The sequence below is a fragment of the Lacrimispora sp. genome (genome assembly GCF_031982545.1).
Taxonomy (GTDB): domain Bacteria; phylum Bacillota; class Clostridia; order Lachnospirales; family Lachnospiraceae; genus Lacrimispora.
Genome location: NZ_DALYXB010000007.1, coordinates 1 through 56504, shown reverse-complemented (window position 1 = coordinate 56504; position 56504 = coordinate 1). Strand labels below are relative to the sequence as shown.

Annotated in this window: 64 protein-coding genes, 1 other RNA gene and 1 pseudogene (1 of these 66 running past the window's edge); 55 read left to right on the top strand and 11 right to left on the bottom strand. The window is 42.1% G+C overall.

Annotation, left to right across the window (positions count from 1 at the left end):
- From ABS301_RS12950 to ABS301_RS12930, 5 genes are all read left to right on the top strand, one after another.
- A protein-coding gene (locus tag ABS301_RS12950; protein ID WP_349672607.1) for an NAD(P)H-hydrate dehydratase crosses the window boundary here: on the top strand, positions 1 to 269 show its final stretch. It extends 1258 nt beyond the left edge of the window; the window shows 269 of its 1527 coding nt (coding positions 1259–1527); its start codon lies beyond the left edge, outside the window; it ends in the stop codon at positions 267 to 269.
- A gap of 3 nt (positions 270 to 272) precedes the next feature.
- On the top strand, positions 273 to 1460 hold the full coding sequence (alr, locus tag ABS301_RS12945; protein ID WP_349672606.1) for an alanine racemase: 1188 nt from the start codon (positions 273 to 275) through the stop codon (positions 1458 to 1460).
- A gap of 115 nt (positions 1461 to 1575) precedes the next feature.
- The gene (locus tag ABS301_RS12940; protein ID WP_104439045.1) at positions 1576 to 1923 is read left to right on the top strand and encodes a type II toxin-antitoxin system PemK/MazF family toxin; all 348 of its coding nucleotides are present in this window, start codon (positions 1576 to 1578) and stop codon (positions 1921 to 1923) included.
- Between the two features lie 95 nt (positions 1924 to 2018).
- Positions 2019 to 3425 carry a hemolysin family protein gene (locus ABS301_RS12935; protein WP_349672605.1) on the top strand — a complete coding sequence of 469 codons (1407 nt, stop codon included), beginning with the start codon at positions 2019 to 2021 and terminating at the stop codon, positions 3423 to 3425.
- A 160-nt stretch (positions 3426 to 3585) separates the two neighbouring features.
- Positions 3586 to 4314, top strand: coding sequence for a YebC/PmpR family DNA-binding transcriptional regulator (locus ABS301_RS12930; protein ID WP_349672604.1), 729 nt, complete (start codon positions 3586 to 3588; stop codon positions 4312 to 4314).
- Positions 4315 to 4358: 44 nt separating this feature from the next.
- Here the strand turns inward: ABS301_RS12930 and ABS301_RS12925 are convergent, their stop codons facing one another.
- On the bottom strand, positions 4359 to 5138 hold the full coding sequence (locus ABS301_RS12925; RefSeq protein WP_349672603.1) for a PocR ligand-binding domain-containing protein: 780 nt from the start codon (positions 5136 to 5138) through the stop codon (positions 4359 to 4361).
- Positions 5139 to 5315: 177 nt separating this feature from the next.
- Here ABS301_RS12925 and ABS301_RS12920 point away from each other — a divergent pair, with 177 nt between their 5' ends.
- Positions 5316 to 5951, top strand: a complete 636-nt coding sequence (locus ABS301_RS12920) for a GNAT family N-acetyltransferase (RefSeq protein WP_349672602.1) — start codon at positions 5316 to 5318, stop codon at positions 5949 to 5951.
- A gap of 3 nt (positions 5952 to 5954) precedes the next feature.
- On the opposite strand, the gene ABS301_RS12915 is transcribed toward ABS301_RS12920, so the two are convergent.
- Positions 5955 to 6719 (bottom strand): GNAT family N-acetyltransferase, encoded by a 765-nt coding sequence (locus ABS301_RS12915; RefSeq protein WP_349672601.1) that lies wholly within the window; start codon positions 6717 to 6719, stop codon positions 5955 to 5957.
- Positions 6720 to 6859: 140 nt separating this feature from the next.
- On the opposite strand from ABS301_RS12915, the gene pepF reads away from it, so the two are divergent.
- From pepF to ABS301_RS12830, 17 genes are all read left to right on the top strand, one after another.
- Complete coding sequence (pepF, locus tag ABS301_RS12910) at positions 6860 to 8644, top strand: oligoendopeptidase F (protein ID WP_349672600.1); 1785 nt, start codon at positions 6860 to 6862, stop codon at positions 8642 to 8644.
- Between the two features lie 35 nt (positions 8645 to 8679).
- Positions 8680 to 9453, top strand: coding sequence for a nitroreductase family protein (locus ABS301_RS12905; protein ID WP_349672599.1), 774 nt, complete (start codon positions 8680 to 8682; stop codon positions 9451 to 9453).
- A gap of 135 nt (positions 9454 to 9588) precedes the next feature.
- On the top strand, positions 9589 to 10245 hold the full coding sequence (locus ABS301_RS12900) for a YkgJ family cysteine cluster protein (RefSeq protein ID WP_349672598.1): 657 nt from the start codon (positions 9589 to 9591) through the stop codon (positions 10243 to 10245).
- Positions 10246 to 10298: 53 nt separating this feature from the next.
- Positions 10299 to 11216, top strand: coding sequence for an orotidine-5'-phosphate decarboxylase (gene pyrF, locus ABS301_RS12895; RefSeq protein ID WP_349672597.1), 918 nt, complete (start codon positions 10299 to 10301; stop codon positions 11214 to 11216).
- 9 nt (positions 11217 to 11225) lie between these two features.
- Positions 11226 to 12002 (top strand): dihydroorotate dehydrogenase electron transfer subunit, encoded by a 777-nt coding sequence (locus ABS301_RS12890; protein WP_349672596.1) that lies wholly within the window; start codon positions 11226 to 11228, stop codon positions 12000 to 12002.
- The gene (locus ABS301_RS12885; protein ID WP_349672595.1) at positions 12003 to 12905 is read left to right on the top strand and encodes a dihydroorotate dehydrogenase; all 903 of its coding nucleotides are present in this window, start codon (positions 12003 to 12005) and stop codon (positions 12903 to 12905) included.
- Between the two features lie 32 nt (positions 12906 to 12937).
- On the top strand, positions 12938 to 13615 hold the full coding sequence (gene pyrE, locus ABS301_RS12880) for an orotate phosphoribosyltransferase (RefSeq protein ID WP_349672594.1): 678 nt from the start codon (positions 12938 to 12940) through the stop codon (positions 13613 to 13615).
- A 12-nt stretch (positions 13616 to 13627) separates the two neighbouring features.
- Entirely contained in the window at positions 13628 to 13777 is a 150-nt protein-coding gene (locus ABS301_RS12875) for a hypothetical protein (protein ID WP_349672593.1), read from the top strand.
- Positions 13778 to 13856: 79 nt separating this feature from the next.
- Positions 13857 to 14348 carry a VanZ family protein gene (locus ABS301_RS12870; protein WP_349672592.1) on the top strand — a complete coding sequence of 164 codons (492 nt, stop codon included), beginning with the start codon at positions 13857 to 13859 and terminating at the stop codon, positions 14346 to 14348.
- The gene (locus ABS301_RS12865) at positions 14317 to 14637 is read left to right on the top strand and encodes a DUF6142 family protein (protein WP_277407219.1); all 321 of its coding nucleotides are present in this window, start codon (positions 14317 to 14319) and stop codon (positions 14635 to 14637) included. Before ABS301_RS12870 ends, ABS301_RS12865 begins: the two co-directional genes overlap by 32 nt.
- Before the next feature lie 4 nt (positions 14638 to 14641).
- Positions 14642 to 16717, top strand: a complete 2076-nt coding sequence (locus ABS301_RS12860) for an aminopeptidase (protein ID WP_349672591.1) — start codon at positions 14642 to 14644, stop codon at positions 16715 to 16717.
- 108 nt (positions 16718 to 16825) lie between these two features.
- Complete coding sequence (locus tag ABS301_RS12855; RefSeq protein ID WP_349672590.1) at positions 16826 to 18658, top strand: methyl-accepting chemotaxis protein; 1833 nt, start codon at positions 16826 to 16828, stop codon at positions 18656 to 18658.
- Between the two features lie 243 nt (positions 18659 to 18901).
- The gene (purE, locus tag ABS301_RS12850; protein ID WP_349666780.1) at positions 18902 to 19417 is read left to right on the top strand and encodes a 5-(carboxyamino)imidazole ribonucleotide mutase; all 516 of its coding nucleotides are present in this window, start codon (positions 18902 to 18904) and stop codon (positions 19415 to 19417) included.
- A gap of 25 nt (positions 19418 to 19442) precedes the next feature.
- Complete coding sequence (gene purM / locus ABS301_RS12845) at positions 19443 to 20468, top strand: phosphoribosylformylglycinamidine cyclo-ligase (RefSeq protein ID WP_349672589.1); 1026 nt, start codon at positions 19443 to 19445, stop codon at positions 20466 to 20468.
- Positions 20462 to 21064, top strand: coding sequence for a phosphoribosylglycinamide formyltransferase (purN, locus tag ABS301_RS12840; protein WP_349672588.1), 603 nt, complete (start codon positions 20462 to 20464; stop codon positions 21062 to 21064). Before purM ends, purN begins: the two co-directional genes overlap by 7 nt.
- Complete coding sequence (gene purD / locus ABS301_RS12835) at positions 21061 to 22335, top strand: phosphoribosylamine--glycine ligase (protein ID WP_349672587.1); 1275 nt, start codon at positions 21061 to 21063, stop codon at positions 22333 to 22335. The genes purN and purD overlap by 4 nt, the downstream gene beginning before the upstream one ends.
- A 475-nt stretch (positions 22336 to 22810) precedes the next feature.
- Complete coding sequence (locus ABS301_RS12830) at positions 22811 to 24688, top strand: DUF4914 family protein (RefSeq protein WP_349672586.1); 1878 nt, start codon at positions 22811 to 22813, stop codon at positions 24686 to 24688.
- A 57-nt stretch (positions 24689 to 24745) separates the two neighbouring features.
- Here ABS301_RS12830 and ABS301_RS12825 read toward each other — a convergent pair whose 3' ends face one another.
- On the bottom strand, positions 24746 to 25807 hold the full coding sequence (locus ABS301_RS12825; RefSeq protein ID WP_349672585.1) for an NADH:flavin oxidoreductase: 1062 nt from the start codon (positions 25805 to 25807) through the stop codon (positions 24746 to 24748).
- Complete coding sequence (locus tag ABS301_RS12820) at positions 25791 to 27020, bottom strand: MFS transporter (protein WP_349672584.1); 1230 nt, start codon at positions 27018 to 27020, stop codon at positions 25791 to 25793. The genes ABS301_RS12825 and ABS301_RS12820 overlap by 17 nt, the downstream gene beginning before the upstream one ends.
- A gap of 176 nt (positions 27021 to 27196) precedes the next feature.
- Between ABS301_RS12820 and ABS301_RS12815 the strand changes: the two genes are divergently transcribed.
- The 4 genes from ABS301_RS12815 to ABS301_RS12800 all read left to right on the top strand — a co-directional run bounded on the left by ABS301_RS12815 (position 27197) and on the right by ABS301_RS12800 (position 29250).
- The gene (locus tag ABS301_RS12815) at positions 27197 to 27772 is read left to right on the top strand and encodes a TetR/AcrR family transcriptional regulator (RefSeq protein ID WP_349672583.1); all 576 of its coding nucleotides are present in this window, start codon (positions 27197 to 27199) and stop codon (positions 27770 to 27772) included.
- 196 nt (positions 27773 to 27968) lie between these two features.
- A complete protein-coding gene (locus ABS301_RS12810; protein WP_170819954.1) occupies positions 27969 to 28352 on the top strand; it encodes a BMC domain-containing protein in 384 nt (127 codons plus the stop codon).
- A 4-nt stretch (positions 28353 to 28356) separates the two neighbouring features.
- Complete coding sequence (locus ABS301_RS12805; RefSeq protein WP_104435711.1) at positions 28357 to 28797, top strand: EutP/PduV family microcompartment system protein; 441 nt, start codon at positions 28357 to 28359, stop codon at positions 28795 to 28797.
- Between the two features lie 21 nt (positions 28798 to 28818).
- Positions 28819 to 29250 carry a BMC domain-containing protein gene (locus ABS301_RS12800; RefSeq protein WP_104435712.1) on the top strand — a complete coding sequence of 144 codons (432 nt, stop codon included), beginning with the start codon at positions 28819 to 28821 and terminating at the stop codon, positions 29248 to 29250.
- A 54-nt stretch (positions 29251 to 29304) separates the two neighbouring features.
- Here the strand turns inward: ABS301_RS12800 and ABS301_RS12795 are convergent, their stop codons facing one another.
- A complete protein-coding gene (locus ABS301_RS12795) occupies positions 29305 to 30231 on the bottom strand; it encodes a LysR family transcriptional regulator (RefSeq protein ID WP_349672582.1) in 927 nt (308 codons plus the stop codon).
- Between the two features lie 160 nt (positions 30232 to 30391).
- Here ABS301_RS12795 and ABS301_RS12790 point away from each other — a divergent pair, with 160 nt between their 5' ends.
- The 6 genes from ABS301_RS12790 (at position 30392) to rd (ending at position 33550) form a co-directional block, all read left to right on the top strand.
- Complete coding sequence (locus ABS301_RS12790; RefSeq protein WP_349672581.1) at positions 30392 to 31510, top strand: 5-methyltetrahydropteroyltriglutamate--homocysteine S-methyltransferase; 1119 nt, start codon at positions 30392 to 30394, stop codon at positions 31508 to 31510.
- Positions 31511 to 31589: 79 nt separating this feature from the next.
- Positions 31590 to 31931 carry an arsenate reductase family protein gene (locus ABS301_RS12785; protein WP_349672580.1) on the top strand — a complete coding sequence of 114 codons (342 nt, stop codon included), beginning with the start codon at positions 31590 to 31592 and terminating at the stop codon, positions 31929 to 31931.
- Between the two features lie 92 nt (positions 31932 to 32023).
- On the top strand, positions 32024 to 32368 hold the full coding sequence (locus ABS301_RS12780; protein WP_349666770.1) for a cupin domain-containing protein: 345 nt from the start codon (positions 32024 to 32026) through the stop codon (positions 32366 to 32368).
- Between the two features lie 151 nt (positions 32369 to 32519).
- Positions 32520 to 32750, top strand: a complete 231-nt coding sequence (locus tag ABS301_RS12775) for a 4Fe-4S binding protein (RefSeq protein WP_349672579.1) — start codon at positions 32520 to 32522, stop codon at positions 32748 to 32750.
- Entirely contained in the window at positions 32743 to 33324 is a 582-nt protein-coding gene (locus ABS301_RS12770; protein ID WP_349672826.1) for a 4Fe-4S binding protein, read from the top strand. Before ABS301_RS12775 ends, ABS301_RS12770 begins: the two co-directional genes overlap by 8 nt.
- 67 nt (positions 33325 to 33391) lie before the next feature.
- Positions 33392 to 33550: a rubredoxin gene (gene rd, locus ABS301_RS12765; RefSeq protein WP_104435728.1), complete on the top strand. Its 159-nt coding sequence runs from the start codon at positions 33392 to 33394 to the stop codon at positions 33548 to 33550.
- A 74-nt stretch (positions 33551 to 33624) separates the two neighbouring features.
- On the opposite strand, the gene ABS301_RS12760 is transcribed toward rd, so the two are convergent.
- Together ABS301_RS12760 and ABS301_RS12755 are read right to left on the bottom strand one after the other, a co-directional pair.
- Positions 33625 to 35298, bottom strand: coding sequence for a S8 family peptidase (locus ABS301_RS12760; protein ID WP_349672578.1), 1674 nt, complete (start codon positions 35296 to 35298; stop codon positions 33625 to 33627).
- A 73-nt stretch (positions 35299 to 35371) separates the two neighbouring features.
- Positions 35372 to 36253 (bottom strand): N-acetylmuramoyl-L-alanine amidase family protein, encoded by an 882-nt coding sequence (locus tag ABS301_RS12755; protein WP_349672577.1) that lies wholly within the window; start codon positions 36251 to 36253, stop codon positions 35372 to 35374.
- A 135-nt stretch (positions 36254 to 36388) separates the two neighbouring features.
- Here ABS301_RS12755 and ABS301_RS12750 point away from each other — a divergent pair, with 135 nt between their 5' ends.
- From ABS301_RS12750 to ssrA, 4 genes are all read left to right on the top strand, one after another.
- Entirely contained in the window at positions 36389 to 37345 is a 957-nt protein-coding gene (locus tag ABS301_RS12750) for a tRNA dihydrouridine synthase (protein WP_349672576.1), read from the top strand.
- A gap of 138 nt (positions 37346 to 37483) precedes the next feature.
- Positions 37484 to 39742, top strand: a complete 2259-nt coding sequence (locus ABS301_RS12745; protein ID WP_349672575.1) for a ribonucleoside-diphosphate reductase subunit alpha — start codon at positions 37484 to 37486, stop codon at positions 39740 to 39742.
- 47 nt (positions 39743 to 39789) lie between these two features.
- Positions 39790 to 40833, top strand: a complete 1044-nt coding sequence (locus ABS301_RS12740) for a ribonucleotide-diphosphate reductase subunit beta (RefSeq protein WP_170820057.1) — start codon at positions 39790 to 39792, stop codon at positions 40831 to 40833.
- Positions 40834 to 40908: 75 nt separating this feature from the next.
- Positions 40909 to 41251, top strand: a transfer-messenger RNA (tmRNA) gene (gene ssrA, locus ABS301_RS12735).
- A gap of 132 nt (positions 41252 to 41383) precedes the next feature.
- On the opposite strand, the gene ABS301_RS12730 is transcribed toward ssrA, so the two are convergent.
- Positions 41384 to 41725, bottom strand: a complete 342-nt coding sequence (locus ABS301_RS12730) for a winged helix-turn-helix transcriptional regulator (RefSeq protein ID WP_349672574.1) — start codon at positions 41723 to 41725, stop codon at positions 41384 to 41386.
- Between the two features lie 105 nt (positions 41726 to 41830).
- On the opposite strand from ABS301_RS12730, the gene ABS301_RS12725 reads away from it, so the two are divergent.
- From ABS301_RS12725 to ABS301_RS12710, 4 genes are all read left to right on the top strand, one after another.
- Positions 41831 to 42223 (top strand): RidA family protein, encoded by a 393-nt coding sequence (locus ABS301_RS12725; RefSeq protein WP_349672573.1) that lies wholly within the window; start codon positions 41831 to 41833, stop codon positions 42221 to 42223.
- A 450-nt stretch (positions 42224 to 42673) separates the two neighbouring features.
- Positions 42674 to 43726: a zinc-binding dehydrogenase gene (locus ABS301_RS12720; RefSeq protein ID WP_349672572.1), complete on the top strand. Its 1053-nt coding sequence runs from the start codon at positions 42674 to 42676 to the stop codon at positions 43724 to 43726.
- 93 nt (positions 43727 to 43819) lie between these two features.
- Entirely contained in the window at positions 43820 to 44263 is a 444-nt protein-coding gene (locus tag ABS301_RS12715) for a GNAT family N-acetyltransferase (protein ID WP_349672571.1), read from the top strand.
- A gap of 39 nt (positions 44264 to 44302) precedes the next feature.
- A complete protein-coding gene (locus ABS301_RS12710; RefSeq protein WP_349672570.1) occupies positions 44303 to 44764 on the top strand; it encodes a GNAT family N-acetyltransferase in 462 nt (153 codons plus the stop codon).
- A gap of 26 nt (positions 44765 to 44790) precedes the next feature.
- On the opposite strand, the gene ABS301_RS12705 is transcribed toward ABS301_RS12710, so the two are convergent.
- Entirely contained in the window at positions 44791 to 45108 is a 318-nt protein-coding gene (locus ABS301_RS12705) for a hypothetical protein (protein WP_349672569.1), read from the bottom strand.
- A gap of 171 nt (positions 45109 to 45279) precedes the next feature.
- Between ABS301_RS12705 and ABS301_RS12700 the strand changes: the two genes are divergently transcribed.
- The 9 genes and pseudogenes from ABS301_RS12700 (at position 45280) to ABS301_RS12660 (ending at position 52578) form a co-directional block, all read left to right on the top strand.
- Complete coding sequence (locus ABS301_RS12700; protein ID WP_349672568.1) at positions 45280 to 45663, top strand: VOC family protein; 384 nt, start codon at positions 45280 to 45282, stop codon at positions 45661 to 45663.
- A 100-nt stretch (positions 45664 to 45763) separates the two neighbouring features.
- Positions 45764 to 46147: pseudogene (locus ABS301_RS12695) on the top strand (VOC family protein).
- Positions 46148 to 46885: 738 nt separating this feature from the next.
- Entirely contained in the window at positions 46886 to 47458 is a 573-nt protein-coding gene (locus tag ABS301_RS12690) for a glycerol-3-phosphate responsive antiterminator (protein WP_349672567.1), read from the top strand.
- Between the two features lie 41 nt (positions 47459 to 47499).
- Positions 47500 to 48489 (top strand): dihydroxyacetone kinase subunit DhaK, encoded by a 990-nt coding sequence (gene dhaK, locus ABS301_RS12685; RefSeq protein ID WP_349672566.1) that lies wholly within the window; start codon positions 47500 to 47502, stop codon positions 48487 to 48489.
- An 18-nt stretch (positions 48490 to 48507) separates the two neighbouring features.
- On the top strand, positions 48508 to 49128 hold the full coding sequence (gene dhaL / locus ABS301_RS12680) for a dihydroxyacetone kinase subunit DhaL (RefSeq protein ID WP_349672565.1): 621 nt from the start codon (positions 48508 to 48510) through the stop codon (positions 49126 to 49128).
- A gap of 12 nt (positions 49129 to 49140) precedes the next feature.
- Positions 49141 to 49521, top strand: coding sequence for a dihydroxyacetone kinase phosphoryl donor subunit DhaM (gene dhaM / locus ABS301_RS12675; protein WP_349668426.1), 381 nt, complete (start codon positions 49141 to 49143; stop codon positions 49519 to 49521).
- 51 nt (positions 49522 to 49572) lie between these two features.
- The gene (gene glpK, locus ABS301_RS12670) at positions 49573 to 51066 is read left to right on the top strand and encodes a glycerol kinase GlpK (RefSeq protein WP_349672564.1); all 1494 of its coding nucleotides are present in this window, start codon (positions 49573 to 49575) and stop codon (positions 51064 to 51066) included.
- Positions 51067 to 51106: 40 nt separating this feature from the next.
- Positions 51107 to 51817 carry an MIP/aquaporin family protein gene (locus ABS301_RS12665; RefSeq protein WP_349672563.1) on the top strand — a complete coding sequence of 237 codons (711 nt, stop codon included), beginning with the start codon at positions 51107 to 51109 and terminating at the stop codon, positions 51815 to 51817.
- A gap of 263 nt (positions 51818 to 52080) precedes the next feature.
- Positions 52081 to 52578 carry a YcxB family protein gene (locus tag ABS301_RS12660; RefSeq protein ID WP_349672562.1) on the top strand — a complete coding sequence of 166 codons (498 nt, stop codon included), beginning with the start codon at positions 52081 to 52083 and terminating at the stop codon, positions 52576 to 52578.
- A 56-nt stretch (positions 52579 to 52634) separates the two neighbouring features.
- Here ABS301_RS12660 and ABS301_RS12655 read toward each other — a convergent pair whose 3' ends face one another.
- Positions 52635 to 52907: a GNAT family N-acetyltransferase gene (locus ABS301_RS12655; RefSeq protein ID WP_491711666.1), complete on the bottom strand. Its 273-nt coding sequence runs from the start codon at positions 52905 to 52907 to the stop codon at positions 52635 to 52637.
- Positions 52908 to 53306: 399 nt separating this feature from the next.
- On the opposite strand from ABS301_RS12655, the gene ABS301_RS12650 reads away from it, so the two are divergent.
- Together ABS301_RS12650 and ABS301_RS12645 are read left to right on the top strand one after the other, a co-directional pair.
- Entirely contained in the window at positions 53307 to 53681 is a 375-nt protein-coding gene (locus ABS301_RS12650; protein WP_349672561.1) for a nuclear transport factor 2-like protein, read from the top strand.
- 83 nt (positions 53682 to 53764) lie between these two features.
- Positions 53765 to 54097, top strand: coding sequence for a DUF1801 domain-containing protein (locus ABS301_RS12645; protein ID WP_349672560.1), 333 nt, complete (start codon positions 53765 to 53767; stop codon positions 54095 to 54097).
- Between the two features lie 15 nt (positions 54098 to 54112).
- Here the strand turns inward: ABS301_RS12645 and ABS301_RS12640 are convergent, their stop codons facing one another.
- Entirely contained in the window at positions 54113 to 54283 is a 171-nt protein-coding gene (locus ABS301_RS12640; RefSeq protein WP_170072239.1) for a hypothetical protein, read from the bottom strand.
- 114 nt (positions 54284 to 54397) lie between these two features.
- On the opposite strand from ABS301_RS12640, the gene ABS301_RS12635 reads away from it, so the two are divergent.
- From ABS301_RS12635 to ABS301_RS12625, 3 genes are all read left to right on the top strand, one after another.
- Positions 54398 to 55597 carry a winged helix-turn-helix domain-containing protein gene (locus ABS301_RS12635; protein ID WP_349672559.1) on the top strand — a complete coding sequence of 400 codons (1200 nt, stop codon included), beginning with the start codon at positions 54398 to 54400 and terminating at the stop codon, positions 55595 to 55597.
- 2 nt (positions 55598 to 55599) lie between these two features.
- Positions 55600 to 56052, top strand: coding sequence for a cupin domain-containing protein (locus ABS301_RS12630; protein ID WP_349672558.1), 453 nt, complete (start codon positions 55600 to 55602; stop codon positions 56050 to 56052).
- A gap of 125 nt (positions 56053 to 56177) precedes the next feature.
- Positions 56178 to 56408, top strand: a complete 231-nt coding sequence (locus tag ABS301_RS12625; protein WP_170821712.1) for a hypothetical protein — start codon at positions 56178 to 56180, stop codon at positions 56406 to 56408.
- The last annotated feature ends 96 nt before the right edge of the window (positions 56409 to 56504 follow it).

The window sequence follows — 56504 nt, the reverse complement described above, 5'->3', positions numbered from 1 at the left end:
CCATTGCTGCGCTTAATGATCAGAGAACCTATGTAAACAGCACCGGGAACAGTTCCATGGCAAAGGCAGGGGCAGGAGATGTACTGACCGGAATTCTGGCCGGGTTACTGGCAATGGGAATGGAAGGACCGGATGCAGCGGCACTGGGTGTATGGCTTCACGGACTGGCGGGGGATATGAGAAAGAAGAAATATGGAGATTACAGTCTTCTTGCCAGAGAACTGGCAGATGAGACTGGTATAATATTGCAGGAGCGAACGAGGGAATAAATCATGAAAACATATGGCAGGGTATATGAAGCGGTAGATTTAGATGCAATCCGGTACAACATGGAAGAGATGAAAGCAAATTTAAGGCCGGAGACAAAGATGATCGGGGTTGTAAAATCCGATGGATATGGTCATGGCGCTGTCCCTGTGGCTCTGGCAATTGATCCTTATGTGTGGGGGTATGCTGTGGCTACCGTGGAAGAAGGCGTAATACTTAGAAAACATGGAATCACAAAGCCCATTCTGGTTCTTGGAGTGGTTCCCTATGATGGCTATCAGCTTCTGGTGGATTATGATATCAGCTCTGCCGCATTTCAGCTGAAGAAAGCCATGCGTCTTTCTGAACTGGCGGAAAAAGCAGGAAAGAAAGCTGTGGTTCATCTGGCTCTTGATACTGGTATGAGCCGGATTGGATATCCGGTGACAGAAGAGGCAGCGGAGGAAGCGGCAAAGATCTGCAGACTGCCGGGAATTTATGCTGAGGGGCTCTTTACTCATTTCGCAAAAGCAGATGAAACGGATAAAAAAGCAACGGGATCACAGATTGAGAAGTTTCAGGCATTTGTAGATATGCTGGGCGAAAGAGGAATTACCATTCCTGTCCTTCACTGTTCTAACAGTGCAGGAATTATTGATTTGCAGGAAGCTAATTTTCACCTGGTCCGTGCAGGCATTTCTATCTATGGGTTGTATCCTTCCGCAGAGGTAAAAAAAGAACCTGTAAGGTTAAAGCCTGCCATGGAATTAAAGAGTACCATTACCTACATAAAAAAAATCGGGCCTGGAACTTCTGTCAGCTATGGTGGAACGTTTACTGCTCAGCAGGAAATGACAGTGGCGACAATCCCAGTGGGATATGGAGATGGCTATCCCAGAAATTTATCTGGAAAAGGTGAGGTCTTAATCAGAGGACAGCGGGCTAAAATTCTTGGAAGGGTGTGTATGGATCAGTTTATGGTTGATGTCACATCGATTGAGGGAGTAAAAGAAGAGGATGAGGTTGTTTTGATTGGAAGACAGGGAAAGGAACAGATTGCAGTGGAGGAACTGGCCGAGCAGTGCGGCGGCTTTCATTATGAAATACTCTGTGATATCAGCAAACGGGTACCCCGGGTTTATATGGAACACGGCGAAGTAGTGGGAACCAAAGATTATTTTAACGATTGTTACAGCACCTTTTTAAAGGTGTGATAACCAACTCCATGTCCGTATCATATGATAAGGTATGCGGCGGAAAAACTTAAGTGAATACACGAGTCAAAGTAGGTCAATAATAGACTTAAATAAATTGACGGAGTGTGAGAATGTGATAATCAGACGTGGAGACATTTATTATGCCGATCTAAGACCGGTAGTAGGCTCTGAACAGGGCGGGATTCGCCCGGTTCTTATTATACAAAATGACATCGGTAATAAGCACAGTCCCACTGTGATCTGTGCAGCGATTACCTCAAGAATGAATAAGGCAAAGCTGCCTACCCATGTGGAACTGGATACGAAAAAGTGCGATATGATCAAGGATTCAGTCATACTTTTGGAACAGCTGCGGACCATTGACAAGCAGAGACTGAAAGAGAAAATTTGTCATATTGATGAAAAACTGCAGCAGGAAGTGGACTGTGCATTAAGAATCAGCTTAGAACTGAATACATAGTTCACCATTGACGGAATGCTGATAAAATGGTATATTCTTAAATAGTTGTGAGAAAAAATACGAAAGAAAATCAACAAAAGGAGTAGAATTTTCAGATGGACGATGGCAATCCGCTTATACGCGTGATTATTTTTATTGCTTTTATCGTATTGGATGCAATTTTTTATGGGTTTGGTGCAGCAATTCAGAATGTAAATACGACAGAATTGGAACATCAGATGGAAGAAGGCAGTGAGAAAGCTGCAAAACTGCTGCATATCGTTAACAGACCAACCAGATTTGTGAACACCATTCAGATCACCACCAACTTAATTGGTATGGTGACGGGAGTGTTTGTATTAGGACAGTTTAAGATCTGGCTGGAGGCAATCTTAAGCCGGGGGAGTGATGGCCCCAATCGGTGGATCTCTCTTTTCAGTCTTTTCCTTGTAGGTGCCTGCTTAATTATTCTGCTGATCAGCTTCGGTATTATTATTCCAAAGCGCTGTGCAGCCGAGAATCCGGAAAAGTGGGGATACCGTATGCTGCCCGCAGTAACTTTTATTATGATTCCCCTGATTCCCTTTGCGTGGGTTGCAAACCTGATTGCTTTCATCGTTCTTAAGGTCATGGGCATTGATATGGCATCAGACAATGAGAACGTAACCGAAGAAGACATTATGTCTATGGTAAATGAGGGGCACGAACAGGGTGTGTTAGAAGCCAGGGAAGCGGAGATGATCACCAATATCTTTGAACTCAATGACAAGGAAGCTGCGGATATCATGACTCACAGAAAGAATCTGGTTTCCTTAGACGGAGAGATGATGTTAAAAGAAGCGGTGACATTTATCCTGACAGAAGGGTATAATTCCCGGTATCCGGTCTATAAAAAAGATGTGGATGACATTATTGGTATTCTTCATATGAAGGATGCGCTGATTGCCGCTGAAACAGAAGAGAATGGCAGCCGTCAGCTCTGGGAGATTGAAGGACTTTTAAGAGAGGCTCATTTCATTCCCGAAACCAGGAATCTTGATACGCTGTTTAAAGAGATGCAGTCCAGAAAGATCCACATGGTAATTGTGGTTGATGAATATGGTCAGACTTCCGGTATTGTTACCATGGAAGATATTCTGGAAGAGATTGTAGGCAATATTCTTGACGAGTATGATATGGATGAAGAATTTATCGTACCATCGGATGACGGTACTTACGTTATGAATGGTATGACTACCCTGGAAGACGTGGAACGGGCATTAGACATTGAATTTGATGAGGAGGATTATGACTCCTATGATACAATAAATGGCCTGCTTATTTCCAGACTGGACCGGATTCCCCAGGAAGGGGAAGAATCAGAAGTATCCATTATGGGTTATAAGTTTAAGATCCTTCAGGTGGAGAACAAGATGATTCAGACAGTCCGTGTCTGGAAGGAAGAGCCAGAGGGGCTTTCTGAGGAAGAAAAAACGGTCAGAAAAACGGAATCCGAGTTAAAAGATTCTGAAAAAGAATCATAAGCACACAGCTGCCAGTACTTTCCTGCATCAGACAGGAAGGTTCTGGCAGCTGTGTATTGTTTTTTCTTGCAAGATGAAAAAAATAGTGATAGAATAGAAAAGATGTTATTTTCTGATATGAAGAGGACGAAATAGAGAAAGAAAAGGAGTGTTGGAAGCGATGTCAGGACATTCAAAGTTCGCAAATATTAAGCACAAAAAAGAAAGAAACGATTCCGCTAAAGGTAAAGTATTTACTGTAATCGGAAGAGAAATTGCAGTAGCGGTAAAAGAAGGCGGATCAGACCCTGCGAACAACAGTAGGCTCCGTGATGTAATAGCGAAAGCAAAGGCCAACAACATGCCCAATGATACCATTGACAGGGGCATTAAAAAAGCTGCCGGAGATGCCAATTCTGTTAACTATGAGACAATTACATACGAAGGATACGGCCCCAATGGAGTGGCGATCATCGTAGATACTCTGACAGACAATAAAAACCGGACGGCGGCCAACGTGAAGAACGCATTTACAAAAGGCGGCGGAAATGTGGGAACTCCAGGCTGTGTATCTTTTATGTTTGACAAAAAGGGACAGATCATTATAGATAAAGAAGAATGTGATATGGATGCGGATGAGCTTATGATGATTGCTCTGGATGCAGGCGCAGAAGATTTCTCAGAAGAAGAGGACAGCTACGAAGTTCTGATTGCGCCAGAAGAGTTCAGTGCAGTACGCGAAGCATTGGAAGCAGCAAAAATCCCCATGATTCAGGCTGAAGTTACCATGATTCCACAGACGTGGGTGGAGCTGGCTGATGAGGATTCATTAAAGAAGATGAACCGGATTCTGGATCTGTTAGATGCAGAAGATGATGTACAGGCAACCTATCATAACTGGGACGAATAAAATAAAAACGGGCATGCACGGGAATCAGTGCATGCCTTTTTATTTTATACAATCTCAGTTAAGTTTCTAACCGACTTCTGAATATCTGCCACCAGTTCATGGATTCGTTCGTAGACCTCACCAGAGCTTTTAGAGATTTCCCCGAATTCTCTTGCTACTACTGCAAAGCCAACTCCTGCCTCACCAGCTCTGGCCGCTTCAATAGAGGCGTTAATGGAAAGAATATTTTCCATGGAAGCCACCTTCTGCAGGTCATGGGTTTTTGCTGTTACTTCATTCAATGAGATTTTGATGCTGTCAATTTCTTTATCCAGTACGCTGTCTCTTTTACCGGAGATTGCCTGTATGTATTCCATATTAACCAGTTGGTTCACTATGCTGCCAAGCATCTGTGCAGCTGCCTTGATGGTGGCTTCCGATCGTACCGGTACTTTTCTTAGTGCTCGTATATATTCCTCTTCGTTAATTCCCAGCTCTCTGGCAATGGTACGAAACTTTTCTTCCTCTGGCTGAGAGGGCAAAACCTGTCCTCCGATGATTGCTCCCACTTTTTCACCTTTCACAACTATGTCAGAGGAAAAATCCATAAGCCCCGCATGGCAGAAATAAGCTCCGCTTCCTTCTTTGTCACAGGCTTCACACCGCTTTAAACCTTCTTCACTGTTTCTTGTGTATTTCATGCAAAACTCAGTGAAATTGCTGCCTTTTGTGATATAATTACCCTCCGCATCCACCGCGATTGCTGCTAACCCTGTCGCTTCCGAAAACTGGTCCTGAATCGACTGCAATGCCTTCAAATCAATAAACTTTTTGATATCGATCATAGTATGCATGCCCCTCTCTTGTAATTTGCGGTACCTTTTTATCATTCTTATTATATAATAATGGTAGGATAAATACAAGCAAGGAAGTAATCAGTAATATCTGCGAAATCCATTGAAGCTTGATGATTATTGTGCTACAATCACCGTGAAAAAGATTAAAAAAAGAGGCTCAGGATTATGGAAAGTGACCGATTGTACCGGGTGCAAAAAAAGGATATCGAGAAATTAAAGCAACTGCTGACAGAGTGTTTTGAGGGGGACCCACTTTATTGCAATCTGATCCCGGACACAGATACAAGGAAACGTCTTCTCCCCGAACTGTTTGAATGTGATATGGAAGAATTTTTTGAGACTTGTGAGATTTATGCGGACAGTCCGGAGATTAACGGAATTATGGTTGTAGATGATGAATCGGAAGTTTACAATCCTGTTCATTATTATCTGGCAGAAGCAGCAGCGACTTTGAAAACGGATAGTTATTTAATCAAGGAAGACAGGTCGCTAAAGACATTCTGGAATTTTTTTCATGGAAGGGATTATTTAAATTCCAGATGGACTGACCAGCTTCATCAGGAAGAACGGCTTCACATCATATATCTTGCAGTGAGACCCAGTATGCAGCATCATGGGATTTCTGCCTGCCTTCTAAAAGAAGCCATAGAATTTGCAGACAGAAATCATCTCATGATATCACTGGAAACCCACAAACACAGCAATGTAAGCTTTTATGAACATTTTGGTTTCAGACTTTTCGGCGTGGTAGAAAAGCATTTTGAGTTAAAACAGTACTGTATGATAAGAGAGATGCACTAGAGCTTAGTATAAATAGTAGGACAGGCTTTCCCGGATCTTAAAACCGGCTTTCTTATACAGAGCCACGGCCGGAAGATTGTCGCCGGATACCTGTAAATAGATGGTTTCCGTTCTTTGATCTGAGGGAAGAGAAGTATAAGTCTTTAAAAATAAACCCAGGCAGGCAGTTCCAAGACCCTGCCCCCGCAGGGGTTTGGATATTTCAAATCCATATAAATAAGCGCTTTTTTCCTGAATATCAAGACTGCACATCCCGACTGCTTCTTTACCCTTAAAAAATTCATAGCAGATTTGACCATCGGAATTTTTATGGGATGAGATGGTTAAATCATTCCTTTCTTTATTTTCTTTCTCCAAACCGGATTTTGCTGAAACAGGAATGGAACGTTCCATAAAATGTTCCGTGTAACAGAAAGAAGCCTCCATAGCCTGTAACGTTTTTATCCCATCCCTGCAGTTTTCGTACACTGGAAATAAAAAATCCCAGTCAGGATAATCATTTACCAGCTCTTTTAAGAGAGATGTAAAATGTCCTTTCCGTCGTTCACCAGGAAGGGTACAGCCGTAGCATTCCATGGTGTCAGAATCAGTAAAAAAAGCGATAAGAGCGGATAAGAGGCGCTCATTTTCATATAATAAACAGCAGATGCACTCTTCCTCCAAAGGAAATGAGAAAGAGATATGATCGTATTCATTGCAGGTTTCCTGTAAAAGACGGAGGTCTTTTGACAAATGGGCATCTGGTGCATTGGTTCGGATAAGATTCATGGTTTTACTCCTGGTATGTTTTCGTATAGTATAATACAATAAAATAGTAAAATTCAATCAAATATTTTCCATATTGCTGATTGTCTCTTTGAAATATGGGTGATAGAATAAACACATGTAAAGCAGTTGGAGGGATCAAATTGAAAAAGAGAGAAGAAATACCGGTTTGCGACACCTGGAACCTGGCGGACATACTGCCGTCTGAGAAGGCCTGGGAGGATTTATTCCACGAAACAGAACGCTCGCTTTCAGGTTATAAAAATTTTGAAGGACATCTGGCTCAGTCTGGCGAGATGCTTTTTTCCTGTCTCAAATTTGATGAAGAGGTGTCATTAAAGATTGAGACTTTATTCGTATATGGAAAACAAAAATCTGACGAAGACACGGGGAATGCCAGATACCAGGGACTGTCATCAAAAGCCAGGGCATTGTCTTATCAGGCCGCTGGTTTATCATCCTATATCGTACCCGAGATCTTAACCATATCCGAAGAACTGTTAAAGGAATATCGTAAAGCAGTTCCTGAGCTGAACCGATATAACCGTACCTTTGAAGTTATATTAAAAAAGAAAGCACACACACTTCCGGCGGCCATGGAAGCGCTGCTTGCCGGTTCTATGGAAGCAACCTCCGGCTCATCGGAAATTTTCAATATGTTTAATAATGCAGATGTAAAATTCCCTGAAATTAAGGATGAAAACGGAAACACTGTAAAAATCAGTCATGGCAATTACGTTGCCCTTATGGAAAAACAGGACAGGGAAGTTCGGAAATCCGCATTTTATGGTCTTTATGGAGTATATAAGCAGTTTGGAAATACTCTGGCAGCTACCTTTTCTTCTAATGTAAAAAAGTCTGCATTTTACGCAACAGCAAGAAATTATCCTTCTGCCAGAGCCCATTCCCTGTCAGAAAATGAGGTTTCAGAAGAGGTTTATGATAATCTCATCAAGGCTGTCCGTGACGGGCTTCCATACCTTCATGAGTATGTGGCATTGAGAAAGAAGGCGCTGGGAGTGGAGACACTTCATATGTATGACCTCTATGTGCCCATGGTATCCAGAGAAGAACGGACCATATCCTTTGAAGAGGCAAAGAATATGGTGCTTGAAGGGTTAAAGCCTTTGGGAGATCATTATCTGTCTCTGCTAAAAGAAGGCTTCGATCACCGGTGGATCGATGTGTATGAGAACGAAGGAAAACGAAGCGGCGCTTATTCCTGGGGAGTATATGGAGTTCACCCTTACGTACTTTTGAATTTTAATGGAACCCTTGACAGTGTCTTTACCCTGGCTCACGAGATGGGGCATGCGCTCCACAGCTGGTTTTCTGATAAAAACCAGACTTATGTAGATGCAGGTTATAAGATTTTTGTTGCTGAAGTGGCCAGTACCTGCAATGAGGCCCTCTTAATCAGACATCTTCTTGAGATTACAGAGGATAAAAAGGAACGCGCCTATCTGTTAAATCATTTTATGGACAGTTTCCGCGGTACCTTATACCGGCAGGCGATGTTTGCGGAATTTGAAGACAAGGCCCACCGCCTTGCAGCACAGGGAGAGATTTTGACATCAGAGACGCTGTGCCAGATGTACCATCAGCTGAATGCGGATTATTTTGGCCCTGAGATGGTGATAGATCCTGAAATCGACTACGAGTGGTCCAGGATACCCCATTTTTATACGCCGTTTTACGTTTACCAGTATGCTACCGGATTTTCCGCTGCAGTGGCGATCAGCAGCCGGATTTTAGCAGGAGATGAAACCGTTATTAAGGGGTATTATGAATTTTTAAGCGGAGGAAGTTCCATGCCTCCAGTTGAGCTTTTAAAGCTGTGCGGCGTTGACATGTCCACAGCAGAGCCGGTGAAAGACGCTCTTTTGGTATTTTCAGGCCTTTTGGAAGAGATGAGAAGGCTTATATAAAACTGATTTCCAGATAGAGGAGAGGGGGAGCAGGTATGAATCTGTATCAGATGATATTTAAGAGAAGATCCATTAAAAAATATAAGAAAGAACTGGTTCCGGAGCAATTAAAAAGGGATATTCTTTATTTTGGGGATTGTGTTTCAAGGTTATATGGCGATATTCAGGTGAAGATGGAGATATGTGACAGTACGGAGGATGAACTTCCGTCAAAAGGTCTGTGGAAGGTAGATGCTCCTTATTATCTGATCCTTTATTCGGAGGAGAAAGAAGGATATCTTGTCAATGCCGGCTACGTGGCAGAACCTGTTTTATTATATATGACTGGAAAAGGTCTTGGTACCTGTTATCTTGCCAATGCAAAGAGCTCAAAACCGGCACCGGCTGGTTTCAAACAGGTCATAACCATTGCCTTCGGATATCCCAGGACACTGCTTTACCGTGATCCGGCAACTGCCAGGCGGATGCCCCTTAAGGAACTGTGTGTGTTTAAGGAAGAAGCAGGAGAGTCCGTAAAAAATATATTAAAAGCGGTACGGCTTTCTCCATCAATAATGAATACCCAGCCATGGAGGTTTATCGTTTATCACGATAAAATATATGTATTTTCCTGCAGAGAGTTTTTACCCTACCCTTATCTGGTCTCCCTTCGGGAGATCAGTGTGGGAATCATGCTTTCCCATCTGAACATTGCGGCTGAAGAGATGTGGATTAATGTCAGCCTGGAAACGGATAAGGCCATGGAAAAGAAATCATACAAAAGCGGAGCGTACGTAGCCACTGCATATTTGAAGGAATACAAACTATAAGTAAGCTTCATAACAGGGGGAAAGAGAAGATGTGTAACAAAAATCTTCTCTTTTTTCACATTTAGACTTTCTTCAGATGGCAGAAGATGATAGAATGACACTGTTTGGCTACAATGAAGAAGTGAGGATAAATTCATGAAGCGGGAAATTGATATAAAAGAAATTTCAGATGGAAAATTATATGACTTAAATGATATGGTAAAAGCGGACTGCAAAGACTGCGAAGGCTGCTCTGCCTGCTGCAAGGGGATGGGCAATTCCATTGTGCTGGACCCTCTCGATGTATACCGGCTGACAAAAGGACTTAACTGCACCTTTGAAGCGCTCCTTCAGAATCAGGCAGAGTTAAATGTTGTAGATGGAATTGTTCTTCCAAGTATCCGGATGGGACAAGAGGGAGGGGTATGCGGATTTCTCGATCCTCAGGGCCGATGCAGCATTCATTCGTTCCGCCCCGGGATCTGCCGCCTGTTTCCTCTTGGAAGAATTTATACAGAGGAAGGTATCCGGTATTTTCTACAGATTTATGAATGCGCAAAGAAGAACAGAACCAAGGTGAAGGTACGCAGCTTTATGGACAATCCGGATGGGAAGCGATACGACAAATTTATTGCGGATTGGCACGATTTTTTTAAGAAAGCAGAAAATGAGATGGAAAAACAGAATGATCCAAATTTTACCAGGCAGCTGAGCATGAATGTTCTGAAAGTGTTTTATTTAACCCCCTATGAGAAAGAACAGGATTTTTATGATCAGTTTGGTAAAAGGCTTGAAGCCATAACTTTCTTATGATAGAATTGGTAAGATAAAGAAAAAACAGGGCGAAGAGAACCGAGGAGGAAAACATGATCAGGCAATTAATTGACAGAATTCAAAAAACAAATGCACCGGTTTGTGTGGGACTTGATCCAATGCTAAGTTATATTCCCGATCACGTAACAAAGAAGGCATATCATGAATTGGGTGAGACATTAGAGGGTGCTGCAGAAGCGATCTGGCAGTTCAATAAAGAAATTGTGGATCATGTTTATGATCTGATTCCCTCCGTAAAACCCCAGCTTGCCATGTATGAGCAGTTTGGAGTGGAAGGCTTAAAGGTATACGACAGAACAGTGAAATACTGTCAGGAGAAGGGACTCATTGTCATAGCTGATGGAAAAAGAGGAGATATTGGTTCTACATCTGCAGCCTATGCTATGGCTCATATCGGTAAAGTACAGGTTGGTTCTAAACGTCTACCGGCGTTTCACACAGAATTTCTTACAGTCAACCCCTATCTTGGAACAGACGGTATCGCTCCCTTTCTTGATGTATGCAAAGAAGAGGACAAAGGTCTGTTTGTACTGGTTAAAACCTCCAACCCTTCCAGTGGAGAATTTCAGGACCGTCTGATAGACGGCGCACCTCTTTATGAACACGTAGCGAAGAAGGTGGTGGAATGGGGCGCAGACTGTATGGATGGAACCTACAGCAACGTGGGTGCAGTAGTAGGAGCCACATATCCGGAGATGAGCGCTGTATTAAGAAAACTGATGCCCAACACATATTTTCTTGTACCTGGCTACGGAGCACAGGGAGGAACTGCTGAGGATTTAAAACCTTGTTTTAATGAAGATGGCCTTGGGGCAATCGTAAATTCTTCCAGAGGCATTATCGCCGCCTATAAACAGGAAGCATATAAGAAATTCGGTCCCCAGCTTTTTGGAGAAGCTTCCAGACAGGCCGTGATTGATATGGTTTCTGATATTAACCGGGTGTTATAGGGGGAAATCATGGGAAAAATAAAAATCACTGCATCAGTTGCCAGTCAGGTCATGCTTTCAGACGGTGTGTACAGCATGTGGATCGACGCGAAGGAAATTACTAACCAGTCAATGCCTGGACAGTTCATCTCCGTTTATACAGGGGACAGCTCAAAGCTGCTGCCCCGTCCCATCAGTATTTGTGAGACAGACCGGGAAAAAGGACTTTTAAGAATCGTTTATCGCATAGCAGGAAAAGGAACCGATGAGTTCTCCCGTTATAAGACTGGTGACCCGGTTATTATTATGGGACCTTTAGGCAATGGATTTCCATTGGAAGCGGGGATCTCCGGGAAAAAGGCACTGTTAATCGGAGGCGGTATCGGAATACCTCCCATGTTAGAACTGGCGAAAAATCTTTCCTGCACAAAGCAGATGGTTTTAGGGTACCGGGACGAGTTGTTTTTAAATGAAGAGTTTCTCCCCTATGGAGATACGTTTCTTGCAACAGAAAGCGGCACTGCAGGAACCAAAGGCAATGTTATGGATGCAATCAGAGAGCATGGCTTACAAAGCGATGTGATTTTTGCATGTGGTCCCACCCCCATGTTAAAATCTTTACGGGCATATGCCTTGGAACATCATATTGAATGCTATCTTTCCATGGAAGAGAAGATGGCATGTGGAATCGGAGCCTGTCTTGCCTGTGTCTGCAAAAGCAGTGAGAAAGATGACCATTCCATGGTTCATAACAAAAGAGTCTGCAAAGACGGTCCGGTATTTAAGGCTGAGGAGGTTGAATTCTAGATGAATATGAAAGTAAATCTTGCCGGTATTGAATTAAACAACCCGGTCATGACAGCCTCAGGCACTTTTGGTTCCGGTGAAGAATACAGCGAGCTTGTGGATTTAAACCGCCTGGGAGCAGTGGTGACGAAAGGAGTTGCCAATATTCCCTGGGCAGGGAATCCAACTCCCAGAATTGCAGAAACTTATGGTGGAATGATTAATGCCATCGGACTTCAAAACCCCGGTATGGATGTATTTATTAAGCGGGATATTCCGTTTTTAAAGAAATATGATACTAAAATCATTGTCAATGTATGCGGAAAGACCACGGAAGATTATATTGAAGTGGTGGAGCGGCTATCGGATGAACCGGTGGATATGCTGGAGATTAACATTTCCTGCCCCAATGTAAAGGAGGGCGGAATTGCATTCGGCCAGGATCCAAAAGCGGTGGAAGCCATAACAAGAGAGGTAAAGAAATATGCAAAACAGCCTGTCATTATGAAACTCAGCCCCAATGTAACGGATATCACTGTTATGGCAAAAGCTGCGGAAGCAGGCGGGGCAGATGTCTTATCCATGATTAATACCCTGACAGGAATGAAGATTGATGTAAACCGCCGTACATTTGCAGTGGCCAATAAGACAGGCGGGTTATCCGGTCCTGCAATCAAGCCAATTGCAGTTCGAATGGTTTATCAGGCAGCGTGTGCGGTTAAAATACCCATTATCGGAATGGGTGGAATTATGACTGCAGAGGATGCTCTTGAATTTATACTTGCAGGGGCAACCGCTGTTTCTGTAGGAACAGCCAACTTTGTTAATCCTTATGCAACCACGGAAATCATTGCAGGTATTGAAGATTATATGATAAAGTATCAGATAGAAGACATCAGCGAACTGATCGGTGCAGTACGATAATGGAACGGTTTTTGAATAGAGAGGACAGAAAAATGGAACAGTATAAGCAGGAATTTATTGAATTTATGGTGGACAGTGATGTCCTTAAATTTGGAAGTTTTACACTGAAAAGCGGAAGAAAATCTCCATTTTACATGAATGCCGGATCTTATGTAACAGGAGCACAGTTAAAGAAGCTGGGTGAGTATTACGCCAAAGCGATTCATGATAAGTTTGGTACTGATTTCGATGTACTGTTCGGACCGGCTTATAAAGGGATTCCGTTAAGCGTTGCAACAGCAATCGCATTCCATGAACTGTATGGAAAGGAAATTAAATACTGCTCCAACAGAAAAGAAGAAAAAGATCATGGCGGCGATGCCGGAATTCTCCTTGGAAGTCCCATAAAGGATGGAGACAGAGTTGTTATTATTGAAGATGTGACCACATCCGGAAAGTCCATTGAAGAGACCTTTCCCATTATCAAAGCTCAGGGAGATGTAACGATTCTGGGTCTCATGGTTTCCTTAAACCGTATGGAGAAGGGAAAAACAGAGCAGAGTGCACTGGATGAAATCCAAGGGAAATATGGATTTAAAGCATCTGCCATCGTGACTATGGCAGAAGTCATCGAACATCTTTATAACCGGGAATACAATGGAAGAGTACTGATTGATGACGAATTAAAGGCAGCAATCGATGATTATTACGAAGTGTATGGCGTAAAATAAGGAGAGCAGGATATGGAAAGAGTATATAAAACCATGAGAAATGCAGGTGCATTAAATATTGTAGTTGGAATTATCGTGACAGCCATCGGACTTGCTGCCGGTATCATTTCAATCGTAAACGGGGCTATTTTATTAAAAAGAAAATCTGAAATTACATTTTGACCGTTATCACAAGAGCGAAGGCTGTCAGAATCCATATATTCTGGCAGCTCTCTCCTTTTGGAATAAAGATGGAGCTGTTATGATTAAAAATGCGACGAAACGGCAGAAATTTGGTTGGGTGATTTTTATAATTTACCTGATCTTTTTGGCGTATTTTCTGTTTTTCTCCGATTATTTTGGAAGAAGCGGCCATATACGGGAGGAATACGCTTATAACCTGATTCCGCTGAAGGAAATTAAGAGATTTATTGTTTACCGCCATGTGGTGGGATTTAAGTCTTTCCTTTTAAATGTAGTTGGGAATATAGTCTGTTTCATGCCTTTTGGTTTTTTTCTGCCGGTTATAAGCCGCAGGAGCCGCCGCTTTTTCAATACAACGCTGCTCAGCTTTTTATTCAGTCTCTGCATTGAAACCACCCAGCTTATTTTCAAGGTAGGAAGTTTTGATGTGGATGATATGATTTTAAACTCCCTGGGAGGAATGATTGGATATATTTTTTATAAAATAGTACAGCACATAAGAGTAAGGAGGATGAGGCGTGGCAAAGCAGAAAAGAGTATCCTACATTAGAAAACCGTATGCTAAAAATAGTTTTCTGGCGTTGGGACTGGCTTTAGGAGCACTGGTTTTAGGGATACTTGGAATATCCAGTGCTGCAATCACTGCAGGACAGGCGCAGTTAAACGTTGCGGCTGTCTGCTTTTGCAGCATGTTGATTTCTATCTTTTCCCTGTTTTATGGTGTTCTTTCTTTCTTTGAAAAGGAAAAAAAATACATACTGTCTAAGATCGGAATTGGCATCAGTGTTTTGCTGATTATTTTTTGGATAGTTCTTCTTATTATTGGAATGAAGGGGTAAAAAAATGGATAGTAGAAAAATGTTTGAACAGGAAAATGAAGGAATTATGGAACGGTTTCAATTGTCTATGGAGCGAATCAGTCAGATCTCTTCCGAGAAGACAGTGTCACAGCCGTTTCATGATTATTTTACAAGGACAGCCTCATTTATATGCCTTATGGGGGAATACCTTGACTTTATAGAAGATGGAAAGCTTAATACGGCTTCCTTACATGAATTGAAAGAATGGAACCTTAAATTTTATGAGGACATTCTTTCTGACGCTTACGAATCCAGTTATGCCAATCCAGCTTACGCTGTGGAAAAACTGGGAGACGGATTCGGACAGCTCCTTTGCTACCTTTATAAAGAAATCAGAGGGGATATTGTTTTTGTTCATGAAAACAGGCTGACTGATATCACGATTTTAAATGAGGCATTGATAGAAATCTATAACATGTTTGAAGAGGGAGTGCCGGAGGTGGTCTCTGTAAAGGAGGTTATTTACTGGTTTGTCAGTGATTATACGGACCATACAGTGACTTTCCGTGTAAGAGAGGGCTTAGATCCTTCCCTTTCCTTTGCAACAGATATTATTCGGAACAGTGATTTAACGGATCTTCGCTATCTCTACCGCTTTGGGGAATATATCTCGGATTCCGAGCTTAAAGTGGCAGATTATCTCAATTCTCTTCCAGAGGAGAAGGTTCGTCTGATGGCGGATACCTATACGGAAGGGTACGCAAAAGGCTTTGAGGTAATGGGCAGAGATTTATCCAAAAAGAAAGCAGTCCAGATTCGATATGAGCTTGGCTTTGAACGCATGGTGAAATATGCCATGGAGAATTTTGAAAAAATGGGGCTTAAGGTGATTTTATGCCGTGCTGCGGTCTGGGCAGTGAATACCAATGCAGGGCGTAAAGCGGGCTATTATAGTACGTCACCAAACCGTCAGTATGATTATGATCACCGTTACGATGAGGCGATCTATGTCAATAAAGCCTTTAAAGACCGAAAAGCTTCTGTACTGAAAGTTGCATACGAGACATACAAAGATCTGGCTGCCGCTTTTGCAGGACCCGCAGTAATTCAGACGTTTGGAAAAGAAGGCTTCCAGCCGGTTAATAAACCGGAAGCCAACCACCTTGATCCCAAACAGGAGAAGCTTTCTGTGGAGATGTCCAGTGAAACAGCCAGAATTTTAAATGAGTATGTTCCCGGTGATGAAATCAGCTTTACCATCATCGCATTTCCTGTTCCGGAAATCGGTGATAATTTTGAAGAGATATTTAATGAGACCATTGCCATCAATACCCTGGATTATGAAAAGTACAAAGGTCTGCAGCAAACCATGATCGATGCACTGGATGAAGCAGACTATGTGGAAATTACAGGAAAAGGGAATAATAAAACCCGTTTGACAGTCGCACTCCATCATTTAAAAGACAGAGAAAAAGAAACGAATTTTGAAAACTGTGTTGCCGATTCGAATATTCCCCTTGGGGAAGTATTTACTTCACCCAGACTGGCTGGAACAAGCGGTGTATTAGAAGTCAGCACGGTATACATTACTGATTTCCAGTTTAAGGATCTGGTAATGACATTTGAAGACGGCATGATCAAAGACTATTCCTGCAGTAATTTTGAAGATCCAAAGGAAGGAAAAGAACTGATCAGACAGGTGATTTTAAAGAACCGTGACACTTTGCCCATGGGTGAGTTTGCCATCGGAACCAATACCACTGCTTACGCAATGGCAAGAAAGTTTGATATTCTTGATAAGCTTCCTATTTTAATTGTGGAGAAGATGGGACCACATTTTGCAGTTGGTGATACGTGCTACAGCTGGTCGGAAGACAGCAAGCTATATAACCCCAATGGCAAGGAGATTATCGCCAAGGAAAATGAGATTTCAGCTCTCAGAAAAGAGGATGCTTCCAAGGCATATTTTAACTGTCATACAGATATCACCATCCCTTACGCGGAACTGGATAAGATTGAAACGGTTTGTGGAGACGGAAAACGAACTTTGATTATTGAAGATGGAAAATTTATATTAGAAGGTACGGAAGAATTGAATCTGCCATTTTCCGGGCTGTAAGCTTTCATAATTGAAAACTTAAAGATTGTCATTAAGATATATTTATAATTGCCGATAATACACTATCGGTGTGAGGAATTTACAAAAGAGATAGTTGGAGGATACCATATGAAGAATTTAAAGATTGGCAAAAGAATTGCGGTCTCTTTTGGAATTATTTTTATTTTGTTTTTAGTTGTATCAGGCACCTCGTTATACAGTCTGATCGTTAATAATTCCAGGTTTGTAGAATTTTACAAAAACGGTCATGAGGTATCTATGCTGACGGTTGAGATGAGACGCAATGTTGAATCAGCAGCAAAGAATGTGGGCTATGCAACCATGATTTCGGATTTAATAAAAAAGGGGAACTATATTGACCAGTCTGAGGCAGATTTTAATGAATTAAAAGAAAATCTTCAACAGCTGAAAGAAAAATACAAGGGTGACAAAGCCCTGGTTGAAGATATTGAAAAGGCGCTTAGCGAAGCAGAACCTTCCAAAGAAGAAGTCTTCACCCTGGCAAAAGACAATAGAACCCGGCAGGCAACAGAGGTTTTCTTTGAATCACTGGAACCGCGTTTTGACCAGATTCAGTCTGATCTGATCCAAATCAGTGATTCTGCCAAACAGAGTGCTGACAGTGATTATAAAAGATCCCAGTCTGATATGACCGGCACTGAGGTGATTGTTATTCTGCTTCAGATTATTGGAGCGGCAGCCACGATCATTCTTGCAGCTGCCATGACCAAGAGCATTGTTGCTCCTGTTAAGCAGATTGAAAAAGCAGCAGCAGAGATGTCAAAAGGCAGTCTTCATGTTGATTTAAATTATCAGTCCAAGGATGAACTTGGCGGCCTTGGCAACAGTATGCGTTCCACCATATTAAATATAGGCAGTATCATTGATGATATCATCCACATCCTTGGATCTATGGCAGCCGGAGATTTTACAGTTGTTTCGAAGAATCAGGAGCAGTATGTTCTGGATTATGAACCAATATTACTGGCAATCAGGAATATCAGGGATAATTTAAGCGATGCGTTTACCCGGATTAATGAATCTGCTGACTTAGTTGCAGGTGGTTCTGAGCAGGTATCATCCGGAGCTCAGGCTCTGTCCCAGGGAGCGACGGAACAGGCCTCCTCCATTCAGGAACTGGCAGCAACCATTAATGATATCTCTAATCAGATTAATAAAAATGCCGAGAACGCCAAAGAGGCACGGTTAAAATCGGAAGAAGCTGGTCTTAATGTAACAAAGAGCAATCAGAAGATGATGGAAATGAATCGGGCCATGACTGAGATTAACACCAAATCCAGTGAGATCGGCAAGATCATTAAAACCATTGAGGACATTGCATTCCAGACCAATATTCTGGCATTAAATGCGGCAGTAGAAGCTGCAAGGGCCGGAGAGGCAGGAAAAGGGTTTGCTGTGGTGGCAGACGAAGTCCGCAACCTTGCCAGCAAATCAGGAGAAGCTGCTAAGAATACAACAATTCTCATTGAAGAAAGTCTGCAGGCAGTGGAGAATGGAAGCAGAATTACTGCTGAAACAGCAAAAGCCATGCAGGAGGTTGTAGAAGGAAGCCGCCGCATTAATATGATTATAGAAGAAATCGCTGCCGCTTCGGACAAACAGGCTGTCGCTGTTAATCAGGTTACTCTGGGAATCGATCAGATCTCCAGCGTGGTTCAGACCACTTCTGCTACAGCAGAACAGAGTGCGGCTGCCAGTGAAGAATTATCCGGACAGGCACAGATTATGAAAAGCCTGATTCAGCAATTCAAGGTACATGGCAGCACATCTGAGATGAGCAGCCTGCCTTTAAACACAGAAAAGAAAGAAGCAGAGGCTGATTTTATTCCGGTTTATCAGGAAGAAGCAGAGCTGGAGCCGGTTGTCATTGACCCGGTATACTTCGAAGACTCCTCTTCTTTTAAGAACAGCAAATATTAAATACAGGACAGGTGTGAAAAGCAGGAGGTTGTTTGATCCTTCCGGTTTTTTCACGCCTGTTTTTTTCGTTACCGGGTATACTTAAAAATATAAAGAAAAATATTGACGAGCCAGAGAAAAGCTAGTATTATAATTAATAAGTGAAAATTAATTAATAAGCACATAATATTAGATATACTTATTAATAGCATTACTCTTAATAATGAATTACACACGATTGGAAGAGAAAGAGGAGAAATTACTATGGCAAACGTATCTATTGTTATGGGAAGTGATTCAGATATGCCTGTTATGGCGCAGGCTGCAGAGGTTCTTGAAAAGCTGGGAGTAGAATTTGAAATGACTGTTATTTCTGCACACAGAGAACCGGATATATTTTTTGAATATGCGAAAACAGCAGAAGCCAGAGGCATTAAAGTGATCATCGCCGGAGCAGGTAAAGCAGCTCACCTTCCCGGAATGTGTGCCGCATTATTTCCAATGCCTGTCATTGGTATTCCTATGAAGACTTCAGACCTGGGGGGAGTGGATTCCCTGTATTCCATTGTACAGATGCCTTCCGGTATTCCGGTAGCTACGGTAGCGATTAACGGAGGTACCAATGCGGGGATTCTGGCAGCAAAGATATTGGCTGCAGGAGATGCAGAGCTTTTGGCAAGACTGAAGGATTATTCTGAGAATTTAAAGAATGATGTAGTGAAAAAAGCAGAGAAGCTGGATAAGATCGGGTATCGGGAATACTTATCCCAGATGAAATAGAGGAAAAAAAGCGGAGGAAAAAAAGATGGATTATAAGAATGCCGGAGTTGATATTGAAGCTGGTTACAAATCGGTTGAACTAATGAAAAAGCATGTACAGGAAACCATGAGACCAGAGGTACTTGGCGGACTTGGCGGATTTTCAGGGGCGTTTTCCATGTCAGCATTCAAAGATATGGAGAAGCCCACCCTGGTATCCGGAACCGACGGAGTGGGAACTAAGCTGAAGTTAGCATTTCTTATGGATCAACATAATACCGTTGGTATTGACTGTGTAGCCATGTGCGTCAATGATATTGCCTGTGCAGGCGGTGAACCTCTGTTTTTCCTTGACTATATTGCCTGCGGAAAGAATTATCCGGAGAAAATTGCAGGGATCGTCAGCGGTGTGGCAGAAGGCTGCAAGCAGGCAGGAGCCGCACTGATTGGGGGAGAAACTGCAGAGATGCCAGGTTTTTATCCTGAAGATGAATATGACCTTGCAGGTTTCGCAGTAGGAGTGGTTGATGAAAAAAATCTGATTACCGGTACAACTATCAAGGCTGGTGATGTTTTAATCGGCATTGCCTCCTCCGGTGTTCACAGCAATGGTTTTTCCCTTGTCCGCAAGGTGTTTGATGTGACAAAAGAGAATTTAAATGTTTATTATGAAGAACTGGGTAAAACGCTTGGGGAATGCTTGATTGTACCCACCAAAATTTATGTGAAAGCATTAAAAAGCGTAAAAGAGAGTGGTGTGAATATCAAAGGATGCAGCCACATTACAGGAGGCGGATTCTACGAAAATATACCACGTATGCTTCCAGATGGGATTTGCGCTGAAGTGAAAAAAAACGGCTATGAAGTACCTGCGATCTTTAAACTCATGGCTAAAAAGGGTGAGATAGCGGAAGAGATTATGTACAATACCTTTAACATGGGAATTGGTATGGTACTAGCGGTGGATCCTGCTGATCAGGATAAGGCCATGGAAGCAATCAAAGCTGCAGGAGAAAACCCTTATGTAATTGGCTGTACAAAAGCCGGTGAGAAGGGCGTGGTCTTATGCTAAGAGTCGGCGTTCTGGTATCCGGCGGGGGAACCAATCTTCAGGCGGTTTTGGATGCCATTGACAGCGGGGAGATTAAAAACGCAGAAGTCAAAGTAGTCATCAGCAATAACATAAGTGCCTACGCGTTAGAACGTGCAAAGAATCATGGAATCGATGCTCTTTGCATTTCCCCTAAGGAATTTGAAAGCAGAATGCAGTTTCACGAGGAACTATTATCCCGTATTGACGAGTATCATCTTGATTTAATCGTACTTGCAGGTTTTCTGGTTACCATTCCTGAAGCGATGATTCAGAAATACAGAAACCGAATGATTAATATTCATCCTTCCCTGATCCCTTCTTTTTGCGGAACCGGCTATTTTGGACTGAAGGTTCACGAAGCCGCATTGGCCAGAGGTGTGAAGATTACAGGTGCTACCGTCCATTATGTTGATGAGGGGACGGATACAGGTCCCATTATTCTGCAAAAGGCAGTGGAAGTAAAGGAAGGTGATACGCCGGGAGAACTTCAAAGAAGAGTTATGGAAGAAGCGGAGTGGGTCATTCTTCCCCAGGCGATTGCACTGATTGCAAAGGAACAGGAGGAAAAAGCATGAAGGTTCTGATCATTGGAGGCGGCGGCAGAGAGCATGCTATTGCATGGAAGGTCGCCCAGAGCCCTAAGGTTCAAAAGCTGTACTGCGCTCCGGGAAATGCCGGAATTGCTGAAATTGCAGAATGCGTTGACATTGGAGTGATGGATTTTGAAAGTCAGGTGGAATTTGCCAGAAGCAAAGAGATTGACCTGGTAATTGTCGGACCCGATGATCCTCTTGTGGCAGGTGCTGCTGATGCATTTATAAATGCAGGAATCCGGGTATTCGGTCCGGAGAAAAAAGCAGCCTGTCTGGAAGGCTCCAAGTCTTTTTCTAAGGATCTGATGAAAAAATACGCAATACCCACGGCTGCTTACGAAACCTTCGATTCAGCAGAGGCTGCATTTGCTTATCTGGAAACTGCCAAAATGCCTGTTGTTTTAAAGGCAGATGGCCTGGCTCTTGGCAAAGGTGTATTAATCTGCAATTCATTCGAAGAGGCAAAAGACGGTGTCAGAACCCTGATGCTGGATAAGCAGTTCGGCTCTGCCGGTGACCGGATTGTAGTGGAAGAATTCATGGTTGGCCGGGAAGTGTCTGTACTTTCTTTTGTAGATGGCAAAAACATAAAGATAATGGCTTCTGCCCAGGATCATAAACGGGCACAGGATGGAGACAAAGGTCTTAATACAGGCGGAATGGGTACGTTTTCCCCAAGTCCCTTCTATACAGAGGAAATCGATGCGTTCTGCAAAAAGTACATTTATCAGGCGACCGTGGATGCGATGCTGTCTGAGAACAGGGAATTTAAGGGAATTATCTTTTTTGGTTTAATGCTGACAAACGAGGGACCTAAGGTCTTAGAGTATAATGCAAGATTTGGTGATCCGGAAACACAGGTCGTACTTCCGAGAATGAAAAATGACATTGTTGAGGTGTTTGAGGCCTGTATCGATGGGACTCTAAATGACATTGACTTACAATTTGAAGACAATGCAGCGGTCTGTGTGGTTCTGGCTTCTGATGGTTATCCGGAGCATTATGAAAAAGGGTTTCCAATCAAAGGGCTGGATCTTTTTAAAGGACAGAATGGATACTTTGCATTCCATGCAGGAAGCAAGTTTGATAATGAGGGAATTCCTGTAACTAACGGTGGAAGAGTTCTTGGTGTGACAGCTCTTGGAGACAATTTAAAAGAAGCAAGAGCCAACGCTTATGAAGCCGTTAAATGGGTGGATTTTGAAAATAAATACATGAGACATGATATTGGTAAGGCGATTGATGAAGCGTGAAGCCGCCTAATGTCAGTGGATTTTTTGCATAAAAAAACGTTGACACGACAGAATTTTCATGATATTGTATCTCTACAGTAGGACTTTGTTCTTTTAAAGTGTTTTTCTACATCACTATCTAATGACGGCATAGGATAAGACTGGATTTACACAGTTTCATAGTACCGGAAGACATATAAAACGGGTTGCATAAAGGTGTAACTGAGCCGATATCCAGGTTACGGGTATCGGCTTTTCCCATAATGCCTGATAAAGGGAGGCTGATCGGCAGGAGTAAGAAAAATAAAGTTCATGTTGAATGGTAGAGGGGATGTCAAAATTTGACAAAAAATGCTGGGCGAGTAATATGACGAAAAATGTCTAAAATAAACTATGTAATACTAATGTTTGGGGTTTTGAAACTACATAGTTTGTACCTGTGCGGTCTTCGGTACAAACTTCAGGTGCATAATTATGCACAGGAATGGAGGAAAATATGCTAGAATGTTTACGTAAATTAAATTTACCGGAGTATGTACAGGATATTTTAAATCAGTCACAAGGTGTGGTCATTCCAAAATCAAGAAATGAACTGTTAACTCTTGCTATGGGCGGCGATGAGAACATTACATTCGATATTGATTATGAAGTGGAAGGCAAGGGAAGAGTTTTAGAGGCGACTGCAACCAAATGTAAAAATGGTATTGTAGTAAATTATATGGAAGATTACATGCGCAGACGTGATCCAAACTCCATGCTGATTGCAGATAAGAATCCTACGGATAAGCCAAGATATGAAGATGTTTATCACAAAGATTTCGAGATTCTCAGAATGGATACCTTTGACTGGCTGAAAAATCAGGAACTGATATTTTTCCCATTTAAATCCGGCGGTCTGGAGTATGGTTATGATTCTGTTTTAGTAGCTCCGGCCAACGCAGGATTTTTCGCAGCAGGCCTTGCAGATCTCCAGGGATTTTTAAACATAGACGAAATCACATATGATTTTAAACCGAGAGCAGTCGTTTTTCTCGCACCGCCATTCCGTCATACACATTTTAATGGAAAACAGGTAGTGGTTCATAACCGTCTTCAGGGAATACATGAGGTATATGCCTATAATCTTTATCCAGGTCCAAGTGCTAAAAAAGGTATTTATGGCGTGCTTTTAGACATTGGTGAGGAAGAAGGCTGGGTAACTGCACATGCATCCGCAGTGAAGGTTATCACTCCTTACGACAATGAAATCGTGATTATGCATGAAGGTGCTTCCGGCGGCGGAAAAAGTGAGATGCTGGAAGATATCCATAAAGAGATGGATGGAAGAGTTGTATTAGGAAGAAATACGGTGACAGAAGAGAAGTATTTCTTAAATCTCTCAGAGACCTGTGACTTAATTCCTGTAACGGATGATATGGCACTGTGCCATCCCCAGATGCAGCAGGGCAGTAAGAAGCTGGTTGTAAAGGATGCAGAGTCCTCCTGGTTCTTAAGAGTGGATAATATTAAGCGTTACGGAGCTTCTCCCCAGTATGAAAGAATATTCATTCAGCCGGAAGAGCCATTAATCTTTTTAAACCTTCAGGGAGTACCGGAAGCGACTTGTCTGCCATGGGAGCATACTATGGACAGCACTGGAAAACCATGCCCGAATCCACGGGTAATTCTGCCAAGAAAACTGGTTCCAAACTCCATTGATGAGCCGGTTGAAGTTGATGTGAGAAGCTTTGGAGTCAGAACACCTGCCTGTACAAAGGCAACTCCGTCATACGGAATTATGGGTATTATGCATATCCTTCCTCCTGCTCTTGCATGGCTTTGGCGTCTGGTAGCACCAAGAGGCTACAACAACCCAAGTATCATTGACTCCCAGGGAATGACCAGCGAAGGAGTGGGCTCCTACTGGCCATTTGCAACAGGTAAGATGGTAACACAGGCAAATCTTCTTCTGGATCAGATATTACAGTCTACCAATACCCGCTATGTTCTGATTCCCAATCAGCATATCGGAGCGTATGAAGTGAGCTTTATGCCTGAGTGGATCTCCAGAGAATATATTGCACGCCGCGGAAGCGCGAAGTTCAAGCCAGAGCATCTGGTAGAAGCCCGCTGTCCTCTGTTGGGATTTGGTCTTGATTCATTAAAGATTGACGGACAATATATCAGAAGAGCATTCTTAAGACCGGAGACACAGCAGGAAGTGGGAATCGAAGGCTACGATGCAGGTGCCGCAATCTTAACTGAGTTCTTCAGACAGGAACTGGTTAAATACAATACAGATGACTTAAATCCGTTAGGAAAACAGATTATCGAGATGTTCATGAAGGGCGCAACGGTTCAGGATTATCTTGAAATTATGCCTATGAGATATTAAAAAAATGACACGCAGCTCTATAGATGAGGTTCATCTATAGAGCTGCGCTTCTTTTTGTCATTTATTATTTCTTTCGTATCTGATTCTGCCAGGACACTTTTCAGGACTAATCCGCCACATACAGATTTTGCAATGAAGGCAGGCCCCTGTGTCTTTCCCATTCCTGGCATCATTTGCCCAGTTGGGATTAACCAAAGTTCCCCGTCCGATATTAACCATATCGATACCGGTTGCAGTTAATATTTTATCGGCCTGCTCTGGGGAAATGATTTCTCCCACGGTGAAAACCGGAATAGAGACCTGTTTCCTGATTTCCTGGGCTGCGTAAATTAAGTCCGTAAACGGGTAGTTATCCGGCTTAAATGGGTCTGAGAGCTGCATAAATCCAAAAGAAATGTTGAGAAAATCAATCCCGGCTTCCTGAAAAATCAGGGCATGATCAATCCCATCGGCCAGTGTGGGCTCGAATGCACCCAGCCGCATTCCCACGATAAAAGAATCAGGTGTCCGTTTCCGGATCTCTCTGATTATCTCCAGAGCAAACAGCGCCGGATTATTCCCATATTCATCATTTCGCACGTTCACCCGGCTGTTTAAGAACTGACTGATTAAATAGTTGTGGCATCCGTGAAGCTCCACACCATCATAACCTGCCTGATATGCCCGTACTGCAGCATCTGCAAAAGAGTTCTGAATCCGGTGCAATTCCAAATGTGTGAGTGCTCTGGATTTTTTCATGGTTCCCTTCACCATACACTGGATATCACTGGGGCAGACGGTTTCTTCCATAAAGCCGAAGACGCCGCCGTGATGAATCTGTACAAAGATCGGTGTCCCTGTTTCATGAACCGCATTTGTGATTCTTTTCAGTCCTTCGATCTGTCCGTCTTCCCAGATTCCAATCTGTGAATCACAGAGTCTTCCGTCCTTTTCCACACAGGTAGCCTCCTGAATGATGAGTCCCGGTCCGCCCTGGGCGAATTTGCGGTAATGCTCTACCTGAATATCAGTTACATAGCTTGTGTCATCGGTACGGTTGTAGATTACCATGGGAGGTATGGCGATTCTGTTTTTTACCTCCAGATTTCGAATCTTCATAGGATTAAATAATTTGTTCATTGATGATCTCCTTTTTATAATTATGATTATATCCATTGTCAGTCAGAAAGTAAAGAAGGGCGATGAGCGGCATGGCCATCCCTATGAGAGAAGCACCAAACCAGCTTGCATGTGCATAAGCCCAGCCGCCCAGAAAAGAGCCAAGCGCTCCTCCGGTGAAGAAAACTGCCATAAATATGCCATTCATTCTTCCCCGGGTCTGATCACCCAGTTCGTAAATTGCCTTTTGGCTCAGTACCAGGTTTCCCGAAACAGCCATATCAAGAAGAAGTGCAGCTGCCAGAAAGACCATAAGGGAGATTCTGGTGGGAGTTAAGATCCCGTGGGTGAGCAGGAAGGCCGCCGATGCAGTGAGGAAGGCCAGGAGGGTAAGTGGTTTTGTGAACCCTTTGTCAGCCAGCTTTCCGGCAACAGGGGATACCGCCGCTCCCCCCACACCAGCCAGAGAAAATAATGCAATCCCGGTCTGGGTCAGATGATAATGTTCTTCCAGCCACATGGGAGCCACAGTCCAGAAAAGACTGAAAGAGCAAAAGAGACAGGCCTGATACACCGCCCTGCGCTTTAGTACAGGTGTGTGAATTAATAGCGGTAACAAGGAGGCGATCAGACTGCGGTATGACTGATTCTTCCGGGGACTGCGGGAAGGAAGCAGATACACCAGTAAAACTGCAATGACTGCCATAATACCGGCAGATAAAAGAAATACGCTCCGCCAGCCGGTAAATTGGGCAAGCAGGCTGGAAAGCGGGCGTGCTGCCATAATACCAAGCAAAAGTCCGCTCATGACATTGCCCACCATACGTCCCTGCTCCTTTGCCGGAACCAGCGAGGCTGAGTAGGGAACTAATACCTGCGCGGATACAGAACCAAAACCGGTCAGGCAGGCTGCAAAAAGAAACAGGCCGGCATGATGAGTGAGAGCACTAATGAGCAGTCCGCAGGCAGCCGTCATCAGGCCTAAGCTGGTTAAAAGCCGATTTTCAGCCATATCGCTGAAAGGTACGATAAAAAGAAGTCCAATTACGTATCCCAGCTGAGTCATGGTGACAATAAGCCCTGTCATTGATCTGGGCATGGAGAGGGAATTGCCGATCAATCCAGCAAGAGGCTGTGCGTAATATAAATTTGCGGCAATCAAACCGCAGGATGCAGCCAGCAGGAATACCAGCCACAGAGGAGATTGATTTTTGTTCGTTTTACTTTCTTTCATAAAGAGACCTCATTTCTCTCGAATTATATAAACTGTACGTATCGTTTAGTAATTAAATCTTAATCCTATTTTTTATAAATGTCAATGGATTTTCCTTGAAAAAAATAAACGAAAGATATATAATAAACGAAACGTTCATTATATAAAATCGCTAATAGAAAGGACAATAACGCAATATGGCAGGCAAAGGAAGACCGCGCAGTGAATCAACAGAGAAAGCAATCCTTAATTCCGCCCACACGCTGGTGACAGACCATGGATTTCAGGCTGTTACAATAGAAGGGATTGCCAAGCATGCAGGTGTGAGCAAAGCAACGATTTATAAATGGTGGCCTAATAAGGCAGCTGTAGTGGCAGACAGCTTTTTCACAACTCTAAAGGAGCAGTATCCTGTGCCGGATACCGGTTCGGTAATAGAAGATCTGGTAATCCAGATCAGCAATCTTTCTTCGTTCCTGGCATCGGATGAAGGACGGATTATAAGGGAATTGATTGCAGAAGGCCAGTCTGACTCTGATGTAGCAGAGGCTTACCAGTCCAGATACTTTTCACCTCGCAGAGAAGTTTCCAGAACGATTCTGGAGCGTGGAGTTGAACGGGGGGAGATGAAGAACGGACTGAATCTGGAATTTTGTGTGGAAATGATTTATGCCCCATTGTTTTACCGGCTTTTAATTACCGGGGAGGGGATTGATGAAGAATTTTTGGGAAGTGTGGTTTCCTGTGTACTGAAAGGGCTTGGGGCGCTTTGAACTCTTTGATGGTAACATTACCCTACTGGGAAAGGTTTTTGCCTGGGAAATGTATGACTGGAGAGACGGAACGATTAAAATGCAGAAAATATGGACATGTGGTTCCCCGGATAATAAAGCATTGACATTGCCCTAGAGGGAAACGCTTATAATTAACTGGTAAAGTTTATATTTGCATGGATCGAGGTGGTATTAAATGGGAAATGAATATGGAGCTTCACCAGAACAGGGAGAGCAGATCCGTATCGTTCAGGAAACAGTGGCCGGAAGAGAAATTACTCTGGCTCATATTATCGGAGGACCGCTGCCAGTGGTATATCGTAAGCTGGGTTTAAATCCGGAAATTGATTACCGTTCCTCTGCTATCGGAATTATGAATATGACTCCTCCGGAGTCGGCAGTCATTGCATCCGATATTGCGGTAAAGAGCGGAAATATTGATCTGGGATTTGCTGACCGGTTCAGCGGCACACTGATTATAACCGGTGAAATCGCTGAGGTTCAGGCTGCGATTACGGAGATCGTACAGTATTTTCATGATGAACTTGGGTATGTGACCTGTCAGATTACAAAGCGGTGATAAGATGAAAAAATTGTTTTTATGCGGAAGAAGCGAAGCAGGCAAGACTTCTCTGACCCAGGCATTAAAGGGAGAACCGGTGGTTTATCATAAGACTCAGTATGTCAATCACTGGGATGTTACCATTGATACACCGGGAGAATACGTGGAAAATAAGAATATATCCATGCAGGCTCTCTGCTGTTTTTCTTATGAGTCAGATGTCATTGGCCTGCTGTGCGGGGCAGATGAGCCCTTTAATCTCTTTCCGCCGGGGATTATCAATGCCTGCAACCGGCCTATGATTGGTATCATAACCAAAATAGATGCTCCCGGGGCGAAGGTTGCCATGGTGCGGCAGTGGCTGGAGGAAGCCGGATGCGAACGGATTTTTCCAGTCAGCAGTATCACCGGGGAAGGTATTGCCTTACTAAAGGAATATTTAGGGGAAGAGAAAAAAGGATAAACCCAGAAAGGGTGTGTTTAAATGACAGAAAAGCGGCCTGATCAGGAAGCATTGCAGCAGATTTTAGGAAAAACACACAGACACGGGGGAAATGAGCAGATGCGTGTGGTGAAAGTCTCCGTTTCCGGGAAAGAAATATCAATGGCCCATGTCATCGGAGTTTCCGAACCTTCTGTATATAAGAATCTGGGCCTGGACATAGGAACCCATGCAGGAGAGGACTTTAAGGGAATGTCAATCGGCACCATTCATATGTCCCCTCCGGAATCCACAGTTATTGCAGCAGATATTGCAGTAAAAGCCGGGTACGTGGAACTGGGATTCCTGGACCGGTTCAGCGGTACCCTGATTTTGACTGGTCCTTTGGAGGAAGTGAAAACTGCTGTGTTTGAGATTATGAAATATTTTCGTGAAGAGTTACAGTATAAGGCCTGTCCTGTTACAGTAAGATAGTATAAAAGCGGTTCTGCAGGGAGTAAGGATGCAGGGCCGCTTTTTCTGTTAAAATCACTCCACAAAAACCGCCAGCCCATCCGCCCGGATTAAATCCTTTAACTCTTCCAGATAATTTCGGGCAAATATACTTAAGTGTATCTTTGGATTTTCAATCCAGCCGATTCTCATACATTCCGAGGTAATAAGAGGAACGGCAATGATATTATCTCCATTTAAGTTGCTGTTTAAGATTCCACTGCAGATGGTATAGCCATTCAGGCCAATTAGTAAATTAAATAACGTAGCCCGGTCACTGACGTAGATGATTTTCTTTCTTGGAACAGTACTTAATATCTCCTCGGAAAAATAAAAGGAGTTATTTTCCCCCTGTTCAAAAGCCAGAAACGGATAGGGCATTAAATCCTCCATTGTAACAGATAAGCGACTGGAGAGAGGATGGGATGAACTGATAAATACATGGGGAGAAGCTTCAAACAATGGATGAAAGATCAGTCCGCTGTCTTTAAAAAGTTTTTCAAGTACCTTCTCATTGAAATCATTTAAATAAACAATACCAAGCTCACTTCTGAAATTTTTTACATCTTCAATGATCTCAAACGTTCTTGTTTCCCGTAAAGTGAATTCATATTCGTCATTATCCTGCCTTTCCACCAGATTGACAAAAGCATTCACAGCAAAAGCGTAATGCTGGGTGGATATGGAGCAGATCCGTTTTGCCGGAGTTTTTTTCAAATAATGCTGTTCCAGTAAATCAGCCTGTTCCAGAACCTGCCTTGCATAGGAAAGAAATTCACTTCCGTCTGAGGAAAGAGAGATCCCCTTTGGATTTCTGTTAAATATGGTGATGCCGTATTCCTGTTCCAGTTCTTTCACTGCATTGGAAAGGCTAGGCTGGGTGATGAAAAGCTGTTTTGCAGCCTCTGAAATAGAGCCGCAGTTTACGATGGTGATGATATAGCGAAGCTGCTGAAGCGTCATTGCAACAGATTCCTTTCTTTTTCGTTCTGTTTTTATTCTAACACAAAGTGATATAGTTTAAAACTATATCAGGTCATAAAAATATAGAATTTTACACCTCCCCCTTTATCCGTTAAAATAAAGAAAAACAAGGCAGGTAAAAAGAGAGGAGAGTAATAGTATGACACAGTTGAAAAAAAGAGCACCATTTAAATTTGATATAGTAGGAAGTTTTTTGCGTCCCGATTATTTAAAAGAGGCAAGAGAGGGCTGGAAAAATGGAACCGTCACAGAGGAAGAATTAAGAAAGACTGAGGACAGAGCCATTACAGAGCTGATCGAAAAGCAAAAAGAGGCAGGACTTCCCGTCATAACAGATGGAGAGTTTCGCAGAAGCTGGTGGCATCTGGATTTCATGTGGGGGCTTCAGGGTGTTAAAAAACTGGAAGTAGAACGTGGCTATGCGTTTCATGACGAAGTTACCAGAGGAGAATCCGCCGGTCTGAGCGGGAAAATCTCTGGGGAAAATCACCCCTTTGTAGAGCATTTTAAATTTGTGAAGCTGTTTGAGGATGATTTAGTTACTGCAAGACAGACCATACCGGCACCAGCCCAGTTTCTGGCTGAACTGGAGCGTGGAGATAATCTGGAACAGACAAAGTCTTACTATTCGGACGAAGAAGAACTGATCCGGGATATTGCATCTGCTTATCACACCGTACTCATTGATCTGTATGAAGCAGGATGCAGAAATGTCCAGTTTGACGACTGTACCTGGGGAATGTTCTGTGACACAAAGTATTGGAAAGCCAGACAGAAGGGATCAAAATCTGTGACTTCCGAGGCAGAAAAGTATGTGAGACTGAACAATCTGGCGATGGAAAATCTGCCGGAAGATCTGGTAATCAATACCCACGTATGCAGAGGCAATTATCATTCCACCTGGGCTTCCTCCGGCGGATATGCCCCCATTGCCCCCCATTTATTTGGAAAAGAAAATGTCTCAGCTTACTACCTGGAATTTGATGACGAACGTTCGGGAGATTTCGAACCCCTTCATTATGTGGATGGGGATAAGCAGGTAGTCCTTGGACTGATTACAACCAAATCTCCGGATTTAGAAGAAAAGTCACGGATCATTGAGCAAATCCGCAAGGCTTCCCGCTATATCCCCCTGGACCGCTTATCATTAAGTCCCCAATGTGGTTTTGCATCAACGGAAGAGGGAAATAAACTGACAGAAGAGGAGCAGTGGGAAAAAATAAAACTGGTAAAAGAAATTTCAGAAGAGGTCTGGTAAAATTAACTTTAAAATGGTATTGTTGTTTGAGACATAAAAACAACAGTACCATTTTTAGTTTGGCAAAGGAGGGCACATCATGAATGTACAGATATTCGGAACCAAAAAATGTTTTGATACGAAAAAAGCGGAACGTTATTTTAAAGAGCGTAAAATTTCGTATCAGTTGATTGATATGAAGGAAAAAGGGATGAGCAAAGGGGAGTATAACAGTGTGAGGCAGGCGGTGGGCGGTACGGATGCCATGCTTGATGAGAATTGCCGGAATCAGGATATTCTGGCTCTTATCAGATACATTGCTCCTGAGGATAAAGATGATAAGATTTTAGAAAACCAGGAAGTGTTGAAAACACCCATTGTCAGAAATGGAAAACAGGCAACAATCGGTTATCAGCCTGATACGTGGAAAGACTGGAAATAAAACTGACGGATAGAATACGGTTGCCAGATCATCTTGACATTATGGATAAAATTACTTAAAATTAAGAAAACTACAAAAAGGAGCGGCATAACATGAAAACGGAAAAAAATCAAAGATGGGTATTCAATCAGGATATTGAAGGAGAGAAAGCAGGAGACGGTGTTGTCAGAAAGGTTCTGGCATACTGTGACGGCATGATGTGTGTGGAGAATCATTTCGAACAGGGAGCCATTGGCAAGATGCATAATCACCCCCATACACAGATTACATATGTGGCCAGCGGTGCCTTTGAATTTACCATCGGTGACGAAGTAAAGACAGTTAAGGCCGGAGATACTTTATTAAAACAGGATGGAGTGATGCATGGCTGTGTATGCTTAGAAAAAGGAATTCTGGTTGATATTTTCACCCCAATGAGAGAAGATTTTATATCATAAAGCGTTATAAAGAGATCTGTATTTTGCCTGAATCATGGCAGAGACAGATCTTTTTCCTCTTTTCGGATCAAAATGGATTGTCTAAAGTGACATGGTCACGGAAAAATTGGAAAAAATCTGTTAAGATTTAGAAAAAAACATGGAGGAAGCAATGACGTTACAAAAAAACAAGAGGTATGCAGTTGTAGATGAGACCCATTGTGTCGCCTGCGGCAGCTGTATGAAAGTGTGTCCGAAAGGAGCCATTACAATACCATGTGGGATCACAGCAAAAATAGACACGGAAAGATGTGTTGGCTGTGGTTTGTGTGCAAAGGCCTGTCCGGCATCAGTGATTCATATTGAAATGCCAAAAAGGGGGGAAGAAGATGGGAATGAATAAGAAAAAAAAATGGTATGATTATCTTTGGCTGGCATCTTTGCTCTATCTGATTCTGGGATTTTTTAATATTCTTTTTGCCTGGCTGGGACTCCTTTGTTTCCTGATTCCATTGGGAATCTCTGCAGTTAAGGGAAATAAAACCTATTGCAATCATTACTGCGGCAGAGGCCAGCTTCTGGATCTTCTTGGAAACAAACTGAAATTATCGCGAAAAAAAGATATTCCTGCGTTTATAAGAAGCCGTGGATTCCGATATGGATTTCTCATCTTTTTTCTTATCATGTTTGGAAATATGCTGTTTACCACTTATCTGGTTTTTTCAGATGCAGGAAGCTTAAAGCAGGCAGTGCAGCTTTTATGGACCTTTAAACTTCCCTGGCATTTTGCTTATCATGGAACCATAGCAGCGGACTGGGTTGCCCAGTTTGCCTTCGGATTCTACAGCGTCATGCTCACATCCACAGTGCTTGGTATTATTACCATGGTTTTGTATAAACCAAGATCCTGGTGTGTATACTGTCCCATGGGAACCATGACACAGCAGATTTGTAAGTTAAAGGACAAATCATCATAAATCTATTGATAAAAAACATATTATATGCTATAAAAGAAGCACAGAGAAATGTAAGGAGGTGACAGGGATGGCAAAGTATGTTTGTGAACCATGTGGATACGTATATGATCCGGAAATCGGTGATCCTGATTCTGGTATTGAGCCAGGCACTGCATTTGAGGATATTCCGGAGGATTGGGTTTGTCCAGTATGCGGAGTTGGTAAAGATATGTTTGTTGAAGAGTAAACCTGCAGTCATCTTTGAACGGCAGACAAGCCTTCAAGCCACAGGCAATTAATTGCCTGGCTTGAAGGCTTTTTTTAATTACTGGTGAAACGCTCAAACAGCCGATTTATATCAACCTGACCGTATCCCCATATATTGTTGGGATAGGTGTTTGCCGGATTTCTCACAGCACCGCTTATCATCAGACGGTTCACGTCATTGCCGGTGAGTCTGGGATAATTTCCCTTTACAATTCCCCATTCAAATACCATGGCAATGATTCCCGCTGCATGGGCAGCAGCAGCTCCCGTTCCGGTTGCGGTTCCGTAAAGGCCTCCCGGCACTGCACAGGTGAGTTCAAAGCCTGGAGCTGCAAGATCGGGTTTTACCTGACCCGTTCTTGTATAGCCTCTTCCTGATTCTGGAAGAATGCTGTCATTTAACTGATTATAGGCAGCTACAGTCAATTGGTGTCTTGCATTCCCTGGTGATGTAATGGTCGTATCCGGACTTGAATCCAGAAAAAAGGTATCATTTGATAAAAGACTACCCGCGGGAAGCCAGGAATGAAAGGAAAAAGCCTCATTTTCCGGACTCTGCGCCCGCAGATACCAGATTCCGGGAAGCGGATTGCTAAAACGCAGAAGAATCACCTGTTCCCCTGTCTCCTCTTCAAAAATAATATTATTCACATAGATTGTGGTCTTATTAAAAATAAAGCTGAATTTTCTGCATTGGTTTAATCCCGGATAAACAGGCTGGGTAGATTCACGGTTGGGAGAGGAGATATCGATGGAAAGTCTGGCAGGTGCATAAGTCCAGATTTCCATGGCAAATAAAGTGTCACTGCTACCGACTCTCAGCTCGATGTCATTGTAGTAAGGGGCAACCAGAGTGGAATTGTAGTAGTGACGCTGACTGTTTCCCTCATTGCCGGCAGCAACGGAGATCCCATTGCCGGGAAGGAGGGCCAGATGGTCTAAATAAGCGCTGGTTGCACCTCTTCCGTCATGACCACCCTGATTGCTTGCGAGAGCAATGCAAATGACTACAGGACGGTTAAAGAGGGAAGCAACTGTAACGGCATAGCGAATGCCAAGAATTAAATCGGATTCCTGATAGCAGTTTGCATTTTCAGGGGCAAAGGATACTTTTTTCAGAACAGGCTTTGCTTCCTTTAACTTAACAATCACCAGATCAGATTGTGGAACAACTCCGCTAAACCCCTGCTGTTCATTGGGGGAGCCAGCCAGAATACTGGCAATTGCAGTTCCGTGTCCCAGCACATCGGTAGTGGGAACAACACTGAGAGGGTCTGGTGACTTAAGGGCAGCATTAATCTGTTCCCTGCTGTATTCAGTGCCAAAGGTAAATTCATTGGGGATGGTGCCTGACTGATCGGTCTGATCCCACATGGTAAGAATCCGGGAAGTGCCGTCATTAAAAAGAAATGCCGGGTGACGGTAATCAATCCCAGTATCAATGACCGCTACCAATACCCCCTGCCCGTATAAAGCCAGAAAGGGATTTGTCTGTACTGTAGTAACTCCCGATTTTTCCAGGCTTATGGTTGAGGCAAGGGTGTAAAGGGTAGGAAAGCTGCTATAAGAATGCTTTCCAAGGTCACAGGGATCTCCGTTGCCGGCGGGGATATGAAGCAGAGAGTTCTGTCTGTTTAAATAGGTGATATTATCACCGGTATCATAGGTTGGAGCCAGGGCGGTGCTGATCATTAGATCATAATAACTGTTATCCAGAATTTTTGACAAACCTGTTCCTCCCTGCCAGTTTGGGCCGTAACTTATGATATATTTTATGCAGGAAGGCAGGGATTATGAGCTCTTAGTTGCTAGGTGGTGCCGAAACAGTAGCAGTGTCCGTTGTAAAAGTGGACTTTCCAGCTTTGTTTAAATATTCAATGATACCTTTGGCGTCAGCCTCTCCCAGTTTCTTTAACTGCTCGTCGGTGGAGAGAAATCCGGTTAAGTCGCTGATGTAGTTGATGTATCCATGTTCAATGATAAAGCCACGGAGACCGTACATCTGGGAATATCGGGGGATTGCATAGTAATCAGCGATACTTCCATCTGGATATAAGGTTCCGTTTTTGGAATCCTGAAGAATTAATCCTCTGTTGTGAAGCCCAAGGCCGGTAAGCTGGTTTAAAATCGTATTTGCTGCGTCCTGGGACTGAGTCGCGACGTCATTGTTAAAACGTCCGGTTCTGGGAGACATGGAACTGGCGCCGTAAGCGTTCCTTGTGGTGCCGTTTCCTGCAATGGAATCCACGTGGAGACTGACAAACAAGTCTGCGCGGACGGAAGCCGCAAAGGCAGCCCGCTGATCCAAAGGAACGGTGACTTCGGAACTGTCTTTCGTCATATAAACGGTATAATTGGAATTTTTCTCCAGATATTCTTTCGTATAATTGGCTATTTTCATTGTAATGATATCTTCATAATAGGTAACTCCGTCGTGTTCGAAGTGGCAGCCGGAGTAGTGACCGTCTGTTTTTCCGTGTCCAGGGTCTAAAACAACCACACAGTTGGATTTTAAACTCATTCCAGGACCGATCTCAGGCGCAGCAGCATTGTTTACCGGCGGAGCAAAGGCAGGCCCGGATTCTTCTTCCGCTTTTGCTGTGAAAACAACAGAAGATGAGAACAGGGCTGCAAGCATTATGACACCGGTAGTACGTTTGAAAATCTGATTAAAACGAAACATGATATATCCTCCTGAGCAATGGCATTTTGCCCCATATTATAGCACTAATTGTCATAATCTGCAAATGGTATTCTATGAATTTTTCGTCTCATGTGGTAGAATGGGGAGTGTAAAAAAGGAACAGGAGAATTGCTTATGAACTATTACTTTGCCCCCATGGAGGGAATTACAGGATATATTTACAGAAATGCGCATCGTAAGTTTTTCAAGGATGTAGATGTATACTTTACACCTTTTATTGTACCGACCCAGAACTGTGAATTTTCTTCCAGAGAAAAAAATGATATCCTTCCGGAGCATAATGAGGGCGCAAGGACAATTCCCCAAATTATGACCAATCATTGGGAAGGGTTCGTCTGGACCGCTTTGGAACTTAAAAAATATGGATATGATGAGGTAAATCTAAATCTGGGCTGTCCATCTAAAACGGTTGTATCCAAGCAAAGAGGCTCTGGTTTTCTTGCAGTTCCTGATCAGTTAGACCAGTTCCTGGACCGGATCTTTTCGATTGATATGAACATTTCCATCAAAACCAGAATCGGAAAAAACAGTCCGGAGGAATTTTACCGTCTTATGGAAATCTATAACAAGTATCCTGTTAAGGAACTGATTATCCATCCCAGAATTCAAACAGATTTTTACAGGAATACTCCAAACTGGGACATGTTTCAGATGGCAGTCACCGTTAGTAAAAATCCCGTCTGCTATAATGGAGATATATTTACTCCCGGGGCTTATGACCGAATGGTTCAGACATTTCCATCTGCGGACCGGGTAATGCTTGGCAGGGGACTGATTGCCAATCCCATGCTTGCAGGAGAAATAAAAGGACAGGGACGTCTGAAGAAAGAGCAGCTGAGGGCATTTCATGACGAGATTCTTACTGGATATCAGGAAACGATTTTTGGTGACCGCAATCTGCTGTTTAAAATGAAAGAACTGTGGGCTTATATGCTTCAGTCTTTTGAAAACAGCGAAAAGCACGGGAAAAAGATTCAAAAATCCCAGAATCTGTGGGACTACACGTCTGCTGTAAATGCACTTTTTCAGGATCTGGAGTTAAAATCCGCTATGGATTTTCTCCCCCGGTGATTCTTCTGTAAACATAAAAAAACGAATATTTTGTGATCGGATGGTTGAAATTAACAATATCTTGTGGTATATTCATGAATATAGCTTTGATAACAGTTATTGATATTATTATAATGCAATAGAATGGCAGGGATCAGTATGGATGAATTATACGGTAAAAATGAGATATTGGCATACTTTAAAGAAGTACCTGAATTAAGTCCGGTACTTGATGAGATAGAACGGGAATGGAATTCACCGTCATACGGTCTTAACAAGCTTTATATAAAGTTTATGACATTTTTTAAGGAGGACATGCCGATCAGAGAGAGACTTTCTGCACTGATTCAGGCTGCCGTTGAGCTGACGACCCAGGAAGCCTCCGACTGGGAATACGTAAGTGCCAGAATTTATCTGGTTCAATTTGGACGAATCCTGAAAGCAGAGCTTAACAGGCATGGCTTAAAAAACTTCTATGATAAAGTTGCTTATTTAACGGGAGAGAATCTGTACGGAGGCTACATTCTTGAAAATTACAGCGAAGACGAACTTAACCGGTATGAAGCTTATATCGATTATACCAGAGACCGCCTGTTTAATTACTCAGGACTGGAACTGGTATTAAAACGTTACGTAATTCATAGCAGGGAGAATGTTCCCCTTGAAACTCCTCAGGAGATGTTTTTAGGGATTGCCATGCATCTTGCCATGCTGGAAAAGGTGGACCGGGACGGCTGGGTAAAGAAGTTTTATGATATGCTCAGCACATTAAAGGTGACCATGGCAACCCCAACTTTATCCAATGCGAGAAAACCATACCATCAGCTTTCTTCCTGCTTTATAGATACAGTACCGGACAGTCTGGATGGAATTTACCGAAGCATAGACAGCTTTGCCAAGATCAGTAAATTTGGCGGCGGCATGGGACTGTATTTTGGAAAAGTCCGGGCAGCCGGAAGTTCCATACGGGGATTTAAAGGGGCGGCCGGAGGTGTGATCCGTTGGATCAAGCTTGCCAATGATACGGCTGTTGCAGTGGACCAGCTGGGAATGCGCCAGGGTGCGGTAGCAGTGTACTTAGATGTATGGCACAAAGATCTTCCGGAATTTTTAATGCTTAAGACCAATAACGGTGATGACCGCATGAAAGCCCACGATGTTTTCCCTGCAGTCTGCTACCCCGATTTTTTCTGGCGGCAGGCGAAGGAAGATATGGAAAGTAACTGGTATCTGATGTGTCCCCACGAGATACTTACTGTAATGGGCTGGGCATTGGAAGACTGCTGGGGAGATTTGTGGGAGGAACGTTACCTCCAGTGTGTAAATGACGAAAGAATTAATAAGAGAGTTGTCCCGATTAAGGACATGATCCGTCTTGTTTTAAAGAGTGCGGTAGAAACAGGAACTCCATTCACATTTAACCGGGATGCAGTCAATAATTCCAATCCAAACAGCCATAAGGGAATCATCTACTGCAGCAATCTCTGTACGGAAATTGCCCAGAATATGAGCGCAGTGGAACAGGTGGAACAGAGCATGAAGACCGTAGACGGGGAAACGGTTGTAGTAACCGTGACAAAGCCCGGGGATTTTGTTGTCTGTAATCTGGCCAGTTTATCCCTTGGAAAAATAAATGTTAATTCCAAAGAAGAACTAACCGGGCTGGTCCGCAGTGCAGTGCGTGCGCTTGACAATGTCATTGATCTTAACTATTTTCCGGTTCCTTATGCAGAGATTACCAATGAACGATACCGCCCAATCGGTCTTGGAGTTAGCGGCTATCACCATATGCTTGCCAACAACAAAATCGCCTGGGAATCAGAGGAACATCTGACTTTTGCAGATCAGGTTTTTGAGACCATAAATTATGCAGCGGTCGAGGCCAGCTGTGATCTTGCAAGAGAAAAAGGAAGCTATTCGTTCTTTGAAGGAAGCGACTGGCAGACGGGTGCTTATTTTAAGAAACGGGGTTATGAATCCCGTGAGTGGACCGAATTAGGTAAGAAAGTGAATGCATGGGGGATGAGAAACGGCTGGCTGATTGCGATCGCCCCCACCAGCAGTACAAGCATGATTGCAGGGACAACGGCAGGGCTTGATCCGATTATGAGCCGGTACTATCTGGAAGAGAAAAAGAACGGACTGGTTCCAAGGGTTGCGCCTGGACTTACTCCGGATACATTCTGGCTATACAAAAATGCTCATTATATTGACCAGACCTGGTCTGTAAAGGCAGCAGGGGTCAGGCAGCGCCATGTTGACCAGGCCCAGAGCATGAATTTATATATCACCAATGATTATACCTTAAGGCAGGTGCTTGGGCTGTACATTCTGGCGTGGGAATCGGGAGTAAAGACCATTTACTACATCCGCTCCAAAAGCCTTGAAGTGGACGACTGTGAGGCATGCTCCAGCTAAGAAGTTAAGAAAATAAGACAATAAAAAGGAGAGTGGAACCAGAACCCATGGAACAGTTAAAGAAAAGACCTCTATTTAATCCGGAAGGATCCGTGGAAGTAAGAGATCGGCGCATGATCAATGGCAATACCACCAATTTAAATGATTTTAACAACATGAAATACGGCTGGGTAAGTGACTGGTATCGTCAGGCTATGAATAATTTCTGGATACCGGAGGAGATTAATCTGTTAAGAGACAGCAAGGATTATCCTCTTTTAAGTCCGGGTGAGCGCAGGGCGTATGATAAGATTCTATCATTTCTGGTGTTTTTAGACAGCATCCAGACAGCCAACTTACCGGCCATCAGCGAATATATAACAGCCAATGAGATTAATCTCTGTCTGGCAATTCAGACATTTCAGGAGGCAGTTCACAGTCAGAGCTACAGCTATATGCTGGATACCATCTGCGAACCCCAGACAAGAAATGAAGTTTTGTATCAGTGGAAGAATGATCCTCATCTTCTGGCACGAAACACTTTTATCGGAGATCTGTATAATGAATTTCAGAAAGACAAGAGCAGCCGGGCATTTTTAAAAGCAGTAGTTGCCAACTTTATTCTGGAGGGAATCTATTTTTACAGCGGCTTTATGTTCTTCTACAATCTAGGGCGAAATCATAAGATGACAGGCTCCTCACAGGAGATCCGCTATATTAACCGGGATGAGAATACACACCTATGGCTGTTCCGCAACATCATTCTGGAACTGAAAAAGGAAGAACCCCAACTGTTTACTCCGGAATGCGTCAGTGAGTACCGAAGCATGATCAAAGAAGGGTGTGAGCAGGAAATTGCATGGGGAATCTATGCAATTGGAGATGAGGTTCCTGGATTAACAAAGGAAATGATCACAGATTACATCATGTATCTGGGGAATTTCCGGTGTGAAAGTCTTGGCTGGGAGCGGATTTACGAGGGGCATGAAAGAGAGCCGGAGAGTATGTCCTGGGTCAGCCAGTACAGCAACGCAAATTTAATAAAAACTGATTTTTTTGAAGCAAGAAGCACAGCATATGCCAAGAGCAGCGCCCTGATTGACGATCTGTAAATAGAACGCAGTGGATGTTGACATTTATTTTTTTTCGTGATACTATGATAATGCTCGCTTGAAGAGTACCAGTCAGGGGCAGTACTGGTTTCGACAGGGGCTATGCAGCTGGTGAAGCTATCCGTATGCGATGCGTTAAATGGCAAACCTAAATATAAACGCTAACAATAATAAATTAGCTTTAGCTGCTTAATGCAGCTTGTCGGCCTTAGAGCACTCACACTTTAAGATCCCGGCATCGACTATGTGAGAAACGACGTATGCAAAGCTTTGAGTATGCGGACGTATTATGAAGCTACTAAAGCAGCCAGGGTGTTAGTTCCCGGACTGTGGAGGGAATGTCAATGAACTAACTATGATAGTAGAAGAACAGGGAATTGGTTTTTGGACACGGGTTCAAATCCCGTCTGCTCCACTCGAAAAAGTCTAGTAAATACTAGGCTTTTTTATTTTTGTGTTGCATATCGTGTTGAATAGCTTATCGTGCTACCTTGCAATGGAAATGCATTACAATGTTATTGCAGTAAGGAAGTTAATTATTTTTTGTATTTTAACTATATCGATTTTTTGCTCCCCAATCACACAATTCTTCTAAAATGGGTAATAAAGTTTGTGCTCGATCTGTCAGACTGTATTCAACTTTAGGAGGAATCTGGGGATACTCTTTCCGCCTCACCAACCCAGCCTCTTCCAATTCTTTTAATTGGGAACTTAGTATTTTATAAGTAATAGTTCCTATTTGTCTTTGCATTTCGTTAAAACGAACTGGTTGGTTTTCAGCTAAAAGGTATATAATAACCATTTTCCATTTCCCGCCAATCACTGACATTGTATAGCCGAAAGGGGTATCTTGAATATTTTTAACTATGCCATTAAAATCAGCCATTCCCATACTTACACTATCCTTTCCAATAGTACCTTTCAATAAAGTACGTACTTTTTTTTGGTTTTAAATTAGTATATACTAAGCTCACTTTAAAGTAAAGGAGCGATAATTATGACTGGTATTAAAACTTATAATCACGGCCTGCCATGGGAAGGCGAGCATGGTATTGCCCAGGGTTACTGCGTTAACGGTATCTTATATATTTCGGGACAATTCTCCCATGATATGCAAGGCACATTTGTTGGAGCGGGAGATATTGAGGTGCAGACGAAACAAACATTAGAAAATCTTGATCGAGTGTTAGCAGAATTCAGTGCAACAAGAACAAATATTGCAGAGATGGAGATTTTTCTAACAGACCCACAAGAACATTTTGAAAAATGTATTAGAATTTTTAAGGAATATGTGGGTGATCACCGACCAGCTGGTACTCTTGTGGGTGTATCAAGTATGTCGTTTCCCGACCAGCTGATTGAAATTCGTGCAGTGGCACATGTTAATTGATTTTTTTCAGAGGTAAAAAGGTGGGTAACCGGTATCCTCCAAAATCGTGTTGCATTTTCGTGTTGCAGAGCCTGCAATAATTACCGTAAAAGTGCATTTATTTAAACATATTTGCTATAATAAAAACACCGGGAAACCTCGTATTTACAAGGAATCCCGGTGAGTACTGGCTTTATTTTTATTATCTATCTACGGGTCGGAGTTAACGCTCCGATTGAGAAAACTTGTGCGCCAGTGATGGTAGCGCCAGATAATAATTTTAGTTTGTTCATTCTATTCTCCCCTTTATTAATTTCTTTTATTAAAAACTTGGCTTGTGCAATATACTTTGTAATTATGATTTTTTTGCTGCTTTTAATAAAATATTCACAGCTAAATAAGTAAAAAAATATTGATATAATTTTATCGATGTCATATACTCTTTTATATAATGAAAAGGAGGTATACATAATGAAAGGTTTTGGAATGCACTCTATTGAAAAAGCGGGCTGGATTGAAAAAGAACGGCCGAAATGCGGGGCTTTAGACGCAATTATTCGCCCAATCGTACTCGCACCATGTTCCTCTGACAACCATCTTCTTCACGGTGGCTTCGGAGAGCGAAAAGAATTAATTCTTGGACATGAATCTGTTGGTGAGATAGTAGAAGTTGGCAATTTGGTTAATAATTTTAAAACAGGTGATATGGTGGTTGTACCTTGCACCACTCCCAACTGGCTCGCTGAAAATGTACAAGGAGAATATAATGCACATGATGAAGGACTCATGAAAAGTTTTAAATTCCTGGGTTCCAAAGACGGCACTTTTGCGGAATATTTTCATGTTAATCAGGCAGATGCCAATCTGGTTCTTCTGCCAGAAAACGTATTGCCGGAGGCTGCTCTAATGACAGTGGACATGATGTCTACTGGTTTTCACGGTGTAGAGAATGCAAATGTGAGATTTGGTGATAAGGTTGTTGTAATCGGAATAGGTCCTGTTGGACTTATGGCAGTTGCAGGAGCCAAACTGCAGGGGGCTGGTCAGTTGATTGCAATTGGTACTCGTCCGAATTGCGTTAAAATTGCAAAGGAATACGGAGCAACAGACATAGTAAGCTACAAAGATGGCGATATCGTAAAACAGGTAATTGAATTAACCAAAGGCGGTGCTGATTCTGTCATTATTGCAGGAGGAAGCGGCGATATTCTTCGGCAGGCAGTTGAAATGACGGTTCCGGGAGGATATATTTCCAATGTTAACTTCTTTGACGCTCAGGACGTGCTCTCTATGCCAACATCATCATGGGGCCTTGGCATGTCTGATAAAACGATTCGTGGGGGATTCTGTCCTGGTGGCGCCCGCCGAATTAGAAAATTGCTTAATTTGGTTCAATATGGTAGGATAGATACAACAAAACTGATCACACATCGATATAATGGCTTATCAAAAATTGAAGATGCTTTTTATCTAATGGATCAAAAGCCAAAGGATCTGATTAAACCTGTAGTTTTTATTAATTAACACCCTTAAGTTTCACAGGAAAAGTCTGAAGTTATCCAGACTTTTCCTGTTTCAGTGTGACCGGCGGGCACTTGTTATCGAGAGAGAGTAAATATGAAATTGATTGAAGTCAACGAATTAAATACGGTAATATTAAAGCAACTTTTTGAAGTCTGGGACAAATCGGTTCGAGAAACACATTTATTTTTATCTGACTCAGAGATTAAAAATATATCCAGGTATATTCCACAGGCTTTGAGTTCAATCGCTCATTTGATTGTTGCATTTAATGATGAAAATAATCCTGTTGCATTTATGGGAATTGAAGATAGAACATTAGAAATGCTTTTTATATCCCCCGGGTATCGTGGAAAGGGATTAGGAAAACAGCTGATCCATTATGGAATAGAGAATTATTCCATAAATGAATTAGGAGTGAATGAACAAAACCCGCAGGCGAAAGCGTTCTATGAGCATATGGGATTTCAGGTTTATAAAAGAACTGAAACGGATGAGCAGGGGAATCCTTATCCGATTTTATACATGAAATTAGTTTGAACAACCTGTGGATAATGAAAATTAAAGGAGTCTATCTGAATGAATTACAGAAAAGGTAATTTAGACGATTGTAAAGCAATCCATTCTTTAATATGCAATATGGAAAACAAGGAATTTTCCTATGACAGGTTTTACGCAATCTATCAGGACCAGTTAAGTGACTGTCACTATTATTGCTTGGTTTGTGAACAGGACGGTGCAGTGATAGGTGTCCTGAACATACGTTTTGAAGCGCAGCTGCATCATATAGAACAGATAGCAGAAATCCTTGAATTTGCAGTTGCCGATACATACAGAAACAAAGGCATTGGAAAAGAGATGTTTTCCCAAAGCTGCCAGATTGCAAAAAATAACGGCTGTTCACAAATTGAGGTAGCCTGTAATCAATTACGCGAAAATACGCATCATTTTTATACGAGAGAAGGCATGAATAACTTTCATTTTAAATTCTCTAAACGTTTATTCAAAGATAGCACTCAGCAGAATTCTATCGGAAAATAAACAGAATAAAATTAAGATATAACAGTTTACTGATTTTTTATACAACGTAAAAATAATGTGACAAGATTGAGTATGATCGTGACTATAAGAAGCAGGCCAGTTATTGAGACAACTCCGCTGGAAGTATCCATAAGCGCAGACCAGTCATTTATTTTTACCAGATAATCCGTATAGAGGATTTGCATATACAGAGAAAGCCCACAGACGCTAACGCTTGTCAAGGAAAATATAACCCATTTACGATTGCCCGCTTTCTTATATTGAACCAGGTTAATAACAGGAAGTGCCCATGCAATGAGTCCCAATATAAGGCTTGCTACATTCAGCCAACTTGCAACTGACATCGTGTTCTCCTTTCAACATTAAGTTTTAATTATATCGTAGTATTATAACATTGGATTGTCAACAGTTATCAAAGTTGCCTTTTGTTTATCTTATATTGATAATTGACCCATTTAATGGTAGTCTATAAATGAAAATACTTCATTCAGAAGCTATAATAGGAGGGATTATTTATGGAAAAGACACTTTATTCAATACTTGCAGTGTTCCCCACACCAGATATGGAAAAGACCGCTAAATATTATAATGAAGTTATGGGATTTAGAATGGTTAAATATTTAGATGTAAAGGAGCCTCATATTTGCCTTTACCGTGACCGCGTGGAAATAGTTTTGACAAAAGCAAATACCAATAAAGTTTACACGAACAGGGAGTTGTACGGTTACGGGGAAGATTCATATTTTATTACGGATAATCAGGAAGAATTGCAAAATGAATTTATAAGCAAAGGAGCTAAAATCGTTCGTCCACTAAAGATGACAGATTACAATAATCTGGAATTTGTGTTAGAAGACATAGATGGGCGGTGGATTGCTTTTGGTATGAAGCAAAAATAGTAATCGCTAAAACTCAGCGTTATTTCTAAATTATCATTAAGGTTTCAGATTTTTGCCTTCTTTGTTACAATGAAAGAAAAAAGAGGAGGCATTAATCTATATGAATATAAAATTAAAAACAGTAATTTTAGAATGCCGGGACATACCACAATTAGTTTCTTTCTACACAAGCCTTTTATATTGGCCGGTAGTATATGAACTAGAAACATTTGTAGGAATACATTCAAAGGAAGACGATATGGGGATCGCTTTCCAGTATGATGAAAATTATATTCCACCTACCTGGCCTGCCAGGCTGGGGCAGCAACAGATGATGGCACATTTGGATTTTGCTGTAGCGGATAAGAGTGAGTTGTAGGAAGCAGTGGAAAAAGCAATTATGTTAGGTGCAAAAAAAGCAGAGGAACAGTATGGCGGTGAAGAATGGATTACTATGCTGGATCCCGCGGGACATCCGTTTTGTTTTGTTGTATGGAATCATTAAATAGAAGTGCTAAAGATCTACCAAGGTCAGACCCTTAAAGAAATAATATTCAAAAACTAAATCCTCAGGACAGTGATGTTCAGGGGATTTTTTTCTGTTACACTTCTGTTCGCTTTCTGTTAGTATCATGTCATAACATTGAAAATACTTATTCCTCATGCTAATATTAATACTAATTGCGAAAACTGAACATTTTGATATAAAGGGACGAAAGACGCGCACATAATAATAAGGATCTCATACATTTGCTGGCAGATCTTTATTGTGTGCATTCTGCTGTACGCCCCAGGTTCGTATCCATTGTTAATAATGTGAAACAAATAACGAAGATAACTCACATTTAGTCTTATCCTGTTGATAATCACAAAGATTTAACTGCTTTTTTGTAGGATACATTCAATCACGTGGCAGTACAAACCCGTTGAAACTAGTAGAAAATAGTCAAATGGCATGTATTTATTTGCAAAAAACCAAAAATTAACTATGCAATATGTATATAAAAAGGACTATGTTAAATAAAAAACAATGCAATATATATAATAAAATCAAAATAATTTAAAATAAATATTGCAATATGCACAAATGTGTGCTATATTGTATATAAGTAAAATCCTAGAGAGAAGAGTGCAGATACGGCAGCAGAAATGCTGATTAGTCGTTATGCACTCTTTTTTTTGAAAGAAAAAATAAATTCATAATTACGAAAGCTGGTCAATAGACAAGTAAGGAGTGTTGAAGGTGGACAACAAATTATGGACTGTTATTGAAAACAACCCTATCATTGCTGCAGTAAAAGATATGGCTGGCTTAAAGAAATGTGCACAATCAGATGTTAAAGTGATTTTCATATTATTTGGAGATGTCTGCAATATCAGTGAGATCGTAGACGAGGTAAAAAAAGAAGATAACATTATTATGGTCCATATGGACTTGCTGGTTGGCTTGAGCGGAAAGGAGGCTGCTGTTGATTTTATCAAAACACATACAAAAGCAGATGGAATTATAACCACCAAACAGTCGCTGATCCAACGGGCAAAAGAGATTGGACTATATACGGTACTGAGATATTTTGTGATTGATTCCATGGCTCTGGTGAATATTGAAAAGCAGAATGTATCTTGTGGGGTACATCCGGATGTCATTGAGATTTTACCGGGAGTTATGCCAAAAGTGATAAAAAAGGTCTGTAAAATCAGCAAAGTGCCTGTAATTGCAGGCGGACTGATTTCAGATAAAGAAGATGTTATGTCAGCGTTAGGAAGCGGTGCGCTTTCCATATCAACCTCTGACCAGGCGGTATGGTTTATGTAGTGAAAAAGAAACTGTTTTTAATTGTGAGGAGGTAGTTAAAGATGAAAAAGTTCATGAATGATGTGGACCAGGCAGAGAACGAGATGATTTTGGGACTTGTTAAAGCATATCCAAAGGATTTACGAAAGCTTGACTGCGGTAATGTAGTAGTCCGAAGAAATAAAAAAGAAAATAAGGTTTCACTGATCAGCGGCGGCGGAAGCGGGCACGAGCCTGCCCATGCAGGATATGTAGGAACTGGGATGCTTGATGCTGCTGTGGCAGGAGCAGTATTTACCTCACCAACTCCCGATCAGATTTATGAAGGGATCAAAGAAATTGCAAATGATGCCGGTGTATTAATGGTGATTAAAAATTACACCGGTGATGTAATGAATTTTGAAATGGCAGCAGAATTGGCGGAGGCCGATGGTATTCTGGTAAAACAGGTAATTGTAAATGATGACGTAGCTGTAAAAGACAGTTTATACACCGTAGGCAGAAGAGGTGTGGCAGGCACAGTGTTTGTACATAAAATAGCGGGAGCTGCAGCTGAGAGGGGAGATGACCTGGGTCAGGTTCAGGAAACAGCCAATAAAGTAATCGCCAATGTTCGAACAATGGGGGCAGCAATCCGTCCCTGTACCGTACCCGCTGCAGGGAAACCGGGATTTGAGCTGGCAGAGGATGAGATGGAGGTCGGGATCGGAATACATGGCGAGCCTGGTACTCACCGGGAGAAAATAAAAACAGCTAATGAAATCGTGGATCTGCTCCTTGATAAAATACTTGCTGATATTGATTATGAGGGAAGCGAAGTGGCGGTTATGGTTAATGGTTCCGGCGCGACTCCTCTTATGGAACTGTTTATTATCAACAACCGGGTTTCAGACGTTTTGAAAGAAAAAGGTATTTCTGTCTATAAGACTTATGTTGGTGAATACATGACCTCCATTGAGATGGAAGGATTTTCTGTTTCCCTGTTGAAATTAGATGCGCAGTTAAAATCGCTGTTAGATGAAAAAGCTGATACACCCGCATGGAAAGCATGATGATTATGGAGTGATGAGATGAACAAAGAAAAAATAATCCTGGTAATTGATCAGATGGCAGTTGCTATGGAGAAACAAAAAGCGTTTCTGACCGAGCTTGATAATGTCATTGGTGACGGAGACCATGGCATTAATATGGCAAGAGGTTTCTCAGAAGTAATCAAAAAAAGAGATTCACTGGCTCAGATGGATGCCGGTGATATGATAAAAAACCTTGGAATGATATTGGTGTCTACGGTTGGAGGTGCCTCCGGTCCATTATATGGCACCGCTTTTATGAAAGCAGGAATGTTTCTAAAAGGGAAAGAAGAAGTTACGTATCCCGATTTTTTAGAGGCTTTTCAGTGTGCCATAGAGGGAGTTATGGCACGAGGAAAGGCTGCAGAAGGAGAGAAGACAATGCTTGATGCAATGCTGCCTGCAAAGCGTGCAATGGAACGGGAATGGATGTTTTCCGGTGACGGGAAAAAGTCAATGGAGGCAGGTCTTACTGCTGCGAGAGAGGGAATTGAGTATACAAAGACAATTATTGCAACAAAGGGAAGAGCGGCTTATCTGGGTGAACGCAGCATCGGCCATCAGGACCCCGGCGCAACGTCGTTTGTATTCCTTTTGGAAGCAATCGCTTCCCAGATTTGACAGGAGGAATATATGGTTGGTTTTGTAATTGTATCCCATAGCCGGATGTTAGCTGAAAGCGTGGCTGATTTTACCAGGCTCATGGCGGAGCGTGTCACAGTGATTCCAGCCGGTGGGCTGGAGGATGGGAGTTTTGGCACCAGCTATCAGCTTATTTCAGATGCCATAGAAGAGGCAAATAGCGGAGACGGTGTTTTGGTGCTTATGGATATGGGAAGTGCTGTGATGACGACAGAAATGGTGTTGGAATCCATGGAGAATCACAAGGTAAAAATGGTTGACTGCCCGCTGGTGGAAGGTGCCGTTGCAGGAACCATTGCAGCAGCAGGCGGTCAGTCTTTGGAAGTAATATACCGGAATCTGACAAAATCCGGATATGTTAATAAGTTTTAAAAGGTACGTAAAGTACTTATTAAATGAATAAATCAAAGGAGGGTATTATTGATGGCGAAGTACGTAATGGCCTTGGACTCAGGAACAACCAGCAACAGATGCATTTTATTTAACGAGAAGGGTGAGATGTGCAGTGTGGCTCAAAAAGAGTTTACACAGTATTTCCCTAAACCCGGCTGGGTTGAACACGATGCAAATGAAATCTGGTCTTCCCAGTTAGGGGTAGCGGTTGAAGCAATGTCTAAGATTGGTGCAGTTGCTGAAGATATTGCTGCAATTGGTATTACAAATCAGAGAGAGACGACAATTGTCTGGGACAAAGCAACTGGAGAGCCGGTATATCATGCAATTGTATGGCAGTGCAGACGTACTTCTGAGTATTGTGACTCTTTAAAAGAAAAGGGACTCACCGATTCGTTCAGGCAAAAAACAGGTCTTATCATTGACGCTTATTTCTCAGGAACCAAGCTGAAATGGATTTTAGACAATGTGGAAGGCGTCAGAGAACGGGCCGAAGCAGGAGAACTGCTCTTTGGTACAGTGGAAACCTGGCTCATATGGAAGCTGACAAAAGGCAGAGTTCATGTGACGGATTATTCCAATGCATCAAGAACCATGTTATTCAATATACAGGAGCTGAAATGGGATCAGGATATCTTAAAAGAATTAAATATTCCCGAATGTATGCTTCCGGAAGCGAAGCCATCAAGCTTTGTGTACGGGGAATCCGATTCCCAGTTTTTTGGCGGTCCGATTCCCATTGGCGGGGCAGCAGGAGACCAGCAGTCCGCTCTGTTTGGCCAGACCTGTTTTACAGCTGGAGAAGCGAAAAATACATATGGAACCGGATGCTTCCTCCTTATGAATACCGGAGAAAAGCCTGTATATTCCAAAAATGGATTGGTTACGACAATTGCCTGGGGTCTTGACGGAAAAGTAAACTATGCTCTGGAAGGTTCGATCTTTGTGGCGGGTGCTGCCATACAGTGGCTTCGTGATGAAATGAAGCTGGTTGATTCCTCACAGGATTCTGAGTATATGGCGAAAAAGGTAAAAGATACCAATGGCTGCTACGTAGTTCCTGCATTTACAGGACTTGGTGCGCCTCACTGGGATCAATACGCCAGAGGAACCATTGTAGGTATCACAAGAGGAGTCAACAAGTATCACATTATCCGGGCGACTCTTGAATCACTGGCTTTCCAGGTAAATGACGTAATAAGCGCTATGCAGGCAGACTCAGGCATTACCCTCAGCACATTAAAAGTGGATGGCGGAGCCAGTGCAAACAACTTCCTGATGCAGTTCCAGTCTGATATTATGGGAGCGCCGGTACACAGACCGGTGTGTGTAGAGACGACTGCCATGGGAGCTGCATACCTTGCAGGGCTTGCAGTGGGTTACTGGGAGAATAAGGAAGCGGTTGTAAAGAACTGGCAGATTGACAAAGTATTCCGTCCCGATATGGCCGAAGCTGAGAGAACAGAACTTGTAAATGGCTGGAATAAAGCTGTTAAATGTTCTTATGGCTGGGCAAAGGAATGATATCGTTTCTATCAACCGAGATTTCAGGAGGTAAGGGAGTATGTTGATTTTTATTTCAGAACTGATCGGTACCATGTTGCTGATATTACTTGGTGATGGCGTAGTAGCGAACGTTACGTTAAATAAGTCGGGGATGAAAGGGGCCGGATCGGTCCAGATAACATTTGCATGGGGTCTTGCAGTTATGCTGCCTGCCTTTATTTTCGGAGCCTCTTCTGGAGCACACTTTAATCCTGCATTAACCATCGCCCTGGCGGCAGAGGGATCTGTAAGCTGGAATGTAGTTCCAACGTACATCATTGCACAATTACTTGGAGCATTTCTTGGAGCAACCCTGGTTTACGTGTTGTTTAAGGGACAGTTTGATCTTACAGAAGATGCTGCAACAAAACTGGGCGTATTTTCCACAGGTCCATCTGTACCCAATACCGGACTGAATCTGTTGAGTGAAGCAGTTGGAACATTCGTGCTGGTTTTTGCAATCAAAGGCATTGGAAATGTGGCAAACTTAGCCCCGGGCGTCGACAAACTGCTTACATTTGGTATCATTGTTTCCGTTGGCATGTCTCTTGGCGGTTTAACTGGATACGCCATTAATCCAGCCCGTGATTTAGGCCCCAGGATCGCCCATGCATTACTTCCTATTAAAGGAAAAGGTGATTCCAATTGGAAATATTCCTGGATACCGGTAGTTGGTCCTGTGATTGGCGCTCTTGCAGCTGTGTTGTTATTCAACGTAATTCCCTGGTAGAATAAAAAATTAATATACTATTCCTAAGTGAAATCGTAAGCCGGGTAAGCAGCACAGGTCAATGCTGTTTTACCCGGCTTATCCTCATATGAGGGCGTAGGTAAAGACTCATCTGCTGCTATGCCCTAAACAGAAAAGTTTGGAAAATCGGAGAAATGAGGCATAAAGTGGAAAAAGAGGTATCTTTGTCCCATTTTATCATTGATTGTTTCTGATTCAGTTGATAAAATGAAAAGGTAAAATATAGATTCAAGGGGAGAATGATGAAAAACAGATGTATACATACTGAAAAGGTTATGAAGGAATACCATTATGCAGTCATGCTGGATTATTACCGGAAGCTGATAATCCCGTTTTTAATTGTGTACTTATTGATTATTATTAATTTTGTCATGAGATTTATGAAGCACGACATTGGAGTGTTGACCATATTTGATGTGGCAGCTCCAGTTTTTCTGGCAGGAGTATTGATTGCGAAGCTGGAAAAAGTGATTCGATTAAATCAGCGGCGTATGCAGGTAATGTACGGAAAGTCTGATTGTGAATGCATGGTTGAGTTTAAGGATTTCATCCTGATTACTACAGAAAATAAAAATCAACGGGAGATTTCGTATCAACATATTTTAAAACATATAGAGACTAAAAATTTGATGATACTTATTTTAGAAGGGCGAATGTTTATTCCTCTTGATAAAAATGGTTTTATCGAAGAAGATGTAGAAAGCTTCAGGAAATTCATAGATGGTAAAATAAAAAATTAAAGGCATAATACAAGAATTGCAGGTCTGTTGTTTCAGACCTGCAATTTTTATATTATTTATTTCAGCAAATCCTGATATTCCGGATGCTTTTCAAACCAGGTGATAGCATAGGAGCATGTCAGAACTGCTTTTTTTCCTTCCGAGCGTAAATGATCTGCCGCCGCTTTCATCAGCTGACCTGCGATACCCTGTCCTCTGAGAGAATCATCCACAAAGGTATGATTGATGTTAACCGTGTTGTCATCTACGTCAGGAAATGTAACTTCAGCCAGCAGATTACTGTCTGAATGATAAAGTGCAATCTTATTAGGGGTGTAGGTAAAGTTCATATATAATACCTCCTGTCTTGTAATGAAATGATTATAACATTTCATGAAGAAAGGTTCAAGAAGTTCTCTATGTATTATGATTCATAACAAAATGAGGACAAAAAAAGAGCATCGTAGAAATTGGGGAAACGATGCTCCAAAGAAGAGTTATAGTAAGTATAACCTAAAAATATCATTATGTAAAGCTGAAAATATGTGAGATGTGTGGAAATTTTGTTAATAAAACGTATTATTGTGATATTGACGTATTCATAAAATAAATTATTTTATATGATGTTTTACTGAAATATTTTAATACCTTTACTTTATAAAACATGACATACAGCTGTCTTTTTTTCTGTGATAGGATGTTTTTGTGTTCAATGAATTTTGCGCAGTCTGATACTGGAGGAATGAAGTGTGAATGAAAGAAAAAGAATGAATCTCTATTGGAAGTATGTGGCGGAACAAAATGCAGATGAGCTTTTGAAATTTTTTCATGAGAATGGGGTAATCCGCTGGCATTGTACAAATGAACAGTTCACTGTTCCTGAATTTATAAAAGCCAACTGTGAATATCCGGGGAAATGGAATGGTGCAATGGAACGAATGGAGCAGAATGGTGATCAGATTATTACTGCAGCCCATATCTGGTCTTCTGAGGTATCCTTCCATGTTGTTTCATTTTTTCAAGTGGAACAAGGTAAGATTATACAGTTGGATGAGTATTGGGGCGATGATAGTGAAATTCCTGAATGGCGGCGAAACATGAAATTAGGCATGCCGATTCTATGAAAGGTATTTTAGATGCTCTCTATTTACTCTTCTTGACTGCGGGAGGTGTTTAAGTTAATATACTTAAAAAGGGGGTGTTTCTTATGAGTGAAGACATACAAAATTATATGAATAAATACAGTGACGAAATAAAACAGCTCTTTATGAAAATAAGAGAACAGATTATGGAAAGCGTACCATGTGAAGCAGAGGAGCGGCTGTGGGCTAAATTACCAAGCTATTATGTGGGAGATAAGTTTGTCCGTCTTATCCCGTTTAAAGATCATCTCAATATTGAGGCTTCCGCGTTATTGTCCCATAAGACCGAGCTGGAGCAATATAAAATGACGCCCAAAGGGATGCTTAAAATCTATTTGAATCAGGAACCTGTTTCTCTGTTTCAAACAATTTTTCAGGAAACGCTTATGGGGAAATAATCCGGATTCTATGTATTACAGTTTTTTTCTGAAAAATCCCTTTTGAAATAACATACCAAATACAATTCCCATTGCTAATCCGATTAAAAGATTATTAATTACTGAAGCACAGATCAAACCAACGCTGATGCCCAGTACCAGGCCGTTCTGGTCAGAGTTATTTTTGTTAAAATATGAATTTGGCATTATGTATTACCCCTTACGTTTTTTTACTATATTACATCAGTAATTACGTGAAGTACACTGGTATTTTCTGAGAGTAATACATAAATAAGGGACATTTGCAAAGAGAGGGAAGAGATGGAAATGATATCTTTTACAAAGAGACAGGCATGCTGTTTTCTGCTTCTAAAGCAGGGACTGCTTGGAGACTACCGGTTTGAGGGAAAGCAGGGAATTATGGAATTTATTTGTCAGGCAGGCTGTATCCAGTTTGATCCTGTAGATGTGTGCGGTAAAAATGCTGAGTTGGTTTTGCAGTCACGGATAAAACGATTTACCAAAGAGATGCTTTCTGATCTCTTATATCAGGACCGGGTACTGGTCGATTATTTTGATAAAAACCTTTCAATTATTCCAGTTAGTGACTGGCCGTATTTTGAACGCTTCCGGGAGCAGCACCGGCAGTGGGAGAGAAGTCATGAGGCAGTTCGTGGGGCTCGGGGTCAGGTGAGAGAACATATCGCAGATCACGGTCCGGTGTGTTCCGGGGATCTTGATATGCCGGATAAGGTGGACTGGTACTGGAGCCGTACCAAACTGTCCAGAGCAGTGCTGGAGCATATGTATTTTACCGGTGAGCTGGCTGTTCATCATAAAGCGGGATCCATCAAGTACTATGATCTGATCGAAAACTGCATTCCCAAGACAATTTTATCAGACCCTGAGCCTTACCCGGATGAGCATGACCATCAGACATGGCGTGTTTTGCGCAGAATCGGCTCAGTAGGCCTGTTATGGAACAGGGCTTCGGATGCGTGGCTGAACATCGGAGGTTTAAAATCAGCGGAGAGAAGCGCAGCATTTACCCGGCTTCTTAAAGAAGGGAAGATAGAAACGGTCCATGTAGAGGGAATGAAAGAAGAACTTTATATGCGGGCGGAGGACATTCCACTTGCCAGACAGTGTAAAGATCATACAAACTGGAAAAAAAGATGCGAATTCATTGCACCTTTGGATAATTTATTGTGGGATCGAAAGTTAATACAGGCACTTTTTGGATTTGATTATAAATGGGAGATTTACACACCGGCAGAAAAACGCAGATACGGTCACTATGTGCTGCCAGTCATTTACGGTGATCGTTTTATCGGCAGAATTGAAGCATCTGCCGATACGAAAAAACAGTCATTACTGGTAAAAAATATATGGTTTGAGCCAGATGTGAAACGGACGAAGCGGATGGATGAAGCCATTGATGCAGCAATCAGGAGATTTTCACTATTTAATCAGTGCAAAGATATTATAATGGAAAAATCAGACCAGAATGGAGAAATATAAAAATGAATATAGAAAAATTATCAAAGCAGTTTATTTGGAGTGATGAAGCAGGACTGGTTACCAAATCATTAGGGGAGGCAGCAGGAAGCCAGAAACTTTATGTAAATATTGATTACGTTCCTCCCGGGGCATTTAGCACAAAATACCATAGCCATACACAGCAGGAAGAGTTTTTTCTGATTTTGTCCGGAAAAGGAACTTTACGGTTAAACGGACAGGAACAGGAAGTAGGAAAAGATGATTTTATTGCAAAGCCGGCAGGAAAAAACACTGCTCATACATTCTTTAATTCCGGTAAGGAAGCGTTGGTAATTCTTGATGTGGGAACAAAGGAGGCTGAGGATACCTGTTATTATCCCGATGAGGATGTTTATATGCAAAAGTCCAACGGGATAAGACGTGTATTTAAAGGGAAACAACTAGATGAAACATGGTCATCCGATCCCAATTGTTAAGAGTAGATTATGCCAAAACGGATGGAAAAAATTACCAAATCCATTTTATGGAAATGATATTGATTTTTACTCCAATAATTGCTAATATATGGTCAGAATACCAGAATCAGCAAGGAGACTTAAATATGGCTAGAGGAGTAAGAAAATCATCACTTGAAAAGCTTCAGAAGGAATTGGCAGACGTACAGGAATCAATTCAGCAGCATAAGAATTCAATTACTGAATTAATAGAAAAAGAAAAGGAAATTCAGGAAAAGATCAGTCTGGAACAGTTTAAGGAAGTATCTTCCATTCTGGATCAGCAGAAGATGTCTATCTCTGACTTAAAAGAATTTCTGATATCCAGGACAAAATAAGAAGATTTTTATGAGAGGTACCTTTTTGGTATCTCTTATTTTTGTTCGCCCAGCATGGGCGAACTCTTACAGGTGAAAGTCCTGAGCATACCCTAC

Bases quoted from the DNA above. Each gene is read 5' to 3' on its own strand.
- ABS301_RS12740 (WP_170820057.1), top strand. From the start codon at position 39,790: ATGGAACAGTTAAAGAAAAGACCTCTATTTAATCCGGAAGGATCCGTG.
- purD (WP_349672587.1), top strand. From the start codon at position 21,061: ATGAAGGTTCTGATCATTGGAGGCGGCGGCAGAGAGCATGCTATTGCA.
- dhaM (WP_349668426.1), top strand. From the start codon at position 49,141: ATGGTTGGTTTTGTAATTGTATCCCATAGCCGGATGTTAGCTGAAAGC.
- ABS301_RS12770 (WP_349672826.1), top strand. From the start codon at position 32,743: ATGAATAAGAAAAAAAAATGGTATGATTATCTTTGGCTGGCATCTTTG.
- ABS301_RS12720 (WP_349672572.1), top strand. From the start codon at position 42,674: ATGAAAGGTTTTGGAATGCACTCTATTGAAAAAGCGGGCTGGATTGAA.
- ABS301_RS12725 (WP_349672573.1), top strand. From the start codon at position 41,831: ATGACTGGTATTAAAACTTATAATCACGGCCTGCCATGGGAAGGCGAG.
- ABS301_RS12825 (WP_349672585.1), bottom strand. From the start codon at position 25,807: ATGAACAAATTATTTAATCCTATGAAGATTCGAAATCTGGAGGTAAAA.
- ABS301_RS12795 (WP_349672582.1), bottom strand. From the start codon at position 30,231: ATGACGCTTCAGCAGCTTCGCTATATCATCACCATCGTAAACTGCGGC.
- ABS301_RS12745 (WP_349672575.1), top strand. From the start codon at position 37,484: ATGGATGAATTATACGGTAAAAATGAGATATTGGCATACTTTAAAGAA.
- dhaK (WP_349672566.1), top strand. From the start codon at position 47,500: ATGAAAAAGTTCATGAATGATGTGGACCAGGCAGAGAACGAGATGATT.
- ABS301_RS12780 (WP_349666770.1), top strand. From the start codon at position 32,024: ATGAAAACGGAAAAAAATCAAAGATGGGTATTCAATCAGGATATTGAA.
- ABS301_RS12625 (WP_170821712.1), top strand. From the start codon at position 56,178: ATGGCTAGAGGAGTAAGAAAATCATCACTTGAAAAGCTTCAGAAGGAA.
- purM (WP_349672589.1), top strand. From the start codon at position 19,443: ATGGATTATAAGAATGCCGGAGTTGATATTGAAGCTGGTTACAAATCG.
- ABS301_RS12935 (WP_349672605.1), top strand. From the start codon at position 2,019: ATGGACGATGGCAATCCGCTTATACGCGTGATTATTTTTATTGCTTTT.
- ABS301_RS12665 (WP_349672563.1), top strand. From the start codon at position 51,107: ATGTTGATTTTTATTTCAGAACTGATCGGTACCATGTTGCTGATATTA.
- ABS301_RS12655 (WP_491711666.1), bottom strand. From the start codon at position 52,907: ATGAACTTTACCTACACCCCTAATAAGATTGCACTTTATCATTCAGAC.
- purE (WP_349666780.1), top strand. From the start codon at position 18,902: ATGGCAAACGTATCTATTGTTATGGGAAGTGATTCAGATATGCCTGTT.
- ABS301_RS12645 (WP_349672560.1), top strand. From the start codon at position 53,765: ATGAGTGAAGACATACAAAATTATATGAATAAATACAGTGACGAAATA.
- ABS301_RS12775 (WP_349672579.1), top strand. From the start codon at position 32,520: ATGACGTTACAAAAAAACAAGAGGTATGCAGTTGTAGATGAGACCCAT.
- rd (WP_104435728.1), top strand. From the start codon at position 33,392: ATGGCAAAGTATGTTTGTGAACCATGTGGATACGTATATGATCCGGAA.
- ABS301_RS12660 (WP_349672562.1), top strand. From the start codon at position 52,081: ATGAAAAACAGATGTATACATACTGAAAAGGTTATGAAGGAATACCAT.
- ABS301_RS12815 (WP_349672583.1), top strand. From the start codon at position 27,197: ATGGCAGGCAAAGGAAGACCGCGCAGTGAATCAACAGAGAAAGCAATC.
- ABS301_RS12870 (WP_349672592.1), top strand. From the start codon at position 13,857: ATGATTAAAAATGCGACGAAACGGCAGAAATTTGGTTGGGTGATTTTT.
- ABS301_RS12805 (WP_104435711.1), top strand. From the start codon at position 28,357: ATGAAAAAATTGTTTTTATGCGGAAGAAGCGAAGCAGGCAAGACTTCT.
- dhaL (WP_349672565.1), top strand. From the start codon at position 48,508: ATGAACAAAGAAAAAATAATCCTGGTAATTGATCAGATGGCAGTTGCT.
- ABS301_RS12900 (WP_349672598.1), top strand. From the start codon at position 9,589: ATGAAGCGGGAAATTGATATAAAAGAAATTTCAGATGGAAAATTATAT.
- ABS301_RS12630 (WP_349672558.1), top strand. From the start codon at position 55,600: ATGAATATAGAAAAATTATCAAAGCAGTTTATTTGGAGTGATGAAGCA.
- alr (WP_349672606.1), top strand. From the start codon at position 273: ATGAAAACATATGGCAGGGTATATGAAGCGGTAGATTTAGATGCAATC.
- ABS301_RS12800 (WP_104435712.1), top strand. From the start codon at position 28,819: ATGACAGAAAAGCGGCCTGATCAGGAAGCATTGCAGCAGATTTTAGGA.
- ABS301_RS12930 (WP_349672604.1), top strand. From the start codon at position 3,586: ATGTCAGGACATTCAAAGTTCGCAAATATTAAGCACAAAAAAGAAAGA.
- ABS301_RS12890 (WP_349672596.1), top strand. From the start codon at position 11,226: ATGGGAAAAATAAAAATCACTGCATCAGTTGCCAGTCAGGTCATGCTT.
- ABS301_RS12785 (WP_349672580.1), top strand. From the start codon at position 31,590: ATGAATGTACAGATATTCGGAACCAAAAAATGTTTTGATACGAAAAAA.
- ABS301_RS12635 (WP_349672559.1), top strand. From the start codon at position 54,398: ATGGAAATGATATCTTTTACAAAGAGACAGGCATGCTGTTTTCTGCTT.
- ABS301_RS12860 (WP_349672591.1), top strand. From the start codon at position 14,642: ATGGATAGTAGAAAAATGTTTGAACAGGAAAATGAAGGAATTATGGAA.
- ABS301_RS12820 (WP_349672584.1), bottom strand. From the start codon at position 27,020: ATGAAAGAAAGTAAAACGAACAAAAATCAATCTCCTCTGTGGCTGGTA.
- ABS301_RS12920 (WP_349672602.1), top strand. From the start codon at position 5,316: ATGGAAAGTGACCGATTGTACCGGGTGCAAAAAAAGGATATCGAGAAA.
- ABS301_RS12705 (WP_349672569.1), bottom strand. From the start codon at position 45,108: ATGTCAGTTGCAAGTTGGCTGAATGTAGCAAGCCTTATATTGGGACTC.
- glpK (WP_349672564.1), top strand. From the start codon at position 49,573: ATGGCGAAGTACGTAATGGCCTTGGACTCAGGAACAACCAGCAACAGA.
- pyrF (WP_349672597.1), top strand. From the start codon at position 10,299: ATGATCAGGCAATTAATTGACAGAATTCAAAAAACAAATGCACCGGTT.
- pyrE (WP_349672594.1), top strand. From the start codon at position 12,938: ATGGAACAGTATAAGCAGGAATTTATTGAATTTATGGTGGACAGTGAT.
- ABS301_RS12875 (WP_349672593.1), top strand. From the start codon at position 13,628: ATGGAAAGAGTATATAAAACCATGAGAAATGCAGGTGCATTAAATATT.
- ABS301_RS12925 (WP_349672603.1), bottom strand. From the start codon at position 5,138: ATGATCGATATCAAAAAGTTTATTGATTTGAAGGCATTGCAGTCGATT.
- ABS301_RS12830 (WP_349672586.1), top strand. From the start codon at position 22,811: ATGCTAGAATGTTTACGTAAATTAAATTTACCGGAGTATGTACAGGAT.
- ABS301_RS12810 (WP_170819954.1), top strand. From the start codon at position 27,969: ATGGGAAATGAATATGGAGCTTCACCAGAACAGGGAGAGCAGATCCGT.
- ABS301_RS12700 (WP_349672568.1), top strand. From the start codon at position 45,280: ATGGAAAAGACACTTTATTCAATACTTGCAGTGTTCCCCACACCAGAT.
- ABS301_RS12790 (WP_349672581.1), top strand. From the start codon at position 30,392: ATGACACAGTTGAAAAAAAGAGCACCATTTAAATTTGATATAGTAGGA.
- ABS301_RS12885 (WP_349672595.1), top strand. From the start codon at position 12,003: ATGAATATGAAAGTAAATCTTGCCGGTATTGAATTAAACAACCCGGTC.
- purN (WP_349672588.1), top strand. From the start codon at position 20,462: ATGCTAAGAGTCGGCGTTCTGGTATCCGGCGGGGGAACCAATCTTCAG.
- ABS301_RS12715 (WP_349672571.1), top strand. From the start codon at position 43,820: ATGAAATTGATTGAAGTCAACGAATTAAATACGGTAATATTAAAGCAA.
- ABS301_RS12755 (WP_349672577.1), bottom strand. From the start codon at position 36,253: ATGTTTCGTTTTAATCAGATTTTCAAACGTACTACCGGTGTCATAATG.
- ABS301_RS12730 (WP_349672574.1), bottom strand. From the start codon at position 41,725: ATGGGAATGGCTGATTTTAATGGCATAGTTAAAAATATTCAAGATACC.
- ABS301_RS12905 (WP_349672599.1), top strand. From the start codon at position 8,680: ATGAATCTGTATCAGATGATATTTAAGAGAAGATCCATTAAAAAATAT.
- ABS301_RS12750 (WP_349672576.1), top strand. From the start codon at position 36,389: ATGAACTATTACTTTGCCCCCATGGAGGGAATTACAGGATATATTTAC.
- ABS301_RS12710 (WP_349672570.1), top strand. From the start codon at position 44,303: ATGAATTACAGAAAAGGTAATTTAGACGATTGTAAAGCAATCCATTCT.
- ABS301_RS12855 (WP_349672590.1), top strand. From the start codon at position 16,826: ATGAAGAATTTAAAGATTGGCAAAAGAATTGCGGTCTCTTTTGGAATT.
- ABS301_RS12640 (WP_170072239.1), bottom strand. From the start codon at position 54,283: ATGCCAAATTCATATTTTAACAAAAATAACTCTGACCAGAACGGCCTG.
- ABS301_RS12915 (WP_349672601.1), bottom strand. From the start codon at position 6,719: ATGAATCTTATCCGAACCAATGCACCAGATGCCCATTTGTCAAAAGAC.